Source organism: Pseudomonas sp. QLc11A (assembly GCF_052112305.1).
Classification (GTDB): domain Bacteria; phylum Pseudomonadota; class Gammaproteobacteria; order Pseudomonadales; family Pseudomonadaceae; genus Aquipseudomonas; species Aquipseudomonas laurylsulfatiphila.
Genome location: NZ_JAVAJJ010000004.1, coordinates 168,194 through 225,864 on the forward strand (window position 1 = coordinate 168,194; position 57,671 = coordinate 225,864).

Genomic DNA, 57,671 nt, shown 5'->3' on the forward strand with positions numbered 1-57,671 from the left:
ATCTGGCGCCATGCCGATGGCAGTTTTGCCGAGTGGTGAGTGATCTCTGACCCACCACATATCCCTGTGGGAGCGGGCTTGCTCGCGAAGAGGGCGGCACATTCAACATAGATGTTGACTGACACTCCGCTTTCGCGAGCAAGCCCGCTCCCACACTCGATCTCCATCGGCAGTGGATCCGAGTACACACAAGACTTCAATCGACCTCAATAACCATAAGAAGAGGCACCCCCCATGCAACCGCAAACCCTCACCGGGCAGGCGTCCTTGGTGACGCCCAGCCGCAAGCGTTTTTTCATCATGGTGCTGTTGTTCATCACGGTGGTGATCAACTACCTGGACCGCAGCAACCTGTCGATTGCCGCCCCGGCATTGACCAGTGACCTGGGCATCGACCCGATTCATGTCGGCCTGATCTTCTCTGCCTTCGGCTGGACCTACGCCGCCATGCAGATCCCCGGCGGCTGGCTGGTAGACCGGGTACCGCCACGCATCCTTTACACGGCAGCGCTGTTGCTGTGGTCGATTGCCACCGTGATGCTCGGTTTCGCCGGCAGCTTCATCGCGCTGTTCGTGCTGCGCATGGCGGTCGGGGCCCTCGAGGCGCCGGCCTATCCGATCAACAGCCGCGTGGTCACCACCTGGTTCCCCGAGCGCGAGCGCGCCACGGCCATCGGTTTCTACACCTCCGGGCAATTCGTCGGCCTGGCTTTCCTGACACCGGTGCTGGCCTGGCTGCAGCACGAATTCGGCTGGCACATGGTGTTCGTCACCACCGGCGCGGTAGGCATTCTGTGGGCCGTGATCTGGTACGCGGTGTATCGCGAGCCGCGGGACTTCAAAGGCGCCAATCAGGCGGAGATCGACTTGATCCGCGAGGGCGGCGGGCTGGTGGATATCCAGGCCGAACAGGCCAAGGTCAAAGCCAAATTCAGCTGGACTGACCTTGGCATTGTCCTGACCAAACGTAAACTCTGGGGCATCTACCTCGGCCAGTTCTGCCTCAACTCGACCCTGTGGTTTTTCCTGACGTGGTTCCCGACCTACCTGGTGAAATATCGCGGTATGGATTTCATCAAGTCCGGCCTGTTGGCGTCGCTGCCGTTTCTCGCGGCCTTTGTCGGCGTACTGTGCTCCGGTTTCTTCTCGGACTTTTTGATCCGTCGCGGTTACACGGTGGGTTTCGCCCGCAAGTTGCCGATCATCAGCGGCTTGCTGATTTCCACCTCGATCATCGGCGCCAACTTCGTTGAGTCGACGCCGCTGGTGATTGCCTTCCTCGCGCTGGCATTCTTCGGCAACGGCCTGGCTTCGATCACCTGGTCACTAGTGTCGACGCTCGCCCCGGCGCGTTTGCTCGGGCTGACCGGCGGGGTGTTCAACTTCATCGGCAACCTGGCGGCCATTGCCACGCCGATCGTGATCGGCTTCCTCGCCACGGGTGATTCCTTTGCCCCGGCGATCACCTACATCTCGGTGTTGGCATTGATTGGCGCACTGTCCTACATCTTGCTGGTGGGCAAGGTCGAGCGTATCAAGTTGTAGTCGTGGCACGCGGGCGACCATAATGCCGCCCGTTCACTCGCTCAACGGTAAAGGCTGGATATGCAGGAAGACGCCCCAAAAATCGCCAAGGACGCCGCACCGACCGGCACCCAGACCCTGCTTCGCGGTTTGGGTGTGGTTCATGCCGTGGCCAGCGGCGCCCGCGATCTCAAGGAAATCGCCCGGCTGATCGGCACCACGCGCAGCACCACCCATCGCCTGGCCAGTTGCCTGGTGGACGAGCGTTACCTGCGGGTGGTGCCGCAAGTCGGCTATCTGCTGGGGCCGAAACTGATCGAGTTGGGGTTTCAGGCCCGTGAAGAGTTGCCGTTGGTGACCCTGGCCGGGCCGTATCTGGATGAGTTGTCGGCGTTGACCGGCGACACCATTCATCTGGCGATCCGTGAAGGCGACGAAGTGCTGTACCTGCACAAGAACCCGGGGCGCAATGGCCCGGAAATGCGTTCGCGGGTCGGCCATCGCATGCCGCTGGCGCGCACCGGGATCGGCAAGGCGCTGATGCTCGATGATTCGCCGCAAGAGTGGCAGCGCCTGTACGAAGTCAGCCTGCCGGTGGGTGGAAAAAACCAGTTCTGGCCGCAGCACCCGGAGCAATCCTGGGAGCAGTTCGAGCAGCGCATGGTCGAGTACGTGGCCGGCGGCTATGCCTTCGATCTGGAAGATAACGAGCCGTCGATCCGTTGCGTGGCAGCGCCGGTGCGCGATGCCAGCAAACGCATCGTCGCCGGCATCAGCATTGCCAGTACCGTGCCGTATATGCCGCTGGAGAAAATGGCTGAGCTGATTCCGTTGATCAAAGGGGTCACGGCACGGCTGTCGGCGGAGCTGGGCCTCAAGGTCTGATTCGACCCCTTTGTGGGAGCGGGCTTGCTCGCGAAAGCGGTCATTCATTCAACATGGATGTCGATTGATACACCGCTTTCGCGAGCAAGCCCGCTCCCACATGGGGTTTGTGTTGTTGCATAAATGCCAGGCAACAAAAAGGCCCCCATTCGGGAGCCTTGATGTTCAGCGGTAGGCTTACATGTTCGGGTAAGTCGGGCCGCCAGCGCCTTCCGGCGTCACCCAGGTGATGTTCTGTGCAGGATCCTTGATGTCGCAGGTCTTGCAGTGAACGCAGTTCTGGGCGTTGATCTGGAAGCGCTTCTCGCCGTCTTCCTTGGTGATCACTTCATACACGCCGGCCGGGCAGTAACGCTGTGCCGGTTCATCGTACAACGGCAGGTTCTTGCTGATCGGGATGCTCGCATCGGCCAGCTTCAGGTGGCACGGCTGCTCTTCTTCGTGGTTGGTACCGGAGATGAATACCGAGCTGAGTTTATCGAAGCTGATCTTGCCGTCCGGTTTCGGGTAGTCGATCTTCTTGCAGTCGGCCGCCAGTTTCAGGCAAGCGTAATCCGGCTTGGTGTCGTGCAGGGTGAACGGCAGTTTGCCGCCGAAGATGTTCTGGTCCAGCCAGTTGAAGCCGCCACCGACGATGGCGCCGAACTTGTGGATCGCCGGGCCGAAGTTGCGGCTGGCGAACAGTTCATCATAGAGCCAGCTCTTCTTGAACGCGTCGACGTAGGTGGTCAGCTCTTCGCTGCCGTCCTTCTCTGCGAACAGTGCTTCGGCCACGGATTCAGCGGCGAGCATGCCGGACTTCATCGCGGTGTGGCTGCCCTTGATCTTGGCGAAGTTCAGGGTGCCGAGGTCGCAACCGATCAGCGCACCGCCCTTGAAGACCATCTTCGGCAGCGAGTTCAGGCCGCCTTTGCAGATGGCGCGAGCGCCGTAGCTGATGCGCTTGCCGCCTTCCAGGTACTGCTTGAGCACCGGGTGATGCTTGAGACGCTGGAACTCGTCGAACGGCGACAGGTAGGTGTTGCTGTAGGACAGGTCGACGATCAGGCCGACGACGACCTGGTTGTTTTCCAGGTGATAGAGGAACGAGCCACCGGTGTTCTCGGTGCCCATGATGTCCATCGGCCAACCGGCGGTGTGCACCACCAGGCCGGGTTGATGCTTGGCCGGGTCGACTTCCCAGATTTCCTTCAGGCCGATGCCGTAGTGCTGGGCGTCGGCATCGCTGTCGAGGTTGAAGCGCTTGATCAGTTGCTTGCCGATATGGCCACGGCAACCTTCGGCGAACAGCGTGTATTTGCCACGCAGTTCCATGCCCGGGGTGTACAGGCCTTCTTTCGGATGGCCTTCGCGGTCGACACCCAGGTCACCGGTGATGATCCCGCGCACCACGCCGTTCTCGTCGATCAGCGCTTCCTGAGCGGCGAAGCCCGGGTAGATTTCCACGCCCAGGTTCTCGGCCTGCTGGGCCAGCCAGCGGCACAGGTTGCCCAGGGAGATGATGTAGTTGCCTTCGTTGTGCATGGTCTTGGGCACAAAGAAGTCCGGAACTTTCTGCGCGCTTTCAGCGTTCTTCAGCACGAAGATGTCGTCACGGGTGACGGGGGTGTTCAGCGGCGCGCCGAGTTCTTTCCAGTCCGGGAACAGTTCGTTCAGGGCGCGTGGTTCGAACACGGCACCGGACAGAATGTGAGCACCGACTTCGGAGCCTTTTTCGACCACGCAGACGCTGATTTCCTTACCGGCTTCGGCGGCCTTCTGCTTCAAGCGGCAGGCGGCGGAAAGACCAGCGGGGCCGGCACCGACGATGACGACGTCGAATTCCATGTATTCGCGTTCCACAGGTTATCTCCTACTCAAGGCTCAACAGTTTTTTTTCTAATTTGGAGGTTGGGTGTCGCATCCATGAATTCCGGCACAACGCCGAAAGCGGACAATCGATTGACCACCTTTCTCTTTGGGTGGCGCATTATATCTACACCACTCTCAGCGTCCAATACAAACGTTTGTTTGAATTGGCTCAAAGCCAGAGAAATCAAAGTCACGCGCCTTATGAACGGCCATTTTGGCGTATTGACCGGAATAGGCGTTCCGGTCAAGATACGGGCGGTTTTGCGCTCGCCGTAGGCTGGCAGTTGGTTTCAAGAGCACCTCTAAAGACAGGGCGATGGCAGTAGAGAGTGATGCGCCGTGTGGGTTTGGCGCGAAGTTTACACGCCGTGACGTTGAATGACTCGTCAGTCACCACTGACGAATGGTCATGCAGATCATGAGTGATGGTCACTTGACACGTTAGCCGGCGTTTTTAGAGGTGCCCTTGCGCCCGATGAGCATCAACCGCCAGGTTCGCCTAGGCGACTTTCTTTTCACCGGAGAGTAACGAGGAATCCATGAAGGTTCTTGTAGCTGTCAAACGCGTTGTGGATTACAACGTCAAGGTTCGCGTCAAGGCGGACAATTCCGGCGTCGATCTTGCCAACGTCAAGATGTCGATGAACCCGTTCTGCGAGATCGCCGTGGAAGAAGCCGTACGCCTGAAAGAGAAAGGTGTTGCGACTGAAATCGTCGTCGTCTCCGTCGGCCCGTCCACCGCTCAAGAGCAACTGCGCACCGCGCTGGCTCTGGGTGCCGACCGCGCCATCCTCGTCGAGTCCGCCGAAGACCTGACTTCCCTGGCCGTTGCCAAGCTGCTCAAGGCTGTTGTCGACAAGGAACAGCCTCAGCTGGTGATCCTTGGCAAACAGGCCATCGACAGCGACAACAACCAGACTGGCCAGATGCTCGCTGCACTGAGCGGCTACGGTCAGGGCACGTTCGCTTCGAAAGTCGAAATCAGCGGCGACAGCGTTGCCGTGACTCGCGAAATCGACGGCGGCGCGCAGACAGTTTCCCTGAAACTGCCGGCCATCGTCACCACCGACCTGCGTTTGAACGAGCCGCGCTACGCGTCTCTGCCAAACATCATGAAAGCCAAGAAGAAGCCTCTCGAAGTGCTGACTCCGGACGCTTTGGGCGTTTCCACCGCCTCCACCAACAAGACCCTGAAAGTCGAAGCGCCGGCTGCACGCAGCGCGGGTATCAAGGTCAAGTCGGTGGCTGAACTGGTCGAGAAACTGAAAAACGAAGCGAAGGTAATCTAAATGACTATCTTGGTTATTGCTGAACACGACAACAAAGTGCTGGCCCCGGCCACGCTGAACACCGTTGCTGCCGCCGCCAAAATCGGTGGTGACATCCACGTTCTGGTTGCAGGCCAGGGCGCTGGCGCCGTGGCTGAAGCCGCTGCGAAAGTCGCTGGCGTGGCTAAAGTGCTGGTGGCCGACAACGCTGCCTACGCTCACCAGCTGCCGGAAAACGTTGCTCCACTGGTCGCCGAACTGGGCAAGGGCTACAGCCACATCCTGGCTGCCGCCACTTCCAACGGCAAAAACATTCTGCCGCGCGTTGCCGCTGCACTGGACGTTGACCAGATCTCCGAGATCATCTCGGTAGAAAGCGCTGACACCTTCAAGCGCCCGATCTACGCCGGTAACGCCATCGCTACCGTTCAATCGAACGCTGCAGTGAAAGTGATCACCGTGCGTGCCACCGGTTTCGACCCGGTTGCCGCTGAAGGTGGTTCGGCTGCTGTTGAAGCGGTTGCTGCTGCCCACGACGCTGGTATCTCCAGCTTCGTCGGCGAAGAACTGGCCAAGTCCGATCGTCCGGAACTGACCGCTGCCAAGATCGTCGTTTCGGGCGGGCGCGGCATGCAGAACGGCGACAACTTCAAGCACCTGTACGCCCTGGCCGACAAGCTGGGCGCTGCCGTGGGGGCTTCGCGCGCCGCGGTCGACGCAGGTTTTGTTCCGAACGACATGCAGGTCGGTCAGACCGGCAAGATCGTTGCTCCACAGCTGTACATCGCCGTCGGTATCTCCGGCGCGATCCAGCACCTGGCCGGCATGAAAGACTCCAAAGTGATCGTTGCGATCAACAAGGACGAAGAAGCGCCGATCTTCCAGGTGGCCGATTACGGCCTGGTGGCGGACCTGTTCGAAGCCATCCCCGAGTTCGAGAAGCTGGTCTAAACCGGCGGCTTGACTTATAAAGAGCCCGGCCTTTTGGCCGGGCTTTTTTTTGCTCTCTGTAGGAGCGAGCTTGCTCGCGATGGGCGTTAACGATGATGCGTTCATTCTGAAAAAACGCGGCGCATTGACGTCCATCGCGAGCAAGCTCGCTCCTACAGGAGGCATAACCGGGTATGAGTGGAGTGTGAAGCCATGGATTTGCGCCTTGTGTGGAGCTTGCTGGGATTAACGCTGTTGCCGGCGCTGTCTTTCGCCGCAGGCAAATGCGAACGCCTGGTGGTCACCGGCAGCCCCGATGCGCCGCCGTACCTGTGGCAAGACCCGCAGAATCCCAAGCACCTGATCGGTGCCAATGCCGATTTGTTGCAGCAAGTGGCGGGGGAGTTGGGGCTCAAGGTCGAACTGCTGTATGCCGGCAAACGCGCCCAGGCCCTGGACGAAGTGCGCAGCGGACGCATGGACATGCTGGCGGACGCGACGTTGACCGTCAGCGAGCTGGAAACCCTGGATTACATCCATCCACCCTTGCTGGAAAACGACTACCTGGTCTGGACGCGCAAGGATTCGGCACTGGTCTACAACGAAGCCACAGATCTGCACGGCCATCCGGGTGCCGTGTCGGAAAAGGCTCGATTGACCCCGCAATTCAGCACCTTTGCCGCACAGCAATTAACCCTCGCGCGCACGTCCAGCCTGACCCTTGCCTTTCAGAAACTGTTGTTGGGCGAAGTCGAATTTGTCCTGGCCGGACGTTACTCGGGCATGGCGACTGCACAGACGCTGGGCATGGCCGGTGATCTGATCGCACGTTCGCAACCGGTCGACAAGCCTGGCCTGTTCCTGGCGATTTCCCACAACTCGGCCTGCAACGATCCGTGGTTGCGCGGACAGTTGGCCAAAAAGATGACAGAATTGCCCGCGTCCGGACTGACGGAGGCCGTTCTGCTGCGCAATATCGAGCGCTGGAAGGCACAACGCTCACAACCGCAGCAACCCTCGCAACAACCCGTCAGTACCCCAAAACAGTAGGGATATTTAGTGAGTATTCGACCTCTTTTCGCTGCCGTGGCCATTGTCGCCCTGGCCGGTTGTGCAACCGATCCGGCGCCGAACGAACAAATGCGCCTGACCGAACAGGCACTCGAACAGGCCAAGGCCGTGGGTGCGACCGCCGACGATGTGCCGGAAATGAAGCTGGCCGAGGACAAGTACAACCGCGCCAAGGGCAACATGACTGATCAATCGTTCAAGAATGCGCGCATGCGCGCCGAACAGGCCGAACTGGATGCGCGCTTGGCTGAGGCCAAGGTGCTGACGGCCAAGAGCGAGGAACAGTTGAACGTGCTTAACACCCGCATCGCCCGTCTGCAAAAGCAACTGGGAGATGCTCAATGAGCCTCAAGCGCAAAACCCTTGGCGGTTTGATTCTGGCCGCCAGCCTGACCGGTTGCGTCAGCCAGCACAGCGAGACCTCGCTGCAGCAGGCCGGAACCGACTTTCAGAAGGTCAAGGAAGACTCCAATGTCCTGCGAATCGCCCCCAAGGACGTGATCCGCGCCGGTGAGTCCCTGGCCCGTGCCGATCGCCTGTCCAGCTATTGGGGCAGTGGTTCGGACGTGGTGCATTACGCCTACCTGAGCCAGCGCTATAGCGCCATTGCCCGGGAACACACCAATCAGGCGCTCAACGAAGAAAAAGCGGCAAAACTCGAACTGGAACGGCAGCGCCTGCAACTGGCATTGCGTGAGTCCAAACTGTTCAGTGTGCAGCAGCAAGGCAAATGGCTCGAAGAGCAGATCCTGGCATTGACCACCTCCCAGACCGACCGCGGTCTGGTGATGACGTTGGGCGACATGCTGTTCGACACCGGCGAAGCGGAATTGAAACCTTCGGCCAACCGCGTGGTGTTGAAGATCGTGCAGTTCCTGCAACTCAACCCCAAGCGTGTGGTGCGGATCGAAGGTTACACGGACAGTACCGGGGGCAAGCAGGAAAACCTCAAGCTGTCTCGCGACCGTGCACAGTCGGTGGCTGACGTGCTGATGGACCTGGGCATCGACGACAAGCGCATCCAGGTCGAAGGTTATGGCGACGAGTATCCCGTGGACGCGAATGCGTCGGAGCGGGGCCGTGCGCAGAACCGTCGGGTGGAAATTGTGTTTTCCGACGAAAACGGCCAGCTCGGCGCCGCCCGGTAGGGTGTGCGTCGATGGAAAACCCGGCCTGCCATGCAGCGCCGGGTTTTTTTACGCCTGCCGATTACCGCACAAAACAGTACAGATTTTGCTGACACTGCACTGTACGGTCGACTATTGTGGTAACTGTCCCCGTACACTTCTAAACTGTTCCGGTATTGTTTTACACAAGAATAAAATGCCCGTGAAATCGAGTGCTGCGTCATGACCAATCTTTTGCTCTATCAACGTATTGCTCAACAACTGGCCGAAGACATCCGCCGAGGGGTCTATCAGCCGGGAGAGCGCGTGCCTTCGGTGCGCAAGATGAGCTCGCAGCTCAATGTCAGTCATGCGACGGTGTTGCAGGCGTATGCCAATCTCGAAGATCAGGGGCTGATCCGCGCCCGGCCGCAGTCGGGTTACTACGTGCACCAGACGCCGGCACTCACGGCGCCGACGCCGGACATCGCCCGGGTCGAGCGCCCCGGCCTGGTCACCCGTAGCAGCATCATTCAACAAGTGCTGGTCGAATCCCGCCGTGAAGGTGTCTTCCCGCTGGGCGCTGCAGTGCCGAGTGTCGACTATTTACCAGTGCGTGCGCTGCATCAGCAATTGGCCAAAGTCACTCGTTTCCATAGCCCGCGGGCCTTCAGTTACATGTTCAGCCCCGGTTTCGAGCCGTTGCGCCGACAGGTGGCGATCCGCATGCGCGATGCCGGCGTGGTGGTCGATCCGTCGGAAGTGGTGATCACCCACGGCTGCGTCGATGCGCTGCAGATGTCCTTGCGCGTGCTGACCCGTCCGGGCGATCTGATTGCTGCCGAGTCGCCGACCTATTACGGGTTACTGCAACTGGCCGATCTGTTGGGCCTCAAGGTCATCGAGATCCCCAGCGATCCGGCAACGGGCATGAGCCTGGAAGCCCTGCAACTGGCAGCCAACCAGTGGTCGATCAAGGCGTTGGTGCTGACCACCCGGCTGAGTAACCCGTTGGGCGGCACCATGCCTGAAGAGCGGCAGAAACAACTGCTGCGCCTGGCGTCGGACTTCGATATCCAGATTGTCGAAGACGATATCTACGGTGAGCTGATGTTCGAGCAGGGACGCACCAAATCCCTCAAGGCCTATGACCGGCTGGACCGGGTGATCTATTGCTCAAGCTTCTCGAAAACCCTGTCACCCGGGGTGCGGATCGGCTGGATGATTGCCGGCAAGTATCAGCAGGAAATCCAGCGCTTGCAGACCTTCAGCACGCATTCAGCGTGTAGCGTGACCCAGATGGGAATTGCCGCTTACCTGGAGAATGGCGGGTATGACCGGCATTTGCGCTTTATCCGTCAGGAGTACCGCAAGAACCTCAGTGCCTTCCAGTTGGCCGTACAGCAGTATTTCCCCGAGGGCACGCAGATGACCCGGCCTACCGGTGGCTTCATTCTGTGGGTCAGTCTGCCGGGGCGGGTCAACACCCAGGAGTTGCACGTGCGGGCATTGCAGCAGGGCATCAGTATTGCGCCCGGGCTGATCTTCAGTAATACCGAGCAATTCAATCACTGCATTCGCCTCAATTGCGGCACGCCCTGGAATCGTGAAGCCGAGCGCGCGTTGATGACCCTGGGCATGCTGGCCACCCAACTCTGCCAGGAGATGGCTGGCAGTTTGTAATAGTCTGCTACTGCGCTTGTCTTGTGGGCTGCAACAGGCGAGCATAGACACCTCTGCCGTTTGCACCCACCGTTGGATACATGAAACCGACTTTTCCTGCCGCCTGGCTTTTGCTCTGCCTGATTGCGAGTATTCAGCCGGTATCCGTCGTTGCCGCCACTGAGCAGGATCAGCAGGCCACCGGCAGTTTCCACGTCGCACCGATAGAAACCGCACCAGCAAAAAAAGCCTCGCCGGCCAAAAAACCGGCGACGCCCGCGAAAAAACGCCCACCCATTGCTTCCAAATCGAAACCGGCCAGCGAAGTGGTAAAGACCGAGCTTCCATCCGCCAAGCTGGACCTGAGCTTGCCCAAGGATATGGTTCAGGAACTCAAGCCGGTCGGAACAGTGCCGTTGTCCAAGCGCGAACCGCTGCTGCCCCAGATGTTCGGTGACAAAAGCGGCAGCAGCCCGTTCCAGCTCAACGGCCGCCTGCTCAGTAATGAAATGCAGCTGCAACTGCGCAATGAAGAGCGCCGTGAGGTTGAAGGCGCGGCACTGGATTTCGAGTTCAAGCAGTAACGCCAGCAAGTTCCGCGAGCCGCAGAACAGATGCTTTGTCAGAGACTGGTCGGTCATGCCCGTTAACATGGAAAAACCCGCTCGCAGGTAATTTAAAACAACTGTTTTAGCGGGTACTCTGTGCCCCGTCCTTTTACACATTGCTCGTCGCGAGGAGCTTGTCGTCATGAAATGCCGTGAGGGCTGTGGCGCTTGTTGCATTGCCCCGTCCATCAGTTCACCGATCCCCGGTATGCCCAACGGCAAGGCCGCGGGGCAGCGTTGCCTGCAACTTTCCGCCGATAACCTGTGCAATATTTTCGGCCAGCCGGAACGGCCGGCGGTGTGTTCTGCCTTCGAGGCCGACCCCGAGGTGTGCGGAAGCAGCAGCGAAGAAGCCATCCGGCTGATTGGCTGGTGGGAGCAAATGACGGCGGCGTGATGAGTGGGCTCGCACCTGTGATCACCTCCAAAAGACCTGACGGAGATCGAAGGTGCAAACCCAACGAACGGAACTTCAACAATAAGGAATAAGACTATGGGTTCGCTGCATCGTATGGCTGTACTGTGTGGTTTGACGGTTGTGCTGGCTACCACGACGGCCCAGGCCGAAGACTGGAAAACCGCGAAAAACGAAGACGGCATCAAGGTCTCCCTGAGTGAAGTGGCCGGGTCCGATTACAAGGCCTACCAGGGCGTTACGCTAATGAAAACCACCATGGCCAAGCTGCGCGCGTTGCAGGATGACGTGTCCGGAGCCTGCGCCTGGATTCACGAATGCAAAACCCAGAAGTTGCTCAAGCACGAAGGTGACCAGAGCTGGACCTACACTCAGTTCAACACCCCATGGCCGGTGACTGCGCGTGACTCGGTGCTGCACATCACCACCACCGAAGGTGCCGATGGCAGCCTGACCCGCAAGCTCGAAGGCGTACCGAAATACCTTCCTGAAGAAAAAGGCTTCGTCCGGGTCGCCAAGGTCGACGGTTTCTGGAAGTTCGTACCCAAGGGCGACCAGATCGAAGTGACCTATCAGGTGCACACCGAACCGGGTGGCAGCGTGCCGTCGATGGTGGCCAACAAGTTCGTGGTGGATGCCCCGTTCAATACCTTGAAAGCCCTCAAGGAACGCGCCGAGAAGTAACGGCGTGCTGCTATAAAGGTGACTTCGCAGCGCCCCGACCGGTTCGGGGCGTTTGCGTTTTTGGCCGGGCAGGGCGCTTTAATTTGTTTCCGGATATGCGTTGCACGAAATTTTCACCAGGTCTCCAAGACAATTCACCGGCTCTCCCGCCACACGCAGCGTATTCCTGAATGCAGGATGAAACAGTCGGGATGAGGGTAGTAATCAATGGCAATACAGCCGTTGATCGTGCAACATTTGCGCACCGCGCAAACCCCCGGGCCTTGTACGGGCCGAAAAGAGGGCCAGGCGCAGCTGTATTTTTTGAAACTTCAACTTCCAATGGGTCCTAAAACGACATGGCAATCCCGGACGCCCTGAATCAGCAGCGAGCCTTTAGTCGCCTGCTGCAACCGACCGTCAAATCGCATTTGGCCTACACGCTGTTGTGTGCACTGGTCATGATGGTCATGTTCAGCCTGCTGCGCGTCGCGCTGCTGGTTTACAACCGCTCGATGATCCTCGATACACCGGCTTCGACCTTCCTTGAGGCATTCGCCAACGGTCTGCGTTTCGACCTGCGTCTGGTGGTCTATCTCAGTATTCCGTTGCTGCTGTCATTGTTCAGTGTCCGGGCCATGGCCGCACGCGGGCTGTTCCGTCTCTGGCTGACAGTCGTCTCCAGCATTGCGCTGTTCCTGGGCCTGATGGAGATGGACTTCTATCGTGAGTTCCACCAGCGCCTCAACGGCCTGGTCTTCCAGTACGTCAAGGAAGATCCGAAAACCGTGATGAGCATGCTCTGGTACGGTTTCCCCGTGGTCCGCTACCTGCTGGCATGGGCCGTGGGCACCTGGATCCTGAGCCTGGCGTTCAAGGGCGCAGACCGTGCGACCCGCCCTCGTGGCCCGTTCAGTGGCGGCAGCATCGGCACTCGCCAGGTTGCGCCGTGGTATGCACGCATTGGCGTGTTCGTGGTTTGCCTGCTGATCTGCGTCGTCGCGGCCCGTGGCACCTTGCGTCAAGGCCCACCGATGCGCTGGGGTGATGTCTACACCACAGATTCCAACTTCGCCAACCAGTTGGGTCTCAACGGTACGCTTTCTCTGGTCGCCGCCGCCAAGAGCCGGATGTCCGAGGATCGCGACAATATCTGGAAGGCGACCCTGCCTCAGCCACAAGCCCAGCAAGTGGTGCGTGACATGTTGTTGGTACCGGCCGATAAACTGGTGGATACCGACACCGCAGCGGTACGTCGCGATTACACCCCGCCGGCCGACAAGACCCTGCCGATCAAGAACGTCGTTGTGATCCTGATGGAAAGCATGGCCGGTCACTCGGTGGGCGTGCTGGGCGGGCCGGGCAATATCACGCCGTACCTCGACAAACTGTCAAAGGAAGGCTTGCTGTTCGACCGCTTCTTCTCCAACGGCACCCATACCCACCAGGGCATGTTCGCCACCATGGCCTGCTTCCCGAACCTGCCGGGCTTCGAATACCTGATGCAGACCCCGGAAGGCAGCCACAAGCTGTCGGGTCTGCCGCAGTTGCTCAGTGCCCGTGACTTCGACGACGTGTATGTCTACAACGGCGATTTCGCCTGGGACAACCAGTCGGGTTTCTTCAGCAACCAGGGCATGACCAACTTCATCGGTCGTAACGATTTTGTGAACCCGGTGTTCTCTGATCCGACCTGGGGCGTGTCCGATCAGGACATGTTCGACCGTGGCCTGGTCGAGCTCAAGGCGCGGGAAAACGGCAAGCCTTTCTATGCCTTGCTGCAAACCCTGTCCAACCACACGCCTTACGCCTTGCCGACGCCATTGCCGGTCGAGCGCGTAACCGATCGTGGCAACCTGAACGAACACCTGACCGCCATGCGTTACTCGGACTGGGCACTGGGCCAGTTCTTTGAAAAGGCCCGCAAGGAGCCGTACTTCAAGGAAACCCTGTTTGTCATCGTCGGTGACCACGGTTTTGGTAACGAACAGCAGATCACCGAGATGGACCTGGGCCGCTTCAACGTGCCAATGCTGATGATCGCGCCGGGCATCCAGGAAAAATTCGGCCAGCGTGACCACACCGTGGGCACCCAGATCGACATCGTGCCGACCATCATGGGCCGCATCGGTGGCGAAGTGCGCCATCAGTGCTGGGGACGCGATCTGCTCGACCTGCCGCAAGGCGATGCCGGTATTGGTGTGATCAAGCCGTCGGGCAGCGAGCAGACCACGGCCATCCTCACCGCCGACCAGGTTCTGGTCCTGCCGAAGGACAAGGACATGGCGCCGAAGTTGTATCAGTATGAATTGGGTGACAAGCCTGGCGCCAAAGTCATTGCCGATGTGCCGCGTACCGCCGAATTGAAACTCAAGCTCGAAGCGTTCCTGCAAACAGCGACCAAGAGCCTGCTGGACAACACCGCGGGTGTCGTTGACGGCACTCCGGACTAAGTATTCAGTCAGGTCTTGCTGCCTGACCTCAGGCAACAAAAATCAGAATCCGATGCCTGCACAGGCATCGGATTTTTTTATGTTTGCCGGGTGGCGAAGAGCCGCACCCAAGGGCAATACCTGTCAACTCTGACAGTAGACACCCTTGGGGTTTGGGGATTTCATACAGGTGCTTCGTACCTGATCCAACGTTTGTAACAGCGACGTTGAGAGCGGGCAGTGTCGCAAGGATGAGTGTCTGTCTGTTCCTGTCTCTTTGGCTTTCGTGCCATGTCTTGGTGATGCTGTGGAACCGCACTGGAAGACATTCCAATAGAAACGCCGGGGGTGGCTTTGGCGCTTTTCTGGCCTGCCGCTTCGGTTCAGGTGGTTCGCCGCAGGACATTGAATCAACAGATTTGTCCAGTGGGTTGAAGCACTTGTCTAACGAGTGAGGCTCGCTTCATGAACAAGTCTGTCGGTGTGCTTCGTTTGCTGTGGCTCGTGTGTCTGGTGGCGCTCGCCGCTGTCATCGCTTGGGTGGCGTTCACCAGAACATCAGAGTCCACGCCCTCACCTCAGTCCTGTACCGCACCCGCTTATGCGCAGGGCACGCTCTATGAACAAGGGCAACAGGTACAGCACAAGGGCCAACAGTTTGAATGCTGGAAAGACGACGAGGCACCGAAAGGCATCGGCAGTTGGCAATGGTGCAGGCAATCGGCCTATGAGCCACTCTTTCCAACCAACCACTGGAAAGACGCATGGAAGGAGCTCGGTGAATGCGGTGGCTTCGAGGGCAATCGCCTGAAGCTGAACTTTGCCACCCTTGCCGGCAAAGCCCCCCTGAAACCGGCGGTGCCCGGTGTCGCTCGCGCTGATCAGATCGTCACCGGAACCTTGCGCTGCAAGGCCGAAGAAATTTCGATCAGGGCGAAGGCCAGCGAAACGATCCACCTCGATAATCTGAAAGCCTGCGACTACCAATTGGTGATGAACAGCGCCGATGGATACATCCCGCTGAACACGCCACGCATTGTCACGTTCAAGGAGGCGCAAGGGGCAGAGCAAGCCGTGACGGTGACGTATCGCCCACCGGTGGATGTGAGCAAGCTCAGTGGTTTGCCGGGGGTGAAAATCGAGCTGTTTGCCCAGGGGCTTGTTCAACCCAGGCAGATGGCCATGGGCAAGAACGTATTGTATGTCGGCTCCAGTGCAATCCCTTCGTACGTCTATGGCGGAAAAATCGGCGACATGATCTACGCGTTGCCACTGGATGGGGCGGGTAAACCGACGGGTATTCATGTCATTGCCAGCGGTCTGGAAGAGCCTCACGGCGTGGCGTATCGCGACGGTGATCTCTATTACTCGACCACGGGTGGTCTGTATCGCTTGCGTAACGCGGACGATCATTACAAAGACCCGAAACCCGAACGGGTCTTCAGCTTTCCGGCAGACGACAACCTGTTTCCCTTGCCCCCTCTGTCGTCCGGTTCCAACACTCGCATCTGGCACATGAAGCACCCCTTGCGCTTCAATCCACTCGATCCATCAGACAAGTGGCTTTATACAGCGGTCGGCATTCCGTGCAACTTGTGCATGATTCCTGCCGACAAGCGCTATGGGACGGTCTTGCGCTACTCCCCGGAAACGGGGGCGTCCGAGATTCTGGCCTCGGGGGTGCGTAACTCTGTCGGCTTCGACTGGAACCCCAAGGACGGCAAAATATGGTTCAGCGACAACAATCGCCAAGGCTTCCCCAACCCTGACGAGGTCAACTTTATCCGCAGCCCCGGGTTGCATTTCGGCGTGCCTTATCGGTTTGGCAAGGACACGCCCGGATTCACTCAGGAGGAGTACCTGAACCCGGGTGTGATCCAGCCGCCGCTGGTGCCCGGTGCCATTGTGTCCGACAAGTCGCTCGAGCAGATCAACCCCGCTGATTATGTGCCGGCAGCTTTTGAGTCGGGCACCAACACGGCGCCGCTCGGGGTCAAGTTCTGGTCAGGTTACCCGGCCACCGAGAGGACCCAGCGTTTGCTGGTTGCCGTGCATGGTGCGGGCTCCACTGCCCGTCCAGGCATGGACATACAAATGCTGACCATCCAGGACGGTACGCGCGTGGTCAACCAGATCCCGCTGATCAATGGATTTGTGCAGGACCCGGAACGATTTGATGTCTATTGCCTGGACAGCTCGTGCATTGGGCGCCCCGTCGAGTTTCTTGAACTGGCGGATGGCAGCCTGCTGATCAGCGATGACGTCGCCGGGGTCATCTATCGCGTGCGCTATGACGCGACCGGGTTGCCGCAGACGCAGTTGGCGTTACGTCCAATGCTGTCACCTCCCGGCCTGGAAAACGAAATGATCAGTGGTTATCTGATTGCCCCCGACGGCAATAGTCGACTGGTGCAAATTTCATGGAATGCGTTAAACAATGAGTCCGCGCTGGTTCTAAATGGGTTGGCGTATGGTGAGTATCAGTTGCGCCTCAATGATGTGAAAAACTGGATTCCCGAAGTGCGCAACACAGCGTTAACGCTATCGGAAACCAGCAAGACTCATACGATCAACCTGCGTTATCGCGAGCGGCCGATCAAGCTTGAGGTCAAGGTGACGATCAAGGCACCGACCAGGCCTGTTTCCGTCACCGATGCCCAATGGCACGTCAGCCTGATTAACGAGGACCAGAGTAATGCTGAGCCACAGGTCATAAACATTCCATGGGGCGGGACTACGACGCAGCTCCTCGACTATGGCAAGTACAAGGTTATCTACCCGTTTTATCCGAAGGAAAAACCGCAGCCGGAACTGGAGACGGTGGTGATTGATGAGTCCAGCCAGGACCGGCAGCTGCCACTCGTCACTTACCAGCATGTCGAGAACCTGGGCGAAACGGTCCTGACGGGGGCCTGTACCAAGTGCCATGCGGTCGAGTACTTCAATAACGCGAGTAAGGCCTTGCTCTGGAGCGTGGCGGGTCGGGACGCGTTGGTCACACAAATCAAGACCATGCCGGTTTCAGGGCATTGCGACACCACCTGTGCGACTGAAATCAGTAATCACTTGTTCGACGTCGTCTGGAAACCTTACCTGGATCAGGGCGAATCCTATGGCGCGCGGCAGTTGCGATTGCTGACGCCAGATGAGTATGCCGCCACCGTCCTGGACATTCTGGGGGTTGAAGTCAATCCCGAGAAGCTGCCGGCCGACAAGTCCGAAAAAGACTTCAAGTACCCTGGGGAAGCGAACATGGGCGTTCTGCAGGCAGAGGACGTCAAACTGTTTTACGACATGGCATTGTCGGTGGCAGAAAAGGTTTCGCCATCGCGGTTGAGCGCGCTGGCAACCTCCCGGGCAGGCACCGATCTGGTCACCTCCCTGGGCTATCAGTTGTTCCGACGGCCTGTCACTGACGCCGAGCGGTTGCGTTACCAGAAAATCCTCGACGAGCAAGGGGCGCCGGCTGCAATCACCGCTCTGATGATGTCGCCGAACTTTCTCTATCGCTCGGAGTTGGGAGTGGAGTCAGCATCGGCAAGCAAGGTGTATCAGCTCACACCGTTCGAGGTAGCCACTGCGCTCTCTTACGGGTTCCTGGGCACGACGCCGGATGTTGAGCTGCTGGCCAAGGCGCAGCGCAACGAACTGCAGACCTCGCAACAGATCGCTGCAGAAATTCAGCGAATGATGCAAACGGATCGCGGCATCGAGCAGTTCAACCGCTTCGTCAGCTATTACGTCAAAACGGTTCGAGGCGTCCAGGAAAAACCGGGACTGACCAGGCACATGATTGAGCTCATGACGCAGGAGCAGTATCTGCTGAGCAAAAACATGCTGCTGGGTTCCGGCACCCTGAACGAGTTGTTCAACCCCGGCTACACCTATTTGAATCAGGACCTGGCCGCGCATTATGGCATCAGCGGTGTCACGGGCAGCACGATGCAAAAGGTCATGGTGGACGAAAAACGGGGAGGGTTGTTGCATCTGGGGCTGACTCAAGCTGCCACGTCAGACTTGGTGAGCACCTCATTGGTCAAGCGTGGAATCATGATTCGTGAGCAGATGTTCTGCCGTGAGTTCGGTGCCCCGGTGGAGGCCGATCCGACTGAACCGGTTTATCCGCCTCGCGCCATTACCACCCGTGAGCATTGGGACCTGGTCAACGGCGAGCAAGCTTCAGGTGGACGCTGCTGGCAGTGCCATCAATACATGAATGACACAGGGTCGTCGATGGAGCATTACGACGCGGCTGGTCGTTATCGCACTCAGGAAAAGGCCCACAACTATAACCAGTATCCGCAGATGTTGCCGATCAAGGCCTCCGGTCCGTTCATCAGTTTGGCCGGCACCGAGCAGGTCGATGATGTCCGGGATGTCGCAAGAATTGTCTCGCGTAACCCGGCATCACAGTTCTGCATGGCCGACAGTTACTTCCGGTTTGTGTTCGGCAACAAATCGGATGAATCGACCTCCGGGACAGTGAAGGCGATTGCCGATGGCTTGAAAACTTCAGGCTCCCTGACAGAGATGTTGCGAACCCTGGGGACTTCCAAGGCGTTCATCTACAAAACCGAGAGGAATTGATCATGGGCATTTTGAAAAGTCGTCGGCGTTTTCTCGCGGGCATGGCTGCGGCAGGTGTCTTCGGTCCTCTGACTCAATTCGGTTTGGCGCGCATGGCTTTGGCCGGGCAAACACAGCAAGCCAGGTTGAAGGTCGTGTTTGTGGTGGTCCCCGACGGACTGGCGGTGGACTCCTACAATGGCGGTGCTTTTGGTGATGGGCGCGGATTGTGGCACCCCACTGCACAGGGGACGGATACCACGGCCTTTACGCTCAATGAAGTCAGTTCAGAGCTGGCCGCCTATCGCAACCAGTCGTTGTACCTGCGCGGGATTATTCTGGGGCCGGGGAACGTGGGTCATAATGGCTGGAACTGGGTATTGCGTGACAGTCAAAAGAGTCAATCGTCTATTGATGTGTTGCTGGGGCAAGCGCTGCCGGGCACTGAGCCGTCCCACCGGAGTCTGTTTGCCGGCCCCCACGCCGGAGTCGATGGAACGCCCTGGTTTGTGTCGTTTCAGGGACGTTCGATTCGTACCCCCTACCGTGACCCAATGCTGATGGCTGAATCATTGTTCAAGTCGCCCGCCCGGACTCGGCGCGCACTACAGCCTGGTGCCGGTGCGCTGCTGGAGGCATCCCTGGTGGATATCCGGGAACTCAGAGCCAGGCTTTCTACCGCAGAGCGGCAAAAGCTTGATACCCATCTCGACTCGGTGGAGCAGGTCATCAAGGACCTGGAGGAAACACGGCCGCCCGTGGGGGCATGTGAGCCGGTGACACTCGAGCCTCTGGATTACAGATCGGCAGCGCACCGTACCCGCATTCAGGCGGATCACCACAAAGTGGTGGCCACCGCCTTGGGTTGCGGGATAACCCGGGTCGCCACCCTTCAGATCGGGCGCTCGGCGGAGTCGCTCAATATCGTTGATGTCAGTCCCGAGAGAAATCCCCACGATTGTGCTCACCGTCGCTCCGGGCAAGAACTCTGGAAGGGAACGCGGCAATGGTACGTTCGGCAGGTCAAACTGTTTATGGATGAACTGGCCCGGTACCAGGACCCGCACGTGCCCAGCGACAATCTGCTCCAACATACACTCGTCGTACTCACCAGCGAGATGGCCGATGGATCCCCTGAACACATGATCGATATGCCGATGTTGTTAATGGGGGGGGCGAGCGGATTGTTGAAAAGCGGGGACGGTTCGGGACGGTACTTCAACATTACGTCGCAAGCCGATCAAAAGCACCACGCGGGGAACCCGGTGATCGGCCAGCATTTCGTCGACATGCAGCGTATCTGGGCAACCGTAGCCAAGGCAGCCGGAACCAGTGTGCCTTACGGCGGCAATATCAATCCCCTCAGCGGGATATTCACTAACGTGTGAATCCGAAAAAGACGATGCCAGTCAGATTGACTGGCATCGTCTTTTTCGCTGGTTTCTATCTGCTTGTCAGACTTTCATATCTTGCCGAGCAAGAGCAGGATCAACAGCACCACCAATACGACGCCGATGATTCCGGACGGGCCATAACCCCAACTTCTGGAGTGCGGGAAGACCGGTAAACCCCCGATCAGTAACAGGATCAGAATGATGATCAGTATTGTGCCCATGTCTTTTTCCTTGTCGAAAATGCAGTGAAATGACCGTGCCAATCAGGTCAGCGGGAATGAAGTAAATTCGAGCTGCTTAAAAATTCCGACTCATGCTACTGCAGGAAAATTCCAAGTTTTTTTGAAGTATTTCGGACAGGTTCTTATTTCTTTTGTGATTGCCTTAGTTGCATGTGGCGCGCCCGCGGTTTGCTCGGGCCATTCAGCAATCTGATGGAGCGTGGGTCGGGCAACTTCCTTCGCTACACTCGATGCATCTTCCGAGAACAACAAGGCTGTTTGCTATGCAAAATCGCATGATGATCACTGGTGCAGGCTCTGGCCTGGGTCGCGAAATCGCGCTGCGCTGGGCGCGTGAAGGCTGGCAACTGGCCTTGTCGGACGTCAGCGAGCCCGGTTTGCAGGAAACCCTGAAGTTGGTCCGTGAAGCCGGTGGCGATGGTTTTATCCAGCGCTGCGACGTGCGCGACTACAGCCAACTGACGGCGTTCGCCCAGGCCTGTGAGGTCAAGCTCGGCGGCATCGATGTCATCGTCAATAACGCGGGTGTGGCCTCTGGCGGCTTCTTCAGTGAATTGTCCCTGGAGGACTGGGACTGGCAGATCGCAATCAACCTGATGGGCGTGGTCAAGGGCTGCAAGGCTTTCCTGCCGCTGCTGGAGCAAAGCAAAGGCAAGATCATCAACATCGCGTCCATGGCCGCGCTGATGCAAGGCCCGGCGATGAGCAACTACAACGTGGCCAAGGCGGGCGTGGTGGCGTTGTCCGAAAGCCTGCTGATCGAGCTGGCGCATCAGGAAGTCGGCGTACATGTGGTGTGCCCGTCGTTCTTCCAGACCAACCTGCTGGACTCCTTCCGCGGCCCGACCCCGGCCATGAAGGCCCAGGTCGGCAAGCTGCTGGAAAGCTCGCCGATCAGCGCCGCCGACATCGCCGACTACATCTACCAGCAGGTCGCTGCCGGCGAGTTCATGATCCTGCCCCACGAACAGGGCCGCATGGCCTGGGCGATCAAGCAGAAGAACCCGCAATTGCTCTACAACGAAATGACCGTCATGGCCGACAAAATGCGCGCCAAGGCCAGGCAATCCGCAAGCTGATCTTGCCCGCAGGCAGCACGGTCGTTAGGGTGGCCGCCATCGGCCATCCTTGCGAGACGCTTGCATGCTCAATTACCTGTGGTTTTTCCTCGCCGCGCTGTTCGAAATTGCCGGTTGCTTCGCCTTCTGGATGTGGCTGCGCCAGGGTAAAAGCATGTGGTGGGTGGTGCCGGCGCTCCTCAGCCTGACCCTGTTCGCCCTGCTGCTGACCCGTATCGAGGCCACCTACGCCGGCCGCGCCTACGCTGCCTACGGTGGCATCTACATCATTGCCTCGATTGGCTGGCTGGCCGTGGTCGAGCGGATTCGTCCGCTGGGTTCGGACTGGCTCGGCGTGGCGCTGTGTGTGATTGGCGCGAGTATCATCCTGTTCGGGCCGCGATTCTCCGCGTCCTGACAGCTCGTCCCTACAATCCACCCGGCTTGTCGGACTTTTCCGTCAGCGGGGTGGTTCAGGGGCTGTCAGTCCGGTCCGGTTTGCTGTCGGAGCATTGTAGGCGTACGACGGGCCGGGCATCTTCAGGGGCCAGTAATCCCTGAAGGACACTCCTTATGCTCGTACTCAGTCGCGTTGTGGGCGAAACCATTTCCATCGGTGACAACATTTGCGTGCGCGTTCTCGCGATCAACGGAAACCACGTTCGCTTTGGTGTCGAAGCGCCTCAGGACGTCAATGTGCACCGCGCCGAAATCTATGAACGCATCCAGAACAAACTGGCGAAAACCAAGGAACGCTGAATCTTCAGTCAAACAGGTGCTTGGGCACGTCATGCTTGAGCATCAGTTGGCATTGCTCGCTTTCCGGGTCGAAGACAATCAGTGCCTGGCCCTTGGTCAGCGCCTGGCGCACGCGCAGTACGCGGGTTTCCAGCGGCGTGTCGTCACCATTGTCGGTGCCGTCGCGGGTCACGAAATCCTCGATCAGGCGGGTGAGGGTGTCGACTTCAAGTTGGTCGTGGGGGATCAGCATAGGCACCTCGGTTGGATCAATGGCGCGATGCTACGGCGTATGGCCGGTATCGGCTAGCCTGGGATTTGATGTTGTCTGCACTGACGCCATCGCGAGCAAGCTCGCTCCCACAGGGTTCAGCGGCGAACCGAAGATTTGTGTTCACCACCGATCAACTGTGGGAGCGAGCTTGCTCGCGATAGCGGTTTACCCGGCGATGAAGATCCTGGATCAGCTCTCCGACCGCTGCCCCACCAGGCTGTCCACCGAAGGCACCCGCGTATCGCTTTCCATCTGCGTGTCATGTTCGAGCTGATGACTGAACCGGTCCAGTGAGCCCTTGGCCGGTTGCGCATCGCTGGCAAACACCGGCGGGCTGAGGATGTAGGCACCGAGCAGGCGGCTCAGGGCGGCGAGGCTGTCGATGTGGGTGCGTTCGTAACCGTGGGTGGCGTCGCAGCCGAAGGCCAGCAGGGCCGTGCGAATGTCGTGGCCGGCGGTGACCGCCGAATGCGCGTCGCTGAAGTAGTAGCGGAACAGGTCGCGGCGTGCCGGCAGGTCGTTGTCGCTGGCCAGGCGCAGGAGGTGACGCGATAGGTGATAGTCATACGGCCCGCCGGAGTCCTGCATCGCGATGCTTACCGCATGCTCGCTGGAGTGCTGGCCTGGCGCGACCGGAGCGATGTCGATGCCGACGAATTCACTGACGTCCCAGGGCAGCGCCGCCGCGGCGCCGCTGCCGGTTTCCTCGGTGATGGTGAACAGCGGATGGCAGTCGATCATCAGTTCTTCGCCACTGTCGACGATGGCTTTGAGGGCCGCCAGCAGCGCGGCCACTCCGGCCTTGTCATCGAGGTGGCGGGCGCTGATATGGCCGCTTTCGGTGAACTCCGGCAACGGGTCGAAGGCGACGAAATCACCGATGCTGATGCCCAGCGACTCGCAGTCGGCGCGGGTGGCGCAGTAGGCGTCCAGGCGTAACTCGATGTGATCCCAACTGATCGGCATTTCATCCACGGCGGTATTGAACGCGTGCCCGGACGCCATCAACGGCAAGACGCTGCCACGGATCACGCCGTTGTCGGTAAACAGGCTGACCCGGCTGCCTTCGGCAAAGCGGCTGGACCAGCAACCGACCGGCGCGAGGGCCAGGCGGCCGTTGTCCTTCACCGCACGCACTGCCGCGCCGATAGTGTCCAGGTGGGCGGAAACGGCGCGGTCGGGGCTGTTCTTCTTGCCCTTGAGCGTGGCGCGGATGGTGCCGCGACGGGTCAGCTCGAAGGGAATGCCGAGTTCTTCAAGACGCTCGGCGACGTAGCGCACGATGGTGTCGGTGAACCCGGTTGGGCTGGGAATGGCGAGCATTTCCAGCAGGACTTTTTGCAGGTAGCCGAGGTCCGGTTCGGGGATTTTTCTGGTCATGGAAACTCCTGATGAGTTGAGCGCATCGATGGTTTCGATGAGGGATTTGTGTTGTTTGTCAGTCCGTCTTCGCGAGCAAGCCCGCTCCCACATTTAATTGCATTCCCCTGTGGGAGCGGGCTTGCTCGCGAAGGGGCCGGTCCAGACAACACATCACTAAGAAACCACCGGCTGGCTGTGCGGAAACAACAAATCCACAAATCGCTCCGCCGTGGGCTGTGGTTCGTGGTTGGCCAGCCCGGCCCGTTCGTTGGCTTCGATAAACACGTAGTCCGGCTGGTCAGCGGCGGACACCATCAGGTCGAGGCCGACCACGGGAATGTCCAGCGCCCGGGCGGCCCGTACAGCCGCATCCAGCAGCGTCGGATGCAGGATCGCCGTGACGTCCTCGAGAATGCCGCCGGTATGAAGATTCGCCGTACGCCGTACGAACAGGTGCTCGCCGGCCGGCAGAATGCTGCCGTAGTCGTATCCGGCCGCCTGCAAGGTGCGAAGGGTTTCCGCGTCCAGCGGGATCTTGCTTTCGCCACCCGTGGCCGCTTGTCGGCGCCGGCTCTGGGCTTCGATCAACTGGCCGATGGAGTGCTGGCCATCGCCGATCACTTCGGCCGGCCGGCGAATCGCGGCCGCGACCACTTCAAAACCGATCACCAGGATTCGCAGGTCGAGGCCTTGGTGGAAGCTTTCCAGCAGCACGCGGCTATCAAACTGGCGGGCCGCCTCGATGGCGTGCTGTACCTCTTCGATGGTCTGCAAGTCGACCGCCACGCCTTGGCCCTGTTCGCCGTCCAGCGGTTTGACCACCACGCGTCGATGCTCATCAAGGAACGCCAGATTGTCATCGGCGTTTCCCGCCAGTTGCTGCACGGGCAGGTTCAACCCGGCAGCCTTGAGCACCTTGTGGGTCAGGCTCTTGTCCTGGCACAGGGTCATGCTGATGGCGCTGGTCAGGTCACTCAGGGATTCGCGGCAGCGTACCCGGCGCCCGCCATGGCTGAGGGTGAACATTCCGGCATCGGCGTCATCGACTTGCACATCGATGCCGCGACGGTGTGCTTCTTCGACGATGATCCGGGCGTACGGATTAAAGGCGGCTTCGGGGCCCGGCCCGAGAAACAGCGACTGGTTGATGCCGTTCTTGCGCTTGATGGCGAAGGTCGACAGGTTGCGAAAGCCGAGCTTGGCGTACAGGCTTTTCGCCTGGCGGTTGTCGTGCAGCACGGACAGGTCGAGGTAAGCGAGACCGCGACTCATGAAGTGTTCGATCAGATGCCGCACCAGCACTTCGCCGACGCCCGGCCGCGCACAATGCGGGTCGACCGCCAGGCACCAGAGACTGCAGCCGTGTTCCGGATCGTTGAAGGCCTTTGCGTGATTGAGGCCCATGACGCTGCCGATGACCGCGCCGCTGTCATCGTCTTCCGCCAGCCAGTACACCGGGCCGCCCAGGTGGCGCGCAGTGAGCAGGGTGGCATCGATCGGCAGCATGCCGCGCGCCTGATACAGCTGGTTGATGGCCTGCCAGTCGGCGTCGCTCTGTGCGCGTCGAATGCGAAATCCACGAAACACCCGGGTCGCCTGGCGGTAGTCGCTGAACCACAGGCGCAAGGTATCGGACGGGTCGAGGAACAGCTGCGCCGGCTCCAGCCCCAGCACCTGCTGGGGCGCGGCGACGTACAGCGCGATGTCCCGTTCGCCGGGCTGCTCGTTGAGCAACTCCGCGGCCAGGCTCGCCGCATCGGCAAAGGTGTGGCCGATCAACAAGCGCCCCCAGCCGCAATGCACGGCAATCGGCGCGGCGCCGAGTTCACTGCCATCCTCGGCCAGACGTGCCTGTAAACGTTCGTAGGAAGGCGACTGGCCGCGCAACAGGCGTTGGCTGAAAGCCGTGGCGTGAGGTTTCATCGGTCAGATTCCTTGTTCGCTGAGCCACAGGTTGAGGGCCGCCAGTTGCCACAGCTTGGAGCCGCGCAACGGCGTCAACTGTCCCTGGGGATCGGTCAGCAGACGGTCGAGCATTGCCGGGTTGAACAGGCCGCGATCCTGGCTCGGATCGAGCAGCAACTCACGCACCCACTCCAGTGTATCGCCCTGCAAATGCTTGAGGCCCGGCACCGGGAAGTAACCTTTCTTGCGGTCGATCACTTCACTGGGAATCACTTGGCGCGCGGCTTCTTTCAAGACTTGCTTGCCGCCGTCCGGCAGTTTGAAACGCCCCGGAATCCGGGCCGACAGCTCCACCAGGCGGTAGTCGAGAAACGGCGTGCGCGCTTCCAGGCCCCAGGCCATGGTCATGTTGTCGACGCGTTTGACCGGGTCGTCCACCAGCATCACCGTACTGTCCAGACGCAAGGCCTTGTCCACTGCTGCATCGGCACCGGGCTGGGCGAAATGGGCTTTGACGAAGTCACCGGCGGCGTCATTGGCGGTCAGCCATTTTGGCTGCACGGTCGCCGCGTATTCGTCGTAGCTGCGGTCGAAAAATGCGTCGCGGTACGCGGCAAAGGGATCGCTTGCACCGTCCACTTGCGGATACCAGTGGTAGCCGGCGAACAGTTCGTCGGCACCCTGGCCGCTCTGGACGACCTTGCAGTGTTTGGCCACTTCGCGGGACAACAGGTAGAACGCGATGCAGTCGTGGCTGACCATCGGTTCGCTCATGGCGCGGAATGCGGCGGGCAGTTGATCGATGATCTCTTTTTCATCGATGCGCAATTGGTGATGCTGCGTGCCGTAGTGCCGGGCGATCAGGTCGGAGTACTGGAACTCGTCACCGCGCTCGCCACCCGCATCCTGGAAACCGATTGAGAAGGTCGACAGATTGTCCACGCCGACTTCCCGCAACAGGCCCACCAGCAGACTCGAGTCGACACCGCCGGACAGCAGCACGCCAACATCGACCGCCGCACGCTGACGAATCGCGACAGCTTCGCGGGTGCTGTCGAGCACCCGGTCGCGCCAGTCTTCGAGGGTCAGGTTTTTCTCGTCGTCGTGGGGGCCATAGGCCAGGGTCCACCAGGTTTTCTGCTCGGTGCGACCATCGGCTTCGATGCGCATCCAGGTCGCTGGCGGCAGTTTTTCGATGCCCGCCAGCAACGTGCGCGGTGCGGGGACCACGGCGTGGAAATTCAGGTAGTGATTGAGCGCCACCGGATCGAGGAGCGGATTGATGTCGCCGCCCTTGAGCAATGCCGGCAGTGCTGAGGCAAAGCGCAAGCGCTGGCCGGTGCGCGACAGGTACAAGGGTTTTACGCCAAGACGGTCGCGGGCGATGAACAGGCGTTGGGCATCGCGCTCCCAGACGGCAAAGGCAAACATGCCGTTGAGTTTCGGCAGCAAGGCTTCGCCCCAGGCGTGATAGCCCTTGAGCAAGACTTCAGTGTCGCCACCGGAATAGAAGGAGTAACCCAGGCTTTCAAGCTCGGCGCGCAGTTCCGGAAAGTTGTAGATAGCGCCGTTGAAGGCCAGGGACAGGCCCAATTGGGGGTCGATCATCGGCTGCGCCGAGCCGTCCGACAGGTCCATGATTTTCAGGCGCCGATGGCCCAGGGCAACCGGCCCCTGGCTATGAAATCCCCAGGCGTCGGGGCCGCGAGGGGCCAGGTGATGGGTGATTCGTTCAACGGCTGCAAGGTCTGCAGGTTGATGATCAAAACGTAACTCGCCAGCTAATCCGCACATAAATTCCTTACCGGTTTTTCCGTTGGGGAGGGTCAATCGATACCGCGCCAAAATGGCGGGTACTCAGAAACTGACCCGCCTCGGCAAGGGGAGTTTTATATCGATGAGTTATAAGAGGGCGAAACCCGGGCCGAGAGCCGCTGTGCGGGCGCTCTCGACGGCGGTATCGACTATTTGCCCCGGATCAGGCGCCGTAACGCAAACCGGTTGGGATGACAGGCTTCGGCCACGCTTCTGGGCAAGGGCAGGGGCTCGTTGTCCAGCCAGGCGGCCAGCAGTTCTCCTGACAGTGGCGCGGTGATCAGGCCGCGCGAGCCGTGGCCGCTGTTGACGTACAAGCCGCCGAGCCACGGGCATTCGACGTCCGGCACCTGCCGGGCGTCCTTGCCCAGCGCGGCATAGGCCTGAGCGAAGGCCTGGGTGTCGGCCAAGGGGCCGACGATTGGCAGGTAGTCGGGGCTGGTACAGCGAAATGCGGCGCGCCCCTGGAGGCTCTCGGGGTCGAGGCGGTCAATCTCCAGGCGCTCGACCAGATCGTGGGAAATCTCTTCGAGCATGGCCAGGTTGCCCAGGTGTTCAGCCGTGGTCGGCGTCAGGTCATCGCTGTTGAAATCGAAACTGGCCCCCAGGGTGTGTTCGCCCAAGCGTGCGGGAGCGACATAACCTTCGGCGCACACCACAGTGCTCAGGGCCTGGCTTTGCGGCGTTTGCGCCAGGCGGGTGATTTGCCCGCGAATGCGTTTGAGCGGCAACCCGGCACTCTCGGGGAAACGCTGGATGTCCGCAGCACCGGCGAGGACCACCACGGGTGCGCTGGCAAGCAATTGCTCGCCGTTCCAGGCTTGCCACTGATCCTCGACCTTGCGCAGTTCCAGCGCATCGCGATGGGTGAGCAGTTGAACCCGCGGATGCCCGGCCTGCCACTGGCACAGCGCCGGTGGGTGGACCCACCCGCCTTGCGGATAGAACAGTCCCCCTTGTGCCAGCCCGATCCCGGCCACGGCCTGGGCCCCGGATTGATCCAGCAGGTGCAACAGGTCCGGTGCAAACGCCGCCGCCAATTGCGCCTGGCGTTCGGCTTCCTTGGCATTGAAGGCCAGTTGCAGCACGCCGCAATCGTCCCAGTCGCGGCCCCGTTGCAAGTGTTCGAGCAGTCGTCGGGTGTAGCCGAATCCGCTGACGATCATTTGCGATAGCACCGTGCCATGCGCCGATAACTTCAGGTAGAGCACGCCCTGCGGATTGCCCGAAGCTTCGCGGGCGATGTCGTCGTGACGCTCCAGCAACGTCACTTGCCAGCCCCGTGCAGCCAGGCTGGCGGCGCTGGCACAACCGGCCAGCCCGGCGCCGATCACCAGTGCCCGGCGTTCGCCGCTCGGCGGTGCAGGTCGGGCAAACCAGGGTTTGTCGGGCGCCGGGGCGGGTACGTCGTCGGGCCAGCCGAGGAACTCGCCGCGCAGGATTTCCCATTTGTGGCCGATGCCCGGGGTGCGTTTCATCTTGAAACCGGCGGCGTTGAGCAGGCGCCGCACCCAACCGGTGCTGGTGAAGGTGCTGATGGATGCACCGGGAGCGGCCAGGCGCGCCAGTTCGGCAAACAGTTCGGCGGTCCACATGTCAGGGTTTTTCGCCGGAGCGAAACCGTCGAGGAACCAGGCGTCGACCCGGGCGTCGAGTTGGGGCAGTTGCTCCAGCGCGTCGCCGATCAGCAGGGTCAGGGTGATGCGGCCGTGGTCCAGCGTCAGGCGCTGAAAGCCCTGATGGATGGCTACGTATTGCTCAAGCAGTTGATCGGCAAACACCTTGAGTTCCGGCCACAGTGCCAGGGCACGTTGCAAGTCGGCCGGGCTCAACGGGTACTTTTCGACGCTGACAAAATGCAGTCGCGCACCGGCCACGGCGTGTTGCTCGAACACCTGCCAGGCGCACAGGAAATTCAGCCCGGTGCCGAACCCCGTTTCACCGATGACCAGCCGCCCGCCCTTGGGCAAGGCCGCAAAGCGTTCCGCCAAACGGTTCTGTTCGATGAACACGTAGCGGGTTTCGTCCAGCCCCGATTTGTCGGAGAAATACACATCATCGAACACTCGCGAATACGGGCGACCTTGGTCGTCCCAGTCGAGCTGGGCGTGGGGCAATACAGGTTTCATGGCAGGCTCGGCAACGGCAAGGTCGCCATTCTAGCCGATCGATGGTGCGTTGCTTGATCCGTGGCAAGGCATGCATTGGCTGAGTAGGAGAAAATCTTCGACTTGCCCGAACCTTTTGCGGCGAGAGGGCTGTTGTGGCGAGGGGGCTTGTCGGATCGCCGCACCGCCCCGTTCGGCTGCGAAGTAGTCGTAAAACCAGCCAATCGGATTTACCTGACAGACCCGGTTGGCTGATTTCAGGGTCGCTTCGCAACCCAACGGGGGCAAGCCCCCTCGCCACAGGTGTTGGTGGCGTTAGGGAAAATCTCTGCTGGCCTTCAGTTCAATCCGCTAGTCTTGCTCACATCTGGAAGGGAGCCATCCATGTTCGAATCCGCCGAAATCGATCACGCCATCGACAAAGAAACCTACGACGCCGAAGAACCGGCCCTGCGCGAGGCGTTGCTCGAAGCGCAGTTCGAATTGCAGCAGCAACGCCGCTTTCCGGTGATCATTTTGATCAATGGCATCGAAGGTGCCGGCAAGGGCGAGACGATCAAGTTACTTAACGAGTGGATGGACCCGCGCCTGATCGAGGTCCGTACCTTCGATCAGCAAACCGACGAAGAACTGGCGCGGCCACCGGCCTGGCGCTACTGGCGGATGCTCCCGGCCAAGGGACGCATGGGGATTTTCTTCGGCAACTGGTACAGCCAGATGCTGCAGGGGCGGGTCCATGGCGAGTTCAAGGATCCGCGGCTGGACCAGGCGATCAATGGCGCCGAGCGCCTGGAAAAGATGCTCTGCGATGAAGGTGCGCTGATCTTCAAGTTCTGGTTTCACCTTTCCAAGAAGCAGATGAAGGCACGCCTCAAGGCATTGGCCGACGACCCGCTGCACAGCTGGCGCATCAGCCCGCTGGACTGGCAGCAATCGGAAACCTATGACAGGTTCGTGAAGTATGGCGAGCGGGTGCTGCGCCGTACCAGCCGCGACTATGCACCCTGGCATGTGATCGCCGGGGCGGATGCCCATTATCGCAGTCTGGCCGTGGGGCGGATTCTGCTGGCGGGCCTGCAGGGCGCATTGCAACGGCCAACGATCCATCCGGAAAAGGTCAGCGCGGCGCCAGTGTTCCCCAGTGTCGATCAAGTGAACCTGCTCGACAGCCTGGACCTGAGCCTGCATCTGGACAAGGAGGATTACGAAGAACAGCTGATCACCGAGCAGGCGCGTTTTTCCGGGTTGATGCGTGACAAACGCATGCGTCGCCATGCGCTGGTGACGGTGTTCGAGGGCAACGACGCGGCAGGCAAGGGCGGGGCGATTCGCCGGGTGGCGGCGGCGCTTGATCCGCGCCAATACAGCATCGTGCCGATTGCCGCTCCCACTGAAGAGGAGCGGGCGCAACCCTATCTTTGGCGCTTCTGGCGGCACCTCCCGGCCCGGGGCAAGTTCACCGTGTTCGACCGCTCCTGGTATGGCCGGGTGTTGGTGGAGCGCATCGAAGGGTTTTGCAGCCCGGCAGACTGGCTGCGTGCCTACGGTGAAATCAACGACTTCGAGGAGCAACTCACCGACGCCGGTGTGATCGTGGTCAAGTTCTGGCTGTCCATCGACAAACAGACGCAACTGGAGCGCTTCGAGGAACGCGAAAAGATTTCCTTCAAACGCTTCAAGATCACTGAAGATGACTGGCGCAACCGTGAAAAATGGGATGACTATCGCGCAGCGGTCGGCGACATGGTTGACCGTACCAGCACCGAGATTGCGCCATGGACCCTGGTGGAAGCCAACGACAAGCGCTGGGCGCGAGTCAAAGTCTTGCGCACCATCAATCGGGCAATGGAGGAGGCTTTCGAAAAAGCCGACCGGCATGAGCGCAAGAAGCAGAAGGACAAGGATTGAGGCGATGGTTACGCATACGCGAGGTGAATGATTGTCGCGGTCGGTGAAGGGCTGGACTTATGCTCGGTCCACTCTCAACCGACAACAACAATGAGGTATGCCATGCGTGAAGTGGTGATCGTCGACAGCGTGCGGACCGGCTTGGCCAAATCCTTTCGCGGCAAATTCAACATGACCCGCCCGGACGACATGGCGGCACACTGTGTCGACGCCCTGTTGGCGCGCACCGGTATCGATCCGGCAAGCGTCGAGGACTGCATCGTTGGCGCCGGCTCCAATGAAGGCGCCCAGGGTTTCAATATCGGGCGCAATGTCGCGGTGCTGTCGCGCCTGGGCATCGGCACGGCCGGCATGACCCTCAACCGCTTCTGTTCCTCGGGCTTGCAGGCGATCGCCATCGCCGCCAACCAGATCGCTTCGGGTTGCAGCGACATCATCGTCGCCGGTGGCGTCGAGTCCATCAGCCTGACCATGAAAAGCGTCAACACCGACAACCTGATCAACCCGCTGCTCAAGGAGCAGGTGCCGGGCATCTACTTCCCGATGGGCCAGACGGCTGAAATCGTCGCGCGTCGGTACAACGTCAGCCGCGAAGAGCAGGACCTGTACGCGCTGCAAAGCCAGCAGCGCACCGCCGAGGCTCAGGCCGCCGGGCTGTTCACTGATGAAATCGTGCCGATGGCGGTGAAGTACCGCGTCGAAGACAAGGCGACCGGCCAGGCGCAGATCCTCGACGGCATCGTCGACCGCGATGACTGCAACCGCCCCGACACCACCCTGGAAAGCCTGGCCGGCTTGAAACCGGTGTTCGCCGAAGATGGCTCGGTCACGGCCGGCAACTCGTCGCAACTGTCGGACGGGGCGTCCATGACTCTGGTGATGAGCCTGGAAAAGGCACTGGAACTGGGACTCAAGCCGAAAGCCTTCTTCCGCGGTTTTACCGTGGCCGGTTGCGCGCCGGACGAGATGGGCATCGGCCCGGTGTTTTCGGTGCCGAAACTGCTCAAGGCCAAAGGCTTGCAAGTTGCCGATATCGATCTGTGGGAACTCAACGAGGCGTTCGCTTCGCAATGCCTCTTTAGCCGTAATCGCCTGGAAATCGACAACGCCCGGTACAACGTCAACGGCGGCTCGATTTCCATCGGCCACCCGTTCGGCATGACCGGCTCGCGTCAGGTTGGGCACCTTGTGCGTGAACTGCAGCGGCGCAATCTGCGTTACGGCATCGTCACCATGTGTGTGGGTGGGGGGATGGGGGCGACCGGGCTGTTTGAGGCGGTGCGCTAGGCCTCGATATTTCTCGTTGTCAGTTAGATAGCCATCGCGAGCAAGCTCGCTCCCACAGGTTTTGTGGTGACCAAAGAACCTGTGGGAGCGAGCTTGCTCGCGATGGGCGCGCCACGGTCAAAAAACATCCCCCGAAGATTGCGACCTGCACAGTTTCATTCACGGCCAGACCGAAACTGTCCCTGTGTGCGTCACCGCTCTGCGCCTAGAATGACGGCTCCTGTCAGTTGGCTTCGGGGTTCACATGCACATTTCATCGGGTCGCTGGGTTTACGGTCTGTTCCTGGCCTTGCTGACCGCGTTGTTGTGGGGAATCCTGCCGATCAAGCTCAAGCAAGTGTTGCTGGTGATGGACCCGGTGACGGTGACCTGGTTTCGCCTGCTGGTGTCTGGCGGTTGTCTGTTCCTTTACCTGGCGGCCACCAGGCGCCTGCCCAGCCACAAAGTGCTCGGTCCTCGCGGTGGCTGGCTGGTGCTGATGGCCGTGCTTGGCCTGGTGGGCAACTATGTCTTGTATTTGATGGGTCTGAACCTGCTCAGCCCCGGCACCGCGCAACTGGTAGTGCAGATGGGGCCGATCATGCTGCTGATCGCCAGTCTGTTTGTGTTCAAGGAGCGCTTCAGCCTGGGGCAGGGGATTGGCCTGCTGGTGCTGCTGATCGGCTTTGCACTGTTCTTCAACCAGCGCTTGAGTGAATTGCTCACGTCGCTGACCGACTACACCGCCGGCGTTCTGCTGGTGCTGTTGGCGTCCACGGTCTGGACCTTCTATGCCCTGGGGCAGAAGCAATTGCTGACGGTGTGGAATTCGCTGCAGGTGATGATGGTGATCTACCTGTTTTGCGCGGCGCTGCTGACGCCCTGGGTGCATCCGCTTGAAGCGCTGCAATTGAACCCCTTGCAGGGGTGGTTGTTGCTGGCGTGCTGTCTCAACACCCTGATTGCCTATGGCGCCTTTGCCGAGGCCCTGGCCCACTGGGAAGCTTCCCGGGTCAGCGCGACGCTGGCCATCACGCCGTTGGTGACATTTGCGGCGGTTGCCATGGCGGCATGGCTGTGGCCCGAGTATGTGCATGCCGAGACGATCAATGGGTTGGGTTATGGCGGTGCGGTGCTGGTGGTGCTGGGGTCGGCGCTGGTGGCGTTGGGGCCGTCGTTGATTGCAGGGTTGAAAGCGCGGAAAGTGCGGATGGCAGCCAGTTAGACTGCGTCATCGTTCATCGCGGGCAAGCCACGCTCCCACAGGTTTTGCGTCGTCCACAATGTTCATGGACGACTCGAAACCTGTGGGAGCGGGCTTGCCCGCGAAGACGGACTATCAGGCGCTACAGATTCAGCCCTTGGCCCCAGCCTCTAGCATGTTCTCCGGCCTCACCCACGTATCGAACTCTTCATCGGTCAGGTACCCGAGTTGCAACGCCGCCTCACGCAAGGTCAGCCCTTCGCTGTAGGCCTTCTTGGCGATCTCCGCCGATTTGTCATAGCCAATGTGCGGGTTGAGCGCCGTCACCAGCATCAAGCCACGTTCCAGGTGTTCAGCCATTTTTTCCGCATCCGGCTCCAGGCCGGCCACGCAATGTTGCTGGAAGTTGCTGCAGCCATCACCGAGCAATCGGATCGATTGCAGCAGGTTATGGATGATCACCGGTTTGAACACGTTCAACTGCAAGTGGCCCTGACTGGCCGCAAAGCCGATAGCGACGTCGTTGCCCAGCACCTGGCAGGCCAGCATCGATAACGCTTCGCACTGGGTCGGGTTGACCTTGCCCGGCATGATCGAACTGCCCGGTTCATTGGCCGGCAGCCTGACTTCGGCGAAGCCGGCGCGCGGACCGGAGCCCAGCAGGCGCAGGTCGTTGGCGATTTTCATCAGGGTCACGGCGAGGGTTTTCAGCGCGCCGGACAGCGTGGTCAGGGGCTCATGACCGGCCAGTGCAGCGAACTTGTTCGGCGCGGTGATGAACGGCAAACCGGAGAGGGCGGCCAGTTCGGCGGCGATGGCTTCACCGAATCCGTGGGGCGAATTCAGCCCGGTGCCGACCGCTGTGCCGCCCTGGGCCAGCTCGCAGACCGCGGGCAGTGCGCTGCGGATCGCCCGCTCGGCGTAATCGAGTTGCGCGATGAAGGCCGAGATTTCCTGGCCGAAGCTGATCGGTGTCGCATCCATCATGTGGGTGCGGCCGGTCTTGACCAGCTTCATATGGCGAGCAGCCAGCTCGGCCAGGCCGCCGGACAATTCGCTGATCGCCGGCAGCAAGTGCTGCTGCACCGCCTGCACGGCCGCGATGTGCATGGCGGTGGGGAAACAGTCGTTGGAGCTCTGGGAGCGATTGACGTGATCGTTGGGGTGCACCGGGGACTTGCCGCCACGGGGGTTGCCTGCCAGTTCGTTAGCGCGACCGGCGATGACTTCGTTGACGTTCATGTTGCTCTGGGTGCCACTGCCGGTTTGCCAGACCACCAGCGGAAACTGTTCGTCATGGTCGCCGGCGAGCACCTCGTCGGCGGCCTGCTCGATCAGACGGGCGATATCGGCGGGCAGGTCGCCGTTGCGATCATTGACCCGCGCCGCGGCTTTCTTGATCAGCGCCAGGGCATGTAACACCGCCAGCGGCATGCGTTCGTTGCCGATGGCGAAGTTGATCAGCGAGCGTTGCGTCTGAGCACCCCAATAGGCTTCATCCGGGACTTCAACCTGGCCGAGGCTGTCGGTTTCGATACGGCTCATCTTGCTCACTCCTGTAGGTCCGATTGCGCAGTTTAGGCCGTGATCGACGGCCGTGGTTCCATCAGTCTGAATTTGTCCATTCAACCCCTCTAAATCAGGTGCGACAAGGCTTGGGGTTGAGCGACACACTTTTTTAGGCGCAGAATGGACGCCCTTGGGGTCTTACCTCGCCAGCTAGAAAAGGAAACTCGATGACTCGTCTTCGTGCCATCTGTACCGCCGTTGCTTTGGTCTGCGCCAGCGGCCAGGTTCTCGCCGACACCGCCAGCCATAACGCCAGTGCCGAGGCTTTCCTGACCATGGCGCACGCCGACAAACTGGGCACTCCGGTGTACATGCAAGTACAGCAGATGTTTGCCCAGCGTTTCGAACAGTCCAAAGCCCCTGAATCGAAAAAAGCCGTACTGGAAACCTACCAGGCCAAGGCTAACGCCGCTCTGGACCAGGCCATTGGCTGGAACAAGCTGAAGCCGGACATGGTCAAGCTGTACACCAGCAACTTCAGCGAATCCGAGCTCAAGGACCTGGTTGCGTTCTACCAGTCGCCACTGGGCAAGAAAGTCATGGAAAAAATGCCCCAGCTGACCCAGCAATCGGCCCAGATGACCCAGTCCAAGCTGGAAAGCGCTGTGCCGGTGGTCAACAAGCTGCTGGCTGACATGACGGCCGAGCTGGCCCCGAAAGACGCGGCTGCACCCGCCAAGAAAAAGCCTTAAGCGGAGTTCGGTATGACTATGCAACAACGCATCGAATCGACGCTGGCCCTGCTTCAGCCCGAGCATCTGCAAGTGCTGGATGAGAGCCACATGCACAGCCGTGGGCTGCAAACCCATTTCAAGGCCGTGGTGGTCAGCGCGCAGTTCGATGGCCTGAACCGGGTCAAGCGTCACCAGAAAGTCTACGGCACGCTCGGCGAGCTGATGGGCGAGTTCCATGCGTTGGCGCTGCATACCTACACGCCAGAGGAATGGGCACAGATCGACGCGGCTCCGGCCTCGCCGACCTGTGCGGGCGGCAGCAAGCATTAAGATCAAAAGATCGCAGCCTGCGGCAGCTCCTACAGGAAATTGTATTCCCATGTAGGAGCTGCCGCAGGCTGCGATCTTTTTTGTTAGAATGCCCAACGCGCCCCTCACCCGGCGCGTTTTTTTTCGCATCCGGTTCACCCCTTACGAGGGTAGCCACCTGGAGATTTACCCATGACACAACAGATTGTCGTGGCGGCACTGTATAAGTTCGTCACCCTTGAAGATTACGTCGCCCTGCGCGAGCCCCTGCTGCAAGCGATGGTCGACAACGGCATCAAAGGCACCCTGCTGATTGCCGAAGAAGGCATCAACGGCACCGTGTCCGGCAGCCGCGAAGGCATCGACGGGCTGATGGCCTGGCTCAAGAACGACCCACGCATGGACGACATCGACCATAAAGAGTCGTACTGCGATGAGCAGCCGTTCTACCGCACCAAAGTCAAACTCAAGAAAGAAATCGTCACCCTCGGTGTGGAAGGCGTGGACCCGAACAAAAAGGTCGGCACCTACGTCGATCCGCAAGACTGGAACGCGCTGATCAGCGACCCGGAAGTGCTGTTGATCGACACCCGCAACGATTACGAAGTCTCGATTGGCACCTTCGAAGGCGCCATCGACCCGAAAACCACCAGTTTTCGCGAATTTCCCGACTACATCAAAGCCAACTTCGATCCGGCCGTGCACAAGAAGGTCGCGATGTTCTGCACCGGCGGCATCCGCTGCGAGAAGGCGTCGAGCTACATGCTCAGCGAGGGCTTCGGTGAGGTCTACCACCTCAAGGGCGGCATCCTGAAGTACCTCGAAGAGGTGCCGCAGGAAGAAACCAAGTGGCAGGGCGACTGCTTCGTGTTCGACAACCGCGTGACCGTGCGTCACGACCTGAGCGAAGGTGACTACGATCAATGTCATGCCTGCCGCACTCCGGTCAGCATTGAAGACCGCGCGTCCGAGCATTACGTGGCCGGCATCAGTTGCCCGCATTGCTGGGATAAGCTGAGTGATAAGACCCGTCGCAGCGCCATCGACCGGCAGAAGCAGATCGAGCTGGCCAAGGCTCGTAACCAGCCTCACCCGATCGGCTACAACTACAAGCAAGCATCCACCGAGGCCTGAACCATGTCTGCGCGCCTGCTCTATGTGATGGACCCGATGTGTTCCTGGTGCTGGGGGTTTGCCCCGGTGGCCAAGGCACTGGTCGAGCAGGCCCAAGCCGCGGGTGTGGATGTGCATCTGATCGTGGGTGGCTTGCGAACCGGTAGCGGTGCGGCGCTGGAACCGACCACCCGACGCTATATTTTTGAGCATTGGCAGGCGGTCACCGAGGCCACCGGCCAGCCGTTCAAGTTCGATGGCGCGCTGCCCGAAGGTTTTGTCTACGATACCGAGCCTGCCTGCCGGGCCTTGGTGACGGCGCGCAGCCTGGCGCCGGATTGCGCGTTGAAACTGCTCGGGCTGATTCAGCACGCATTTTATGCCGAAGGCCGTGATGTCACCCAGGCCCGCGTGTTGGTCGAGTTGGCGGAACAGGCCGGTCTGCCGCGCATCGAGTTCGCCGGTGCTTTCGATCGGTCTGATATGCACGCAGCCACCGCCGCCGATTTCACCTGGGTCCAGGACCTGGGTATCGCCGGTTTTCCTACATTGCTCGCTGAACGCAATGGTCAATTGGCGTTGCTGACCAACGGCTATCAGCCTCTGAGTGTGCTGTCCCCGCTGCTCGGCCGCTGGCTGGAGCGCGCTGCCTGTGCATGACCTGCCCGATGACGTCGCCACCGCTAAACGTGTCGACCGTCTGAGTTGGGCGGAAATCCGTCGCCTGGCCCTGCATCACAAGAAGTCTCTGTGGATCGCCAACGGCGTGGCCGTGCTGGCGACCTTGTGCAGCGTGCCGATTCCCTTGCTCCTGCCGTTGCTGGTGGACGAGGTGTTGCTGGGGCACGGTGACGCCGCGCTGAAGATCATGAACCACGCGCTGCCCGAAGGCTGGCAAAAAGCGGCGGGCTACATCGGCCTGATGCTGCTGGTGACCTTGACCCTGAGGTGTACGGCGTTGCTGTTCAACGTGGTGCAGGCGAAATTGTTCGCCGGGTTGGCCAAGGACATCGTCTACCGCATTCGCATACGTCTGATCGAACGGCTCAAGCGTATCTCGCTGGGTGAATACGAAAGCCTGGGTAGTGGCACGGTGACCACGCATCTGGTCACCGACCTGGACACGCTGGACAAATTCGTCGGTGAAACCCTCAGTCGTTTCCTCGTGGCCATGCTGACCCTGGTCGGTACGGCGGGCATTCTGATGTGGATGCACTGGAAACTGGCATTGCTGATCCTGCTGTTCAACCCGCTGGTGATCTACGCCACGGTGCAACTGGGCAAACGGGTCAAGCACCTGAAAAAACTCGAGAACGACAGCACTTCGCGCTTTACCCAGGCGCTGACCGAAACCCTGGATGCCATCCAGGAAGTTCGCGCCGGCAACCGGCAGGGGTTTTTCCTCGGTCGCTTGGGGCAACGCGCCCGTGACGTGCGCGACTATGCGGTGAATTCGCAATGGAAAACCGATGCGTCGAACCGGGCCAGCGGTTTGTTGTTCCAGTTCGGCATCGATATTTTCCGCGCCGCGGCCATGCTCACGGTGTTGTTCTCCGATTTGTCCATCGGCCAGATGCTCGCGGTGTTCAGCTACCTGTGGTTCATGATCGGTCCGGTCGAACAGCTGCTGAACCTGCAATATGCCTACTACGCTGCCGGCGGTGCGCTGTCGCGGATCAATGAGCTGCTGTCGCGTGATGATGAGCCTGAATACCCGGGCGGCGTCGACCCGTTCATCGGGCGCGAGACCGTCGGGCTGGAAGTACAAGGGTTGAGCTTCGGTTATGGCGATGAACTGGTCCTGAACCAGATGAACCTGTCCATCGCCCCCGGCGAAAAGGTCGCGATCGTCGGCGCCAGTGGTGGGGGCAAGAGCACGCTGGTGCAACTGCTGCTGGGTTTGTACACGCCGTTGGCCGGAACCATTCGATTTGGCGGTTCGACCCAGCAGGAGATCGGCCTGGAAACCGTGCGGGAAAATGTTGCCGTGGTCCTGCAACATCCGGCGCTGTTCAACGACACCATCCGGGCCAACCTGACCATGGGCCGTGAGCGCAGTGACGAGGCTTGCTGGCATGCACTGGAAATCGCCCAGTTGCACGGCACGGTGCGGGATTTGCCCAATGGCCTGGACAGCATCGTCGGACGCTCCGGCGTGCGTTTGTCCGGCGGACAGCGCCAACGCCTGGCCATCGCCCGGATGGTGCTCGCCGAGCCCAAGGTGGTGATCCTCGACGAAGCCACCTCCGCGCTGGATGCCGCCACCGAATACAACCTGCACCAGGCCCTGGCGCGGTTTCTGAGCAACCGCACCACGTTGATCATTGCCCACCGCCTTTCGGCGGTGAAACAGGCTGATCGAGTGCTGGTATTCGACGGCGGGCAAGTGGCCGAGGACGGCGACCACCAGCAGCTGATTGCCGATGGTGGTCTGTATGCCAAGCTGTATGGGCATTTGCAGCGGTTGTAGGTTTAACTCCACAGCACCTGGAGCGCGTTTTCCCCACCGTCGTAGCCGAACTCTTTCATCACGATCGAGCACGACTCGCAAGGGGGCATCGTTGTGGCGATGTTGACGGACTTGATTGCCTTGGGGTCGGGGTATTTTTCCCGGATCACGCGGATCAACTTGCTTTCGCTGTCCAGTGATGTCGGTTTTTTCGACTGCGCTGGCTTGTAAGTGCCGATGTCCTTGATGGTCGTCGGCACGGCCAGCAACTTGCCCTCAGCGGTCATATCGAGAGAGGTGTAGGGAAAGCGCTGATTCATGTCGATGTTGAAGTAGGTCGATTCACCAACCTGAACTGAATCCGCTCCAAGATGCTGTTTGAACAGCGGCAAGTGATCGGTTGCTTGCTGGGCGCCGGAAACGCTGACGTAGATTTCCCGTTGTCCACTGCTGGTCATGACGTCGGCGTAGGCAATGTTTCTTGGATTGAAGGAGCGTTGGCGTCTGGGTATCAACTGGTGCAGCTTCTGCATGGTCTGGTTGATCCTCAGCGCGCTGTTGGCATTACTGGCGTCGATCGTCGGCTCCATGAACAAGGCATCGAAAATATTGGCGGTGCTTTGACGCAAGTCCTCCGGAGCATCCTTGCTCCTGCTCCAGGTCGTGGCGCCTTCAGGCATTCGAGTGACGATCATTCGGGTTGCATGATCGAACATCAGCGCTTCTCCAGGACTGGTGTCGACCTTCAGGAATTTCATGTTGCCCGGTGGGTTAGGGGCCGCTCCGATGGGAATGGCGATTTCGTCCATGGTTTTCATCGCGAGCTCAAGGGCTTCCTCGCCGTGGATGCGCGCGATGTTATTGGCGCTCAATGACCCGGTGTACACCGTTAGCAGTTCCGCACCCAGGGTATCTTCAGCCATGTCAGCCTTGAACAGGCGTTTCAACGTCAGTGGCTCGCTCAGGTTTTGTCCCTTGGGCACTGTCGCGACGTAATATTTGTCGGTGTTGATTCGGCTGAAAACATAAGTGCTCGATTCATCGATGGATGGCACCAGAATGGCCCCGATCTGGTGCGGGTCCTCGGCGCCCTCGTAAACCCCCTTGACTTCGATACGGCCATAAATGCCTTTGCGGAACATCAGGTTGGCCGGCATCTCGCGGCGGGGCACCAGCCACTTCCTGGCAAAGCCAAGTTCGGTGATGTCACCAGGGTAAAGGGTCGGTTTGTTGTCGATGACCTGATAAAGATTTCCCTCATGGGTGACAAACTGACCGTTATGACCTGGCCGGATAACCGCTTCGGACATCCTGTCGCCAAACCAGGGTGCGTAACCTTTGGTTTCGTCGAATGAGCCGACTTCCGGCGTCGGGGCGGGCGTTCCTGTCACGAAACTGCTGCGGCATTCGCTGCGGTTGTCTGGCGCGCGGCGTGGCCGGCAGGGGACTGACTTCAATGCGCTGCTGTCATCGATCATCTCGACGCGGCGCAGGTCGTCGCCATCCAGGCGGTAGGGGACGTCGTCGATGAAGACTGTCGTGCGCCCATCGATATCGAACTGAAAGCGAACGTGCGTCTGATCCGGGAGTTCAAAGAGAATCAGGTCGTCGGTTTTATTCACTCGGTTGTAACTGGAGCGCCCGAGTGACAACTCATGATCCAGGGCAGTGAGCCGCGGGCCGTAGGGGCGAGTAGACAGCGGGTCAATCAAGTAATGGTGGCTGTCGATCTTTCGCACCGGAACATCTTCGATGCCTTTGACGACACCCAGTTGGTCGGCATCCATCAGCGGTTTCCAGCGTCCCGGTTCGGTTGCCTGGGGCAGGCTGCTGACAAAGTCATAGCTATCGGCTTTACCGGCGAGTTTTTTCAATTGGAACATCGCCCGCCTCTCGAGATGGACCGCTGCGCGTCCTGCGCCTTTCACTCCCCGTCCGATGAGCCGTAACAAGTCGCTCGCACCGTCCAGAGGGTTGAGGTTTTTCAAGCTCGAAGTCACCAGGATTCTGGACAGATCTGCCATTCGCGGCAAAGTCGCACGAATTCCCACCCTGCCGGCTCGGGCGGCCAAGCGGATGCTCCCGGCAGCGAACTTACCCAAGGGCATCACAAACGACACGATATCGAGCGCCAGGCCGATTACGCCGAGCACGCGATCACCGAACTGGTCCGATTGAAGGTCTTCGAGGCTGCCCCAGAAGGGTACGAATCCCTTGAGGTTGTTGATCCAGTGTTTTTCGTCGAGGTCGCGTTCGTATTGTGTGGTACCCCGGGCTTCGCGGCGCAGTTCCTGTTCATCAAGAAAAAACAGTCGGGTTGCAATAAAGGACGCGATTTGCTGCGTACGGGGAGACGTCAGCGTGAAATTGGGCGAATAGTCATGATGTGCCGGCGGAGTTGGAGTAGGGGGGAGGGCGTTGCCTAGCGGATCAAGAATCGCGCGACAGGTGGTTCCTGCTCTCGGGGGCGTGCCGGATGTATGGGCATCGCGATCGAATGGCAGGCGATGTGGGCGTATGGCGATATAGAAGTCATAGTCCTCTTCAGCCCAGCGGTTGACGAAAAAAAACTTGTCACGAACGCCTCCGACATGGGCGGTTGTCACATCAGTGCGCGGCCTTATGACACCAGCACGGGGCAGGCACTCATAGAAGAGCACGTCTTTCCCGTAAGCGGCTTGCAGCACAAATCCCATGCGCGCCCTGAGCGGCAGGGTGTGTGCTGCGGTTTCTTCATCGGCTTTGCGCCCGGTTTCATCCCGAAGGCTGAGAATCCTGATTTCGCCATGCTCCAGCGCCTTGCGATCGGCCCACGGCAGTGTGACCAACAGGCTTTTGATCAGGACTTCGTAGGCTTTTTTTGTCTCGTCGAGGTAGCTTTTGAATTGCTTGTCGAACAGTTCATCGATATCAGGCAGTGTGCGGTTGTGTTGTAGCAACAAGATCCGGGAAGCAGGGGTGTCAGGATTTGCCAAACCCGATTCAAACTTGCGATCAGCGGACAATCTGATCCAAAAGCTCGCGGTCTTGCCGTCCCTGCTGATGTACCACTTGCTGCCGGGCTTCAAGCCACCTGAGGCATACACCTCGAGCAGCGGCCAGGTTGCCTGCGGCACAACCGGGGTATCCAGGATACCGCGTTCAACGCGTCTGCCTGACCGATAAAGGTCGCGCATAAGGCGGATGCTCAGGGGGTCGATCGAAATATCGTTGGTCAATGCCACCTTCAGCTGCTGTTCCGCCAGCTTCAGTCGTTGTGGGGGGGCGGTATCGAGTTGGACGATCGCATCATTCAATTGCCGTGTGTGGTCTTCCAGCGCTTTCAGGGCTTCCATTTTGCTTTTCCGGGAGTCGCTGGTTTGCGCGCTATGTGCCAACACCCCGGTTGCCTGCGTCCAGGTCAACGCGGCTGGAATTCGCGTTAGCGCGATCAACTGGAGCAGAGCGTCTGTGGCGTTCTCGCTTTTTTTCAAGGGTAGATCGGTCAGTTGCTGGAAGGTCAGTCGTTGCAGCAGGGTCGGGTCCAGTGCATGAGCGAGATGGGCGCCGTGAACGAAGTTGACCCAGACGATAGACGTGGCATAGGGCAAGTCGTGGGGAATATCGCGCACCTGGAATTCAACTGGAAACCCGGCTTGACCGAGCCTTCCCAGCAACGCTCTTTCGGTTGGCGTTGTCGCGTAATGTGAGTCCTTCAGGTGTTTCCGGAAGCTTTCGAGGATATCCGCGTAGCTTTTGCCGTGGTTGCCGCGTTGTTGCAATGAGTAGCCGGCAATGCTGTGTGGCGCATCGGTATGCGTCAGGTCGTACCACAGTCGCAACGCTTCCAGCAGCAGTTTTGCGCCAATGTCTGGAACCGTTTCTTCGTCGGGTTCGCCGCCGTACCAGTCGAGTGTTTCGAGCAGGCGCCTGGCCACGTTTTGTGCCTTCGGGGTGTCGAGCAGACGCTCAAGGCAGGCCGTAGGCTGGGTGTTCAGTTGCTGTGGCGTCATCGGCGGCGTGACGTCATTGGCCAGGGTGTCGATGACGGAGCTGGCTTCAGTTGTGACGATTTCGCTGATGACGTTGAGAATCAGGGAGGGATGGTGCGGTTCTATCAGTTCACTGATTTGCAGCCCCTGTTCCAGGTTCAATCGGTGAATGGCGCGTTTTTCCTGCACCTCTTCAATCAGTCGGGTCAGGGACTCTGTGTTGTTTGCGGCTGGCAATGTCAGGCCGTAAAACTTCAGGCACTGCGGCAAGGGCAGCAACCTGTCGGTGCGTATGTACCCCCCTATACTCACCAGCGCCCGTTGAAAGGCTCGAATCGCGCTGGCGGAATCTGTTACGTCATTGATCCTGTGCAGGGCGACGGAGCCATCTTTGCGGGTCGTTGAGAAAACACACTGATCGGCGACGCCGTTCACTTCGGTCAGCAGTCCTTTAAGGGGGCGAAGATGCTCAGACAACACCTTGTCACCGGCATCTTCGAAAAGCGCCAGCAGCAGGGCTTGCGCGTGATTGTGCTCAATGCCCAGGGGGGAGTCCGCCTGGGGAGGCATGTAATAACCACTGATTTCGGAAGATGCCGTTTGCACGGCTGACAAGGCGGTCAATAACGCCTCGTATTCGGCCTGTTGGCTGGCATGTCGTTGCAACGGGGTGGGCGTTGAAGTTGGCGATTGCATGAGATAGCGGCTCTGGAAATGGATGAGAGCCGGCAGTGTCGGAGTTTCGTTCTTCGCGCATGCGGTACATATGTCTTGCACGATGTACAGTGTCCGGGTTGCCGGAAGCGCAATCGCGCCCTAGTCTGGCTAAAGCGATTACGTCCGGAAGACGAGCAAGCAGTGCTAATGCAAGGGACCTCATGAATCAAACGCGGACTCTCGGAACGCCACGGTTGTTGGGCATTGTCTGGCCATTTATCGCCGTTGTGTTGTTTCAAGCCTTGCTGGGCGGCGTTAGCCTTTATGTGCTGTCGGCTGTTCGTGGCTATGTTGCCGGCGAAAGCCTTTGGTCCAAGGGCCAGAAAGATGCCATCTATTACCTGAACCTCTACGCCGACAGCGGCGACGAAGGGATATTTGATAAGTACCAGAGCGCCATTTCCGTGCCTCAAGGCGGGCATGAATTGCGTGTGGCGCTGGATCAGCAACCGCCGAACATCGAAGCGGCGAGGCTGGCGATCCTCAAGGGGGGCAACCACCCGGACGACGTTGCCAGCCTGATCTGGCTATACCTCAACTTTCGTCACTTCAGTTACCTCGAAAAAGCCATCGACCTGTGGACCGTGGGGGATGCCTATCTGGCCAAGCTCGATGACGTTGCCAGGGACATGCATCAGCACATCAATACCCGCCCTGCCTCTGATGCGGATATCCAGCGCTGGAAGGAGCAGATCTTCGCGATCAATGATGAAGTGACTCCGGCGGCGAAAGCCTTCAGTGATGCACTGGGGGAAGGGTCGCGGGTCATTCTTCGTCTGCTGCTGCTGACTAACCTCGCCACTGCGCTTGGATTGATTGCGCTGGCGCTGATGCGCACCCGCAAGCTGCTCAAGCAGCGCCATGCCTTCGCCGATGCACTGCAGCTGGAGAAAGAACGGGCGCAGATCACCCTGCAATCGATTGGCGACGGCGTGATCACCACAGATGTTTCCGGTGCGATTGCCTATATGAACCCGGCGGCCGAGGCATTGACCCACTGGAAGGCCGAGCAGGCGACAGGCTTGCCGCTGGCAGCGCTGTTCAACCTGCTGGATGAAGAGGCCCAGACCGATGGCTTCACCCTTATCGAGCATATTCTCAGCGGCCAGCTCAGTGGCGGCAGCGAGCACTCCAAGCTGATTCAACGCCTGGACGGCAGCACGGTGTCGGTCACACTGGTGGGCGCGCCCATCCGCAATGCCGGCAAAGTCAGCGGTACGGTGCTGGTGCTGCATGACATGACCCAGGAGCGGCAATACATCGCCAATCTGTCATGGCAGGCGACCCACGATGCCTTGACCGGACTCGCCAACCGCCGTGAATTCGAATATCGCCTGGAACAGGCGCTGCACAACCTGACCCGCTACTCGGGGCGCCATGCCCTGATGTTCCTCGATCTGGATCAGTTCAAGCTGGTCAACGATACCTGCGGCCATGCGGCGGGCGACGAACTGTTGCGGCATATCTGCGCCTTGCTGCAGTCGGGGCTGCGCGAAGGCGATACCCTGGCGCGCCTGGGCGGCGACGAGTTTGGCATCCTGCTGGAAAACTGCGCGCCGGAAGCGGCGGAGAAAATTGCCGAGAGCCTGCGCCAGACTGTGCAGAATCTGCATTTTGTCTGGAAGGGCCGACCTTTCGTCACCACTGTCAGTATCGGGCTGGTTCATGTCGCGCAGAATCCGACGACGCTCGAAGTCTCGCTACGTGCTGCTGACATGGCGTGCTACATGGCCAAGGAAAAGGGCCGCAACCGGGTCCAGGTCTATCATCCGGATGACTCGGAACTGTCCCTGCGTTTCGGCGAAATGGCCTGGGTGCAACGTTTGCACATGGCGCTGGAGGAAAACCGCTTCTGCCTGTATGCCCAGGAAATCGTCCCCTTGGGTCATGTCGAGCAGCACGGCGGGCATATTGAAATTCTGCTGCGATTGCATGATGAAGCCGGGCGGATGATCTTGCCCGACAGCTTCATTCCGGCTGCCGAGCGTTATGGCCTGATGAGCTCGCTTGATCGTTGGGTGGTGCAGAACGTGTTCAAGATCATTGCCCAATGTCGGGCCGAGCGAAGCCAAGGCCCGCTGGCCATGTGTGCGATTAATCTGTCAGGCACGACGATCGGGGATGAGGCGTTCCTGGACTTCCTGCGTGAACAGTTTGTGACCTATTCGATTCCGCCTGAAATGATTTGTTTTGAAATTACTGAAACCAGTGCTATTTCAAATCTTGGCAGCGCCATTAGATTCATTAATGAACTCAAAGGCTTAGGATGCCATTTTTCACTGGACGACTTTTGTGCCGGAATGTCCTCATTCGCGTACCTGAAACATTTGCCTGTAGACTTCCTGAAGATCGACGGGAGTTTTGTAAAGGATATGCTGGACGACCCGATTAACCGCGCCATGGTCGAGGTGATCAATCACATCGGCCATGTCATGGGTAAGCGCACGATTGCCGAGTTTGTCGAAACGCCCCAGATCGAGCAGGCACTGCTGGAGATCGGGGTTGATTACGCTCAAGGGTATGTGATTGAACGCCCGCATCTGTTTACCAGCGATAGCTTGTTGAGTCGTCCTGCCAGGCCCCAGCCGATGTTGTTCAAGGCCCCTGGCACGTTCCGTTGAAATTCCTGCCGGTCTGACAATCACAATCAAAAGGAGCTCGACAGTGATCGACACATTCAACCGAACCGGACCGCTCATGGAAGCTGCAAGTTACCCTGCCTGGGCCCAGCGCCTGATCCAGGATTGCAGCGAGAGCAAGCGCCGGGTTGTCGAACACGAACTGTACCAACGCATGCGAGACAACAAGCTCAGTGCGAAGACCATGCGCCAATACCTGATCGGTGGTTGGCCGGTGGTCGAACAGTTCGCGTTGTATATGGCACAAAACCTGACCAAGACCCGCTTCGCCCGTCATCCCGGCGAAGACATGGCCCGTCGCTGGCTGATGCGCAACATCCGCGTCGAATTGAACCACGCCGATTATTGGGTGCACTGGAGTCGCTCGCACGGTGTCAGCCTGGAGGACCTGCAGGCACAGCAGGTTGCACCGGAGCTTCACGCGTTGAGCCATTGGTGCTGGCACACCAGTTCGGCCGACTCGCTGATCGTTGCGATTGCCGCCACCAATTACGCCATCGAAGGAGCGACCGGGGAATGGTCGGCACTCGTTTGTTCCAACGGTATCTACGCCGCCTCGTTCCCCGAGGAGGATCGCAAGCGGGCGATGAAGTGGCTGAAGATGCATGCCCAGTACGACGATGCCCACCCGTGGGAAGCCCTGGAAATCATCTGCACGTTGGCGGGCACCAACCCGAGCAAAGCCCTGCAGGTGGAGTTGCGCCAGGCCGTTTGCAAGAGTTACGACTACATGTACCTGTTTCTCGAGCGTTGCATGCAATTGGAGCACGCAGAGCGGGCGCCGGTCGTGCGTGAGCGGATGGCATTGGCCGAAGGCTGATTCAGCCAACACGCAATAAAAACTGTGGGAGCGGGCTTGCTCGCGAAGGCGGTGTATCAGGCGGCATGGATGTCGCTGATATTCCGCATTCGCGAGCAGGCTCGCTCCCACATTGGTTTATGTGGTGGCTGAAAAAATCAGCCCGCCATCTCCAGCCGGTTACGACCTTCGCGCTTGGCCACATACAGTGCACTGTCTGCCCGCCGCAACAGGCTGTCGGCGGACTCGCCGGGCAACAGGGTCGAACAGCCGAGGCTGACTGTCAGCACGATCGTATGACCGTCGGCCAGGTACTCCTCAGCCTGCACTGCAAACCGCAGCCGTTCCCCCACCATGGCCGCGGCTTCGCGGCTGGTATTGGACAGCAATATCAGAAACTCTTCACCGCCATAGCGGAACACCATGTCGACGTTGCGCAGCTGGTTCTTGATCGAGGCGGCGACCGCCTTGAGCACGTGATCACCCGTGCTGTGGCCATGGGTGTCATTGACCAGCTTGAAATGATCGATGTCCAGCATCAACACCGATAACGGTTGCAGATGGCGCCGGGACAGCTCGATTTCCCTTTGCAGCGTCTGGTCCATGGCGATGCGGTTACCGGTGCGGGTCAGCGGGTCGCGCAGCGCGCTTTGGGTGGCGGTACGGTAAAGCAGCGCGTTACGCATCGGAAACAGCAGCGTAGCCAGCAGTGATTCGAGATTGCCCTGTTCCTGTTCGCTGAAACGCTGATTGCGGCGGAAAATCAGTTCACCCAGGTGTTCGCCATCGTGGCTGAGGCTGTAACTGATGGAATGGTGACCACGCTGGCCGAACTCCAGGCGCAGATCACTGCTCTTGTGCAGGTAACACAAGGCGTCCAGCGGCACCAATCGCTGAATCTCGCGATAGAAAGTCCCAAGAATGCGCTGCGGTTCCAGACTGGTTTGCAGTTGCAGGCCCAGTTGCTGGCGCATTTGCGCAAGGCTGACGGGCCGTTCCAGAAGAGGCTGTTGCTGACCAAAGCCCAGGCGCTGCAATTTGGCGCTATCGAAGTCAATTGCGTTGGTCTGGGAAGGTGGTTTCATTAGGCGTGCGCCCCTGAGCAGTAAGGCTGTCTTACAAGCTGGGTGAGAGCGGCTTAGGGCTGCGCGTCGTACTGGTCCGTCAGTCCCGTAGGACATTTCGTACAAGTTTAATCTGCTTTGTGGAAGATGAGTAACTTCTGCACCCATGCTTCACCCCGTCTGCTTTCACGTTGCGTGTCTGAGCAAACTTAGAGCGAAAGTCGTGCCATTCGGTTCATCAGAATAAAATTCGTATTAAATCAAATGGTTGTGCATCATCTACAACCTGTATGGCGCAGCGTGTGACGTTTGTTTGACAGGTGCATGGGGTGTCTTCGAGTGCCGCGTCGGGAAGCCGGCGCGGCATCGAAAAAGCGACGTACGGTCGTTATTGGGCGTTGAACGCCTGACCATTGATACCGGTGCTGTCCGGGCCCATCAGGTACAGGTAGACCGGCATGATCTCCTCGGGCGTCGGGTTGTTCAGCGGGTTTTCACCCGGGTAAGCCTGGGCGCGCATGCTGGTGCGGGTAGCGCCCGGGTTGACGCTGTTGGAGCGTACCGGGGCCACGGTGTCGACTTCGTCAGCCAGGGTTTGCATCAGGCCTTCGGTGGCGAATTTGGAGACGCCGTAAGCCCCCCAGTATGCACGCCCCTTGCGGCCGACGCTGCTGGATGTGAACACCACCGAGGCGTCCTGTGACAGCTTGAGCAGCGGCAGCAATGTGCTGGTGAGCATGAACATGGCATTGACGTTGACTTGCATGACCCGCATGAAGTTTTCGCCGGAAAGCTGTTCGATCGGCGTGCGCGGGCCGATGATCGAGGCATTGTGCAGCAGGCCGTCGAGATGCCCGAATTCGTTCTCGATCATCGCCGCCAGCTCATCGTATTGATGGGGCAGGGCGGTTTCGAGGTTGAACGGGATCACCGCCGGTTGTGGATGGCCGGCGGCTTCGATTTCGTCGTAGACCTGGGTCAGGTTGGCTTCGGTCTTGCCCAGCAGCAACACGGTTGCGCCGTGGGCGGCGTAGGTCTTTGCCGCTGCGGCGCCGATGCCGCGTCCTGCGCCGGTGACCAGAATGACCCGATCCTTGAGCAGTTCGGGGCGGGCGGAATAATCAAACATAAAAAACCTCAACAAATCAGAACGAGCGAACCTTGTAGGAGCGAGCTTGCTCGCGATGGTCGTCAACGATTACGCGGGCTGTCTGGATGCCCGCGGCGCTCTCAGGTTTTTCGCGAGCAAGCTCGCTCCTACAGGGGCGAACTCAGTAAAGAGATTCAGCAGCCGCAGAGCGCGCTATCGAGCACTTTGCGCAACTCCAGCGGATGATCGACCACCACGTCCGCACCCCAGTGACGCGGGTTATCGTCAGGGTGGATATAGCCGAAGGTCACTGCAGCCGTCCTGGTGCCGGCATCACGGCCCGACTCGATGTCGCGCAGGTCGTCGCCGACGAACAGCACGCTGGCCGGGTCCAGGTCGAGCATCTTGCACGCCAGGATCAGCGGCTCCGGATCCGGCTTGCTGTTCTTCACGTGATCCGGGCAGATCAGCAGCGCCGAACGTTCGGACAGCCCCAGTTGTTGCATGATCGGTTCGGCGAAGCGCAGTGGCTTATTGGTGACCACGCCCCAGATCAGGTTGGCTTTCTCGATATCGGCGAGCAACTCGGCCATGCCGTCGAACAGCTTGCTGTGCACCGCGCAACCGACGAGGTAGCGCTCCAGGAACTCCTGGCGCAACTCTTCGAACCCCGGCGATTCCGGATCCATGGCGAAGGTCACGGCGACCATCGCCTTGGCACCGCCGGAAATCTCGTCGCGGATGTGCTTGTCGTTCATTGGTGGCAAGCCGCGGTCGGCACGCATCGCCTGACAGATCGCAATGAAGTCTGGCGCGGTGTCGAGCAGGGTGCCGTCCATGTCGAAAAGAACTGCTCTGATTGGCATCGGCTTATTCCTCGCGCAGGGTCTGGATCATGTAGTTGACGTCCACGTCGGCGGCCAGCTTGTAGTGCTTGGTCAGCGGGTTGTAGGTCAGGCCGATGATGTCCTTGACGGTCAGGCCGGCCATGCGGCTCCAGGCACCGAGTTCGGAAGGGCGGATGAATTTCTTGAAGTCGTGGGTGCCGCGCGGCAGCAGCTTCATGATGTATTCGGCGCCGACGATGGCGAACAGGTACGCCTTCGGGTTGCGGTTGATGGTCGAGAAGAACACCTGGCCACCGGGCTTGACCATGCGGAAGCAGGCGCGGATGACCGACGACGGGTCCGGCACGTGCTCAAGCATTTCCAGGCAGGTGACCACGTCGAACTGCTCCGGCATTTCCTCGGCCAGGGCTTCAGCGGTGATCTGCCGGTATTCGACGTTGACGCCCGATTCCAGTTGATGCAACTGGGCAACCGCCAGCGGCGCTTCGCCCATGTCGATACCCGTCACGGTCGCGCCGCGCTGGGCCATGGCTTCACTGAGGATGCCACCGCCGCAACCCACGTCGAGAACTTTCTTGCCGGCCAGATTGACCCGCTCGTCAATCCAGTTGACCCGCAGCGGGTTGATGTCGTGCAGCGGTTTGAATTCGCTTTCGCGGTCCCACCAGCGATGGGCCAGGGCCTCGAATTTGGCGATTTCGGCGTAGTCGACGTTGCTCATGGTCTAAGTCCTCTAAAACTTGAAAAATCCTGTTGCCCCGGATGGCGTTCCGGGGGGCTTACGATTCGGTACGGCCGCTGATGCGCTGGCCCCAGGCCTTCGCGACAGCGCAAAGCTGTTGTTCATCAAGGCGAGTCAGGCGACGGTCGTCGAGCAGTTGCTTGCCGGCCACCCAAAGGTGTTTCACGCAGTCCCGGCCGGTGGCGTATATAAGCTGCGAAACCGGGTCGTAGACCGGTTGCTGGGCCAGGCCGGAGAGATCGAACGCCACCATGTCCGCCGCCTTGCCGATTTCCAGCGAGCCGGTTTCGGCTTCGATGCCCAGCGCACGGGCACCGTTGAGGGTGGCCATGCGCAAGGCGCGATGGGCATCCAGCGCGGTGGCCGAGCCGGCGACAGCCTTGGCCAGCAGGGCTGCGGTGCGGGTTTCGCCGAGCAGGTCCAGGTCATTGTTGCTCGCCGCGCCATCGGTGCCGACCGCGACATTGACCCCCGCCTGCCACAAACGCTCGACCGGGCAGAAGCCGCTGGCCAGCTTCAGGTTCGACTCCGGGCAATGAATCACATTGCTGTTGCTTTCTACCAGCAGTGCCAGGTCTTCATCGCTGATCTGGGTCATGTGAACCGCCTGGAAACGCGGCCCCAGCAAGCCCAGGCGCGCCAGGCGGGCCAGCGGGCGTTCACCGCGCTGCTCGACCGATTGCTGCACTTCGAAGGCGGTTTCATGCACGTGCATGTGGATCGAGGCGTCCAGTTCCTCGGCGATTACCCGGATTTTTTCCAGGTTTTCGTCGCCCACGGTGTAGGGTGCGTGGGGGCCGAAGGTGATTTTGATGCGTTCGTGGTGCTTGAGATCGCCAAACAGTTCAACGCCCTGACGAATGGCTTCATCCGCGGAGCCGGCGCCCGGAATGGGGAAGTCGAGGATCGGAATCGCGATCTGCGCGCGAATGCCGCTGTTGTGCACGCGCTCGCTGGCAACCTTCGGGAAGAAGTACATGTCAGAGAAACAGGTGATGCCGCCTTTGATTTGCTCGGCGATGGCAAGGTCGGTGCCGTCGCGCACGAAGTCTTCGTCGACCCACTTGGCTTCGGCGGGCCAGATGTGGTTTTCCAGCCAGGTCATCAATGGCAGGTCATCGGCCAGGCCGCGGAACAGCGTCATCGCCGCGTGCCCGTGGGCATTGATCAGGCCGGGGCTGAGCAGCATGTCGGGCAATTCGCGGATTTCGGTTGCGTTAAGCTTCAGTGCAGCGGAACGTGGGCCGATAAACACGATGCGTCCACCACGGATGCCCACGCCATGCTCCTTGAGGACGACACCAGCGGGTTCGACGGGTACCAGCCAGGTCGGCAGCAATAACAGGTCGAGCGCAGCGGCAGTGTTCGGCATCGAGGGTCGGTTCCAGTGCTTTTGTAAAGGATGGCGAAGTATACCCGAGCGTCTTCGCGGGGGGATCGCTATAATCGGCGGCTTTTGTTCATGAGTGCGGGGTGAGGGATGCGCGATCGACTGTTGGCTGCGGAAAAGGTAAAGGCCATCGATTGGCGTGATGGCGCTCTCCATCTGCTGGATCAGCGCATTTTGCCGTTCGAGGAAACCTGGATCGCCTACACCAGTGCAGCCGGTGTGGCCGAGGCCATTCGCTCGATGGTGGTGCGCGGCGCGCCGGCCATCGGCATTAGCGCCGCTTATGGCATTGTGCTCGCGGCCCGTGCCCGGATTGCCGAAGGTGGCGACTGGTATGCGGCGCTGGAAGAGGATTTCATGCTGCTGGCCGATTCCCGTCCTACAGCGGTCAACCTGTTCTGGGCGCTGGGTCGCATGCACGACCGGCTTGATCGCCTGAAAGACAACGCCGATCCGCTGGAGGCGCTGGAGGCCGAGGCCATTGCCATTCACGAAAGTGATCGCGAAGCCAACCTGACCATGGCGCAACTGGGTGTCGACCTGATCCGCAAGCATCAGGGCAACGCCCAGGCGATCCTGACCCACTGCAACACTGGTGCACTGGCCACGGGCGGCTTTGGCACGGCGCTGGGCGTGATTCGCGCTGCATTCATCGAGGGGATGGTCGAGCAGGTCTATGTCGACGAAACCCGCCCATGGCTGCAGGGCTCGCGGCTGACCGCATGGGAACTGGCCAATGAAGGCATTCCCGTGACCCTCAATGTCGACTCCGCCGCTGCGCATATCATGAAGACCAAAGGCCCTACCTGGGTCATCGTCGGCGCTGACCGGATCACCGCCAATGGCGATGTGGCCAACAAGATCGGCACCTATCAGCTGGCCGTCAACGCCATGCACCACGGCGTGCGCTTCATGGTGGTGGCGCCGAGTTCGACCATCGACATGAACCTGGCCAGTGGCGACGACATTCCGATTGAAGAGCGTGATGGTCGCGAGTTGCTGGAAGTGGGTGGCAAGCGCGTCGGGGCCGATGTCGATGCCTTCAACCCGGTGTTCGACGTGACGCCGGCGGATCTGATCGATGCGATCGTCACCGAAAAAGGCATTGTCGAACGCCCGGACACGGCGAAGATGGCGCAGTTGATGTGCCGCAAGCGACTGCATTAATTATCGTTGGCGCCTGCCAAATCGCCTTCGCGGGCAAGCCCGCTCCCACAGTTGATCGAGGTGTGACCGCAATCGTCGGCACAATAAAGAACCACTGTGGGAGCGGGCTTGCCCGCGAAGAGGCCTGCACAGGCACCGAACAACCCAAAATCCAGCCCCATTTCTCCATTCAACACGGCTCTAAGCCTCCCTGTTCCCTTTTCAGCCTGTCACCGGTCAACTAACTACTCTCCATGCGCATCTGGGGGATAGGTGCGTGGCGGCTCTTGTGATAACATCCGGCGGTTTCCATGGTTACCCTGCGGGGTGACCTTTACTGCGCAGATCCATGGCATAACTCGTTGATTTGTCGTAAGCCACTGCATGGCACCGAGCCTGCAGCGGCGAGCTTCGTTGGTCCTGACGAAGTTTCACCAGAAAAAGGAATCAGGCTTCTCATGGGCGAACTGGCCAAAGAAATCCTCCCGGTCAATATCGAAGACGAGCTGAAGCAGTCCTACCTCGACTACGCGATGAGCGTAATTGTCGGGCGGGCACTGCCGGATGCGCGCGATGGCTTGAAGCCCGTGCACCGGCGCGTGCTGTTCGCGATGAGCGAGCTGGGCAACGACTTCAACAAGCCGTACAAGAAATCTGCCCGTGTTGTCGGTGACGTGATCGGTAAGTATCACCCGCACGGTGATACCGCGGTGTACGACACCATCGTTCGGATGGCACAGCCATTCTCCCTGCGCTACCTGCTGGTAGACGGCCAGGGCAACTTCGGTTCGGTGGACGGCGACAACGCCGCGGCCATGCGATACACCGAAGTGCGCATGACCAAGCTGGCGCACGAGCTGCTGGCCGACCTGCATAAGGAAACCGTGGACTGGGTGCCGAACTACGACGGCACCGAAATGATCCCGGCGGTCATGCCGACCCGTATTCCCAACCTGTTGGTCAACGGCTCCAGCGGTATCGCCGTGGGCATGGCGACCAACATTCCGCCACACAACCTCGGTGAAGTCATCGACGGTTGCCTGGCGCTCATCGACAATCCCGAGCTGACTGTCGACGAGCTGATGCAATACATCCCTGGTCCGGACTTCCCGACCGCTGCGATCATCAACGGTCGCGCCGGCATCATTGAAGCCTACCGCACTGGCCGTGGCCGCATTTACATGCGCGCCCGCTCGATGATCGAAGACATCGACAAGGTCGGTGGCCGCCAGCAAATCGTCATCACCGAACTCCCTTACCAGTTGAACAAGGCGCGTCTGATCGAGAAGATCGCCGAACTGGTAAAAGAGAAGAAGCTCGAAGGCATCACCGAACTGCGCGACGAGTCCGACAAGGACGGTATGCGCGTCGTGATCGAGCTGCGTCGTGGCGAAGTGCCTGAGGTGATCCTCAACAACCTCTACGCCCAGACCCAGCTGCAAGCGGTGTTCGGCATCAACATCGTCGCGCTGATCGACGGCCGTCCGCGGATCCTGAACCTCAAGGACCTGCTGGAAGCCTTCGTTCGTCACCGTCGCGAAGTGGTGACCCGTCGTACCGTGTTCGAACTGCGCAAGGCTCGTGAGCGCGGTCACATCCTTGAAGGTCAAGCGGTTGCCCTGTCGAACATCGACCCGGTTATCGCCCTGATCAAGGCGTCGCCAACCCCGTCGGAAGCCAAGGAGGCGCTGGTCAGCACCCCTTGGGAGTCCTCGGCTGTGGTGGCGATGGTCGAGCGTGCCGGCGCCGATTCGTGCCGTCCGGAAAACCTCGATCCGCAATACGGCCTGCGCGACGGCAAGTACTTCCTGTCGCCGGAACAGGCGCAAGCCATTCTGGAACTGCGTCTGCACCGCCTGACCGGTCTGGAACACGAAAAACTGCTGGCCGAGTATCAAGAGATCCTCAACCAGATCGGCGAGCTGATCCGCATCCTCAACAGCGCCACGCGCCTGATGGAAGTGATCCGCGAAGAGTTGGAAGTGATTCGCGCCGAGTACGGCGACGTGCGTCGCACCGAGATCCTCGATGCTCGTCTCGACCTGACCCTGGGTGACATGATCCCGGAAGAAGAACGCGTCGTGACCATCTCCCACGGTGGCTATGCCAAGACCCAGCCGCTGGCGGCGTACCAGGCCCAGCGTCGTGGCGGTAAAGGCAAATCGGCGACCGGCGTCAAGGATGAGGACTACATCGCTCACCTGCTGGTTGCCAACAGCCACACCACGCTGCTGCTGTTCTCGAGCAAGGGCAAGGTGTACTGGCTGAAGACCTACGAAATCCCTGAAGCGTCCCGCGCTGCCCGTGGTCGTCCGCTGGTCAACCTGCTGCCGCTCGATGACGGTGAATACATCACCACCATGCTGCCGGTCGAGGAATACACCGAAGGTCACTACATCTTCATGGCCACCGCCAACGGCACCGTGAAGAAGACCCCGCTGGAATCCTTCAGCCGTCAGCGCAGCGTCGGCCTGATCGCGCTGGAGCTGGACGAAGGCGACGTGCTGATTTCTGCCGCCATTACCGATGGCGAGCGTGAAGTGATGCTGTTCTCCGACGGCGGCAAGGTTACCCGCTTCAAGGAATCCGACGTTCGCGCCATGGGCCGTACCGCCCGCGGTGTGCGCGGTATGCGTCTGCCGGAAGGCCAGAAGCTGATTTCCATGCTGATCCCGGAAGAAGGCAGCCAGATCCTCACCGCTTCCGAGCGTGGTTTTGGCAAGCGCACGGCGATCACCGAGTTCCCTGAGTACAAGCGTGGCGGTCAGGGCGTTATCGCCATGGTCAGCAACGAGCGTAACGGCCGCCTGGTCGGCGCCGTCCAGGTGCTCGACGGTGAGGAAATCATGCTGATTTCCGACCAGGGCACTCTGGTGCGTACCCGTGTCGACGAAGT

At 59.8% G+C, this 57,671-nt stretch carries 44 protein-coding genes (2 of these 44 running past the window's edge); 30 read left to right on the top strand and 14 right to left on the bottom strand.

Going from position 1 to position 57,671, the window contains the following annotated elements:
- From dgoD to Q8X48_RS08355, 3 genes are all read left to right on the top strand, one after another.
- Window positions 1–39: the end of a galactonate dehydratase gene (gene dgoD / locus Q8X48_RS08345; RefSeq protein WP_007977010.1), read on the top strand. Its footprint begins 1,110 nt before the window's first position; only the last 39 of its 1,149 coding nucleotides appear in the window; the start codon falls outside the window, past its left edge; it ends in the stop codon at window positions 37–39.
- A gap of 195 nt (window positions 40–234) precedes the next feature.
- Complete coding sequence (locus Q8X48_RS08350; RefSeq protein WP_116579996.1) at window positions 235–1,545, top strand: MFS transporter; 1,311 nt, start codon at window positions 235–237, stop codon at window positions 1,543–1,545.
- A 60-nt stretch (window positions 1,546–1,605) separates the two neighbouring features.
- The gene (locus Q8X48_RS08355; protein WP_095966318.1) at window positions 1,606–2,409 is read left to right on the top strand and encodes an IclR family transcriptional regulator; all 804 of its coding nucleotides are present in this window, start codon (window positions 1,606–1,608) and stop codon (window positions 2,407–2,409) included.
- 177 nt (window positions 2,410–2,586) lie between these two features.
- Here the strand turns inward: Q8X48_RS08355 and Q8X48_RS08360 are convergent, their stop codons facing one another.
- Window positions 2,587–4,251: an electron transfer flavoprotein-ubiquinone oxidoreductase gene (locus Q8X48_RS08360; RefSeq protein ID WP_126049885.1), complete on the bottom strand. Its 1,665-nt coding sequence runs from the start codon at window positions 4,249–4,251 to the stop codon at window positions 2,587–2,589.
- A 548-nt stretch (window positions 4,252–4,799) separates the two neighbouring features.
- Here Q8X48_RS08360 and Q8X48_RS08365 point away from each other — a divergent pair.
- The 12 genes from Q8X48_RS08365 (at window position 4,800) to Q8X48_RS08420 (ending at window position 20,369) form a co-directional block, all read left to right on the top strand.
- Entirely contained in the window at window positions 4,800–5,549 is a 750-nt protein-coding gene (locus tag Q8X48_RS08365) for an electron transfer flavoprotein subunit beta/FixA family protein (RefSeq protein ID WP_015093946.1), read from the top strand.
- Window positions 5,550–6,479, top strand: coding sequence for an electron transfer flavoprotein subunit alpha/FixB family protein (locus Q8X48_RS08370; protein WP_223534377.1), 930 nt, complete (start codon window positions 5,550–5,552; stop codon window positions 6,477–6,479).
- 192 nt (window positions 6,480–6,671) lie between these two features.
- The gene (locus Q8X48_RS08375; RefSeq protein ID WP_407800532.1) at window positions 6,672–7,508 is read left to right on the top strand and encodes a substrate-binding periplasmic protein; all 837 of its coding nucleotides are present in this window, start codon (window positions 6,672–6,674) and stop codon (window positions 7,506–7,508) included.
- A gap of 9 nt (window positions 7,509–7,517) precedes the next feature.
- Window positions 7,518–7,874: a DUF4398 domain-containing protein gene (locus Q8X48_RS08380; protein WP_015093949.1), complete on the top strand. Its 357-nt coding sequence runs from the start codon at window positions 7,518–7,520 to the stop codon at window positions 7,872–7,874.
- Window positions 7,871–8,677: an OmpA family protein gene (locus Q8X48_RS08385; RefSeq protein WP_095966321.1), complete on the top strand. Its 807-nt coding sequence runs from the start codon at window positions 7,871–7,873 to the stop codon at window positions 8,675–8,677. Before Q8X48_RS08380 ends, Q8X48_RS08385 begins: the two co-directional genes overlap by 4 nt.
- A 201-nt stretch (window positions 8,678–8,878) precedes the next feature.
- Window positions 8,879–10,318, top strand: a complete 1,440-nt coding sequence (locus Q8X48_RS08390) for an aminotransferase-like domain-containing protein (protein ID WP_015093951.1) — start codon at window positions 8,879–8,881, stop codon at window positions 10,316–10,318.
- An 80-nt stretch (window positions 10,319–10,398) separates the two neighbouring features.
- Window positions 10,399–10,881, top strand: a complete 483-nt coding sequence (locus Q8X48_RS08395; protein ID WP_015093952.1) for a hypothetical protein — start codon at window positions 10,399–10,401, stop codon at window positions 10,879–10,881.
- 166 nt (window positions 10,882–11,047) lie between these two features.
- Window positions 11,048–11,302 (top strand): YkgJ family cysteine cluster protein, encoded by a 255-nt coding sequence (locus Q8X48_RS08400; RefSeq protein ID WP_007973695.1) that lies wholly within the window; start codon window positions 11,048–11,050, stop codon window positions 11,300–11,302.
- A gap of 96 nt (window positions 11,303–11,398) precedes the next feature.
- A complete protein-coding gene (locus Q8X48_RS08405; RefSeq protein WP_407800531.1) occupies window positions 11,399–12,004 on the top strand; it encodes an START domain-containing protein in 606 nt (201 codons plus the stop codon).
- 338 nt (window positions 12,005–12,342) lie between these two features.
- Window positions 12,343–14,436 carry an LTA synthase family protein gene (locus Q8X48_RS08410; protein ID WP_407800530.1) on the top strand — a complete coding sequence of 698 codons (2,094 nt, stop codon included), beginning with the start codon at window positions 12,343–12,345 and terminating at the stop codon, window positions 14,434–14,436.
- 444 nt (window positions 14,437–14,880) lie between these two features.
- A complete protein-coding gene (locus Q8X48_RS08415; RefSeq protein ID WP_407800529.1) occupies window positions 14,881–19,002 on the top strand; it encodes a DUF1592 domain-containing protein in 4,122 nt (1,373 codons plus the stop codon).
- 2 nt (window positions 19,003–19,004) lie between these two features.
- The gene (locus tag Q8X48_RS08420) at window positions 19,005–20,369 is read left to right on the top strand and encodes a DUF1552 domain-containing protein (protein ID WP_407800528.1); all 1,365 of its coding nucleotides are present in this window, start codon (window positions 19,005–19,007) and stop codon (window positions 20,367–20,369) included.
- Window positions 20,370–20,443: 74 nt separating this feature from the next.
- On the opposite strand, the gene Q8X48_RS08425 is transcribed toward Q8X48_RS08420, so the two are convergent.
- A complete protein-coding gene (locus Q8X48_RS08425; protein WP_018606531.1) occupies window positions 20,444–20,596 on the bottom strand; it encodes a DUF3309 family protein in 153 nt (50 codons plus the stop codon).
- Between the two features lie 284 nt (window positions 20,597–20,880).
- Here Q8X48_RS08425 and Q8X48_RS08430 point away from each other — a divergent pair, with 284 nt between their 5' ends.
- The 3 genes from Q8X48_RS08430 (at window position 20,881) to csrA (ending at window position 22,434) form a co-directional block, all read left to right on the top strand.
- Window positions 20,881–21,696 (top strand): SDR family oxidoreductase, encoded by an 816-nt coding sequence (locus Q8X48_RS08430; RefSeq protein ID WP_095966328.1) that lies wholly within the window; start codon window positions 20,881–20,883, stop codon window positions 21,694–21,696.
- 64 nt (window positions 21,697–21,760) lie between these two features.
- Window positions 21,761–22,093: a YnfA family protein gene (locus Q8X48_RS08435; protein ID WP_008004345.1), complete on the top strand. Its 333-nt coding sequence runs from the start codon at window positions 21,761–21,763 to the stop codon at window positions 22,091–22,093.
- A gap of 155 nt (window positions 22,094–22,248) precedes the next feature.
- On the top strand, window positions 22,249–22,434 hold the full coding sequence (csrA, locus tag Q8X48_RS08440; protein WP_015093958.1) for a carbon storage regulator CsrA: 186 nt from the start codon (window positions 22,249–22,251) through the stop codon (window positions 22,432–22,434).
- 4 nt (window positions 22,435–22,438) lie between these two features.
- Here the strand turns inward: csrA and Q8X48_RS08445 are convergent, their stop codons facing one another.
- The 5 genes from Q8X48_RS08445 to mnmC all read right to left on the bottom strand — a co-directional run bounded on the left by Q8X48_RS08445 (window position 22,439) and on the right by mnmC (window position 29,898).
- Window positions 22,439–22,666, bottom strand: a complete 228-nt coding sequence (locus Q8X48_RS08445) for a YheU family protein (protein WP_003199186.1) — start codon at window positions 22,664–22,666, stop codon at window positions 22,439–22,441.
- A 210-nt stretch (window positions 22,667–22,876) separates the two neighbouring features.
- Window positions 22,877–24,067 (bottom strand): osmoprotectant NAGGN system M42 family peptidase, encoded by a 1,191-nt coding sequence (locus tag Q8X48_RS08450; protein WP_407800527.1) that lies wholly within the window; start codon window positions 24,065–24,067, stop codon window positions 22,877–22,879.
- A gap of 156 nt (window positions 24,068–24,223) precedes the next feature.
- The gene (ngg, locus tag Q8X48_RS08455; RefSeq protein WP_407800526.1) at window positions 24,224–25,972 is read right to left on the bottom strand and encodes an N-acetylglutaminylglutamine synthetase; all 1,749 of its coding nucleotides are present in this window, start codon (window positions 25,970–25,972) and stop codon (window positions 24,224–24,226) included.
- Between the two features lie 3 nt (window positions 25,973–25,975).
- Window positions 25,976–27,748, bottom strand: a complete 1,773-nt coding sequence (locus Q8X48_RS08460) for an N-acetylglutaminylglutamine amidotransferase (RefSeq protein ID WP_407800525.1) — start codon at window positions 27,746–27,748, stop codon at window positions 25,976–25,978.
- Window positions 27,749–27,918: 170 nt separating this feature from the next.
- Window positions 27,919–29,898 carry a bifunctional tRNA (5-methylaminomethyl-2-thiouridine)(34)-methyltransferase MnmD/FAD-dependent 5-carboxymethylaminomethyl-2-thiouridine(34) oxidoreductase MnmC gene (gene mnmC, locus Q8X48_RS08465; protein WP_407800524.1) on the bottom strand — a complete coding sequence of 660 codons (1,980 nt, stop codon included), beginning with the start codon at window positions 29,896–29,898 and terminating at the stop codon, window positions 27,919–27,921.
- Window positions 29,899–30,261: 363 nt separating this feature from the next.
- On the opposite strand from mnmC, the gene pap reads away from it, so the two are divergent.
- The 3 genes from pap (at window position 30,262) to Q8X48_RS08480 (ending at window position 34,276) form a co-directional block, all read left to right on the top strand.
- Window positions 30,262–31,785 (top strand): polyphosphate:AMP phosphotransferase, encoded by a 1,524-nt coding sequence (gene pap / locus Q8X48_RS08470; RefSeq protein WP_126049906.1) that lies wholly within the window; start codon window positions 30,262–30,264, stop codon window positions 31,783–31,785.
- Between the two features lie 102 nt (window positions 31,786–31,887).
- Window positions 31,888–33,072, top strand: coding sequence for a thiolase family protein (locus Q8X48_RS08475; protein WP_407800523.1), 1,185 nt, complete (start codon window positions 31,888–31,890; stop codon window positions 33,070–33,072).
- A 244-nt stretch (window positions 33,073–33,316) separates the two neighbouring features.
- A complete protein-coding gene (locus Q8X48_RS08480; RefSeq protein WP_407800522.1) occupies window positions 33,317–34,276 on the top strand; it encodes a DMT family transporter in 960 nt (319 codons plus the stop codon).
- A gap of 129 nt (window positions 34,277–34,405) precedes the next feature.
- Here the strand turns inward: Q8X48_RS08480 and Q8X48_RS08485 are convergent, their stop codons facing one another.
- Entirely contained in the window at window positions 34,406–35,800 is a 1,395-nt protein-coding gene (locus tag Q8X48_RS08485; protein ID WP_407800521.1) for a class II fumarate hydratase, read from the bottom strand.
- A 191-nt stretch (window positions 35,801–35,991) separates the two neighbouring features.
- Here Q8X48_RS08485 and Q8X48_RS08490 point away from each other — a divergent pair, with 191 nt between their 5' ends.
- From Q8X48_RS08490 to Q8X48_RS08510, 5 genes are all read left to right on the top strand, one after another.
- Window positions 35,992–36,516: a DUF2059 domain-containing protein gene (locus Q8X48_RS08490; protein ID WP_015093967.1), complete on the top strand. Its 525-nt coding sequence runs from the start codon at window positions 35,992–35,994 to the stop codon at window positions 36,514–36,516.
- Window positions 36,517–36,528: 12 nt separating this feature from the next.
- Window positions 36,529–36,828, top strand: a complete 300-nt coding sequence (locus Q8X48_RS08495; RefSeq protein WP_007973667.1) for a BolA family protein — start codon at window positions 36,529–36,531, stop codon at window positions 36,826–36,828.
- 171 nt (window positions 36,829–36,999) lie between these two features.
- Entirely contained in the window at window positions 37,000–37,941 is a 942-nt protein-coding gene (gene trhO / locus Q8X48_RS08500; RefSeq protein ID WP_407800520.1) for an oxygen-dependent tRNA uridine(34) hydroxylase TrhO, read from the top strand.
- 36 nt (window positions 37,942–37,977) lie between these two features.
- Window positions 37,978–38,580 carry a DsbA family protein gene (locus tag Q8X48_RS08505; protein WP_407800585.1) on the top strand — a complete coding sequence of 201 codons (603 nt, stop codon included), beginning with the start codon at window positions 37,978–37,980 and terminating at the stop codon, window positions 38,578–38,580.
- Window positions 38,573–40,390, top strand: a complete 1,818-nt coding sequence (locus Q8X48_RS08510; protein ID WP_407800519.1) for an ABC transporter ATP-binding protein — start codon at window positions 38,573–38,575, stop codon at window positions 40,388–40,390. The genes Q8X48_RS08505 and Q8X48_RS08510 overlap by 8 nt, the downstream gene beginning before the upstream one ends.
- A 2-nt stretch (window positions 40,391–40,392) precedes the next feature.
- Here the strand turns inward: Q8X48_RS08510 and Q8X48_RS08515 are convergent, their stop codons facing one another.
- Window positions 40,393–45,036, bottom strand: coding sequence for a deaminase domain-containing protein (locus Q8X48_RS08515; protein WP_407800518.1), 4,644 nt, complete (start codon window positions 45,034–45,036; stop codon window positions 40,393–40,395).
- Window positions 45,037–45,218: 182 nt separating this feature from the next.
- Here Q8X48_RS08515 and Q8X48_RS08520 point away from each other — a divergent pair, with 182 nt between their 5' ends.
- Together Q8X48_RS08520 and Q8X48_RS08525 are read left to right on the top strand one after the other, a co-directional pair.
- The gene (locus tag Q8X48_RS08520) at window positions 45,219–47,678 is read left to right on the top strand and encodes an EAL domain-containing protein (protein ID WP_407800517.1); all 2,460 of its coding nucleotides are present in this window, start codon (window positions 45,219–45,221) and stop codon (window positions 47,676–47,678) included.
- A 76-nt stretch (window positions 47,679–47,754) separates the two neighbouring features.
- Entirely contained in the window at window positions 47,755–48,516 is a 762-nt protein-coding gene (locus tag Q8X48_RS08525; protein WP_407800516.1) for a TenA family transcriptional regulator, read from the top strand.
- Between the two features lie 137 nt (window positions 48,517–48,653).
- Here Q8X48_RS08525 and Q8X48_RS08530 read toward each other — a convergent pair whose 3' ends face one another.
- The 5 genes from Q8X48_RS08530 to Q8X48_RS08550 all read right to left on the bottom strand — a co-directional run bounded on the left by Q8X48_RS08530 (window position 48,654) and on the right by Q8X48_RS08550 (window position 53,611).
- Window positions 48,654–49,580, bottom strand: coding sequence for a GGDEF domain-containing protein (locus Q8X48_RS08530; RefSeq protein ID WP_407800515.1), 927 nt, complete (start codon window positions 49,578–49,580; stop codon window positions 48,654–48,656).
- A 367-nt stretch (window positions 49,581–49,947) separates the two neighbouring features.
- Window positions 49,948–50,688 (bottom strand): YciK family oxidoreductase, encoded by a 741-nt coding sequence (locus tag Q8X48_RS08535; RefSeq protein WP_407800514.1) that lies wholly within the window; start codon window positions 50,686–50,688, stop codon window positions 49,948–49,950.
- 155 nt (window positions 50,689–50,843) lie between these two features.
- A complete protein-coding gene (mupP, locus tag Q8X48_RS08540; RefSeq protein WP_407800513.1) occupies window positions 50,844–51,515 on the bottom strand; it encodes an N-acetylmuramic acid 6-phosphate phosphatase MupP in 672 nt (223 codons plus the stop codon).
- A 4-nt stretch (window positions 51,516–51,519) separates the two neighbouring features.
- Window positions 51,520–52,218: a bifunctional 2-polyprenyl-6-hydroxyphenol methylase/3-demethylubiquinol 3-O-methyltransferase UbiG gene (ubiG, locus tag Q8X48_RS08545; RefSeq protein WP_007973655.1), complete on the bottom strand. Its 699-nt coding sequence runs from the start codon at window positions 52,216–52,218 to the stop codon at window positions 51,520–51,522.
- Window positions 52,219–52,276: 58 nt separating this feature from the next.
- Window positions 52,277–53,611 (bottom strand): TRZ/ATZ family hydrolase, encoded by a 1,335-nt coding sequence (locus Q8X48_RS08550; RefSeq protein ID WP_407800512.1) that lies wholly within the window; start codon window positions 53,609–53,611, stop codon window positions 52,277–52,279.
- Between the two features lie 108 nt (window positions 53,612–53,719).
- Here Q8X48_RS08550 and mtnA point away from each other — a divergent pair, with 108 nt between their 5' ends.
- Both mtnA and gyrA read left to right on the top strand, forming a co-directional pair.
- Window positions 53,720–54,796 carry an S-methyl-5-thioribose-1-phosphate isomerase gene (gene mtnA / locus Q8X48_RS08555; protein WP_015093978.1) on the top strand — a complete coding sequence of 359 codons (1,077 nt, stop codon included), beginning with the start codon at window positions 53,720–53,722 and terminating at the stop codon, window positions 54,794–54,796.
- 437 nt (window positions 54,797–55,233) lie between these two features.
- On the top strand, window positions 55,234–57,671 hold the 5' portion of the coding sequence (gyrA, locus tag Q8X48_RS08560; protein ID WP_126049925.1) for a DNA gyrase subunit A. Its footprint extends 217 nt past the window's final position; the window shows 2,438 of its 2,655 coding nt (coding positions 1–2,438); its start codon is at window positions 55,234–55,236; its stop codon lies beyond the right edge, outside the window.

Coding starts and splice junctions, on each gene's coding strand:
- Q8X48_RS08350 (WP_116579996.1), top strand. CDS start 235: ATGCAACCGCAAACCCTCACCGGGCAGGCGTCCTTGGTGACGCCCAGC.
- Q8X48_RS08355 (WP_095966318.1), top strand. CDS start 1,606: ATGCAGGAAGACGCCCCAAAAATCGCCAAGGACGCCGCACCGACCGGC.
- Q8X48_RS08365 (WP_015093946.1), top strand. CDS start 4,800: ATGAAGGTTCTTGTAGCTGTCAAACGCGTTGTGGATTACAACGTCAAG.
- Q8X48_RS08370 (WP_223534377.1), top strand. CDS start 5,550: ATGACTATCTTGGTTATTGCTGAACACGACAACAAAGTGCTGGCCCCG.
- Q8X48_RS08375 (WP_407800532.1), top strand. CDS start 6,672: ATGGATTTGCGCCTTGTGTGGAGCTTGCTGGGATTAACGCTGTTGCCG.
- Q8X48_RS08385 (WP_095966321.1), top strand. CDS start 7,871: ATGAGCCTCAAGCGCAAAACCCTTGGCGGTTTGATTCTGGCCGCCAGC.
- Q8X48_RS08390 (WP_015093951.1), top strand. CDS start 8,879: ATGACCAATCTTTTGCTCTATCAACGTATTGCTCAACAACTGGCCGAA.
- Q8X48_RS08395 (WP_015093952.1), top strand. CDS start 10,399: ATGAAACCGACTTTTCCTGCCGCCTGGCTTTTGCTCTGCCTGATTGCG.
- Q8X48_RS08400 (WP_007973695.1), top strand. CDS start 11,048: ATGAAATGCCGTGAGGGCTGTGGCGCTTGTTGCATTGCCCCGTCCATC.
- Q8X48_RS08405 (WP_407800531.1), top strand. CDS start 11,399: ATGGGTTCGCTGCATCGTATGGCTGTACTGTGTGGTTTGACGGTTGTG.
- Q8X48_RS08410 (WP_407800530.1), top strand. CDS start 12,343: ATGGCAATCCCGGACGCCCTGAATCAGCAGCGAGCCTTTAGTCGCCTG.
- Q8X48_RS08415 (WP_407800529.1), top strand. CDS start 14,881: ATGAACAAGTCTGTCGGTGTGCTTCGTTTGCTGTGGCTCGTGTGTCTG.
- Q8X48_RS08420 (WP_407800528.1), top strand. CDS start 19,005: ATGGGCATTTTGAAAAGTCGTCGGCGTTTTCTCGCGGGCATGGCTGCG.
- Q8X48_RS08425 (WP_018606531.1), bottom strand. CDS start 20,596: ATGGGCACAATACTGATCATCATTCTGATCCTGTTACTGATCGGGGGT.
- Q8X48_RS08430 (WP_095966328.1), top strand. CDS start 20,881: ATGCAAAATCGCATGATGATCACTGGTGCAGGCTCTGGCCTGGGTCGC.
- Q8X48_RS08435 (WP_008004345.1), top strand. CDS start 21,761: ATGCTCAATTACCTGTGGTTTTTCCTCGCCGCGCTGTTCGAAATTGCC.
- csrA (WP_015093958.1), top strand. CDS start 22,249: ATGCTCGTACTCAGTCGCGTTGTGGGCGAAACCATTTCCATCGGTGAC.
- Q8X48_RS08445 (WP_003199186.1), bottom strand. CDS start 22,666: ATGCTGATCCCCCACGACCAACTTGAAGTCGACACCCTCACCCGCCTG.
- Q8X48_RS08450 (WP_407800527.1), bottom strand. CDS start 24,067: ATGACCAGAAAAATCCCCGAACCGGACCTCGGCTACCTGCAAAAAGTC.
- ngg (WP_407800526.1), bottom strand. CDS start 25,972: ATGAAACCTCACGCCACGGCTTTCAGCCAACGCCTGTTGCGCGGCCAG.
- Q8X48_RS08460 (WP_407800525.1), bottom strand. CDS start 27,748: ATGTGCGGATTAGCTGGCGAGTTACGTTTTGATCATCAACCTGCAGAC.
- mnmC (WP_407800524.1), bottom strand. CDS start 29,898: ATGAAACCTGTATTGCCCCACGCCCAGCTCGACTGGGACGACCAAGGT.
- pap (WP_126049906.1), top strand. CDS start 30,262: ATGTTCGAATCCGCCGAAATCGATCACGCCATCGACAAAGAAACCTAC.
- Q8X48_RS08475 (WP_407800523.1), top strand. CDS start 31,888: ATGCGTGAAGTGGTGATCGTCGACAGCGTGCGGACCGGCTTGGCCAAA.
- Q8X48_RS08480 (WP_407800522.1), top strand. CDS start 33,317: ATGCACATTTCATCGGGTCGCTGGGTTTACGGTCTGTTCCTGGCCTTG.
- Q8X48_RS08485 (WP_407800521.1), bottom strand. CDS start 35,800: ATGAGCCGTATCGAAACCGACAGCCTCGGCCAGGTTGAAGTCCCGGAT.
- Q8X48_RS08490 (WP_015093967.1), top strand. CDS start 35,992: ATGACTCGTCTTCGTGCCATCTGTACCGCCGTTGCTTTGGTCTGCGCC.
- Q8X48_RS08495 (WP_007973667.1), top strand. CDS start 36,529: ATGACTATGCAACAACGCATCGAATCGACGCTGGCCCTGCTTCAGCCC.
- trhO (WP_407800520.1), top strand. CDS start 37,000: ATGACACAACAGATTGTCGTGGCGGCACTGTATAAGTTCGTCACCCTT.
- Q8X48_RS08505 (WP_407800585.1), top strand. CDS start 37,978: ATGTGTTCCTGGTGCTGGGGGTTTGCCCCGGTGGCCAAGGCACTGGTC.
- Q8X48_RS08515 (WP_407800518.1), bottom strand. CDS start 45,036: ATGCAATCGCCAACTTCAACGCCCACCCCGTTGCAACGACATGCCAGC.
- Q8X48_RS08520 (WP_407800517.1), top strand. CDS start 45,219: ATGAATCAAACGCGGACTCTCGGAACGCCACGGTTGTTGGGCATTGTC.
- Q8X48_RS08525 (WP_407800516.1), top strand. CDS start 47,755: ATGGAAGCTGCAAGTTACCCTGCCTGGGCCCAGCGCCTGATCCAGGAT.
- Q8X48_RS08530 (WP_407800515.1), bottom strand. CDS start 49,580: ATGAAACCACCTTCCCAGACCAACGCAATTGACTTCGATAGCGCCAAA.
- Q8X48_RS08535 (WP_407800514.1), bottom strand. CDS start 50,688: ATGTTTGATTATTCCGCCCGCCCCGAACTGCTCAAGGATCGGGTCATT.
- mupP (WP_407800513.1), bottom strand. CDS start 51,515: ATGCCAATCAGAGCAGTTCTTTTCGACATGGACGGCACCCTGCTCGAC.
- ubiG (WP_007973655.1), bottom strand. CDS start 52,218: ATGAGCAACGTCGACTACGCCGAAATCGCCAAATTCGAGGCCCTGGCC.
- Q8X48_RS08550 (WP_407800512.1), bottom strand. CDS start 53,611: ATGCCGAACACTGCCGCTGCGCTCGACCTGTTATTGCTGCCGACCTGG.
- mtnA (WP_015093978.1), top strand. CDS start 53,720: ATGCGCGATCGACTGTTGGCTGCGGAAAAGGTAAAGGCCATCGATTGG.